The sequence below is a fragment of the Caballeronia sp. 11_S32 genome (assembly GCF_056930355.1).
Genome location: NZ_JBXOWH010000005.1, coordinates 802,629 through 859,084, shown reverse-complemented (window position 1 = coordinate 859,084; position 56,456 = coordinate 802,629). Strand labels below are relative to the sequence as shown.

Sequence of the window (56,456 nt, the reverse complement as noted above, 5' to 3'; positions counted from 1 at the left end):
AGGCGACGACCTGGAGCAATTCGTCAAGTTCTTCTCGGGCTATCGTCGCGATGAAGTGCTCGGCGCATGGAAGCCGTATCGCGACGTGATCGTCAACGCGGTGCGCCGCACGTGCGAGCGCATGAACGTCGAATTCAACGAAGCCGAAGCAGAGAAGTATTACCTCGCCGTGCCGACGTGGGGCCCGCATCCGGACGTGCCGGAAGGCCTCTCGCGCCTGGCGAAGAAGTACAAGCTCGTGATTCTGTCGAACGCATCGAACGATCAGATTCAAAGCAACGTCGACAAGCTCGGCGCGCCGTTCCATCGCGTGTTCACGGCGCAGCAGGCGCAGTCCTACAAGCCGCGCATGCAGGGCTTCGAGTACATGTTCGATCAATTGAACTGCAATCCGGAAGATGTGCTGCATGTGTCGTCGAGCCTGCGCTATGACCTGATGACCGCGCACGACATGGGCGTCAAGCACAAGGCGTTCGTGAAGCGCGGCCACGAGCCGGGCACGCCGTACTACGAGTATTACGAAGTGGACACCATCGGCGATCTCGCCGGCCAACTCGGTCTGTAATCAACGCCACTTCACGCGAGCAATGCCGATGAAACTCGACTCCTACTGGCTCGACACCGCGCCCGCGATGATCTCGACGTGCGAAGGCCCGGCGGATGGTCAGGCCGATGTCGCCGTGATCGGCGGCGGGTTCACGGGTTTGTCGGCGGCGCTCGCTTGCGCCAGGCGCGGCGCATCCGTTGCCGTGCTCGACGCCGGGCGCATGGGCGGCGGCGCGTCGGGACGCAACGGCGGTCAGTGCAATACGGGCGTCGCGCAGGACTATGCGGCGTTGCGCTCGCAACTCGGCGCCCTGCGCGCGCAGGGCTGTTATCGCGCGTATGCGGCGGCGGTGAGCACCGTCGAGCGTTTGATTCGCGAAGAGAATATCGATTGCGACTATCTCGCGTCGGGCAAGCTGAAGCTCGCCGCGAAGCCGCATCATCTCGAACACATCGCGAAGACTGCCGAGTTGATCCGGCGCGAAGTCGATCCCGACATCGATCTGCTCGATCGCGAGCAGGTCCGCAATGAAGTGCAATCGGATGCCTTTCACGGCGGCCTGTTGCAGCGTCATGGCGGCCAGATGCATATGGGCAAGTTCGCAGTCGGACTCGCGCAGGCCGCAGCGAGGCAAGGCGCGCGTCTTTATGAACACGCTGAAGTGGCCGCGATCACGAAGGAAGGCGGCGCGTATCGAATCGATTCGAAGCGCGGCACATTGCGCGCGAAGCAGGTGTTGATTGCAACGGGTCCTTCGAAGCACGGCCCGTTCGCGTGGTATCGGCGCAGGCTCGCGCCGGTCGGCTCGTTCATCATCGTGACCGAGCCGCTGCCCGAGGATCAACTGCAACGACTGCTGCCGAATCGACGCTCGTACACGACGAGCCGTCTGATGCACAACTACTTTCGTGTCACGCCCGATGCGCGCCTGCTGCTTGGCGGACGTGCACGCTTCACCGCATCGGAGCGTCCATCGGATGCAAAGAGCGGACGCATTCTGCAAGCCAATCTCGCATCGATTTTCCCGAGTCTGGCCGATGCGCGCATCGACTATTGCTGGGGCGGCCTCGTCGATATCACCGCCGACCGTCTGCCCCGCGCGGGCCAGCACGACGGCATCTATTACTCGATGGGCTACAGCGGCCACGGCACGCAGATGTCGACACACATGGGCCAGGTCATGGCCGACGTGATGAACGGCAACGCGGATGCGAACCCCTGGCGCGATTTCGACTGGCCCGCAATTCCGGGCCATACGGGCAAGCCGTGGTTTCTGCCGCTCGTCGGCGCGTATTACTCGATCAAAGACGTGTTCTATTGAAGCATCGGAAGCAAAGACAGGCGGCCTTCATATAACGATCAAGCCGTCGAACATTTACAGCCCCTATCGCGGAGAAGTTCATGAGCATCGACAAATCGCCTGAAGCACTCGCCCATGCCGATGCCGGCAAACGGCTCGAAGAACTGACGCGCCGTGGCGCGTCGCGGCGCAACGTCTTGCGCGCGATGGCCGCGGGCGGACTTCTCTCGGTGACGGGCGCGGGGCTCCTCACCGCGAGCGGCGCCGCTTTTGCGCAGGACAAGCCGAAGCAGGGCGGACGCATCCGCGTGGCGACACAGTCGTCGTCCGCCGCCGATACGCTCGATCCCGCCAAGGGCGCGCTCGGCACCGACTATGCGCGCGCGTTCATGTTCTATAGCGGCCTGACGGAACTCGACAATCGCCTCGGCGCGAAAATGGCGCTCGCCGAATCCCTCGAAACGAAGGACGCGATCGTATGGGTCGTGAAGCTGCGCAGCGGCGTGCAGTTCCACGACGGCAAGTCTCTCACGCCGCAGGACGTCATTTATTCGCTGATGCGCCATAAGGACCCGGCGGTCGGCTCGAAAGCGAAGACGCTCGCCGATCAGTTCAAGGAAGTCAAGGCTACCGGCCCGAACGAACTGACCATCACGCTGACGGGCGCGAACGCGGACTTGCCGGTGATTCTCGCGGACTCGCACTTCCTCATCATCAAGGACGGCACCACGGACTTCAAGACCGCCGTGGGCACGGGCCCGTTCAAGCTGAAGGAGTTTGCGCCGGGCGTGCGTACCGTGGGCGTGCGCAACGAGAAGTACTGGAAGCCGGGCATGCCGCATCTGGACGAAGTGGAGCTTATCGGCATCGCCGATGAACCCGCGCGCGTGAACGCGCTGATGTCGGGCGACGTGCAGCTCATCAATGCGGTGAGCGCGCGTTCGACCGAGCGCATCAAGGGCACGCCTGGCTTTGCGGTGCTGGAAACGAAGACGGGCCAGTACACCGATCTCATCATGCGCGACGATGGCGGCATCACGGGCAACGCGGACTTCCGCCGGGGCATGACGTATCTGATGGACCGCGAGCAGATGCGCAAGACGATCTTCCGCGGCTATGGCGCGATCGGCAACGATCAGCCTATCGATCCGAGCAACAAGTACTACATGTCGGGCCTGCCGCAACGCGGCTTCGATCCCGACAAGGCGAAGTTCCACTTCCAGAAGGCGAAGGTCGGCAATACGCCGATTCAGCTGTACGCATCGCCGGCGGCGGAAGGCTCCGTCGAAATGGCCGTGCTGATGCAGCAGGTCGCGCCGCAGGCGGGCATCAATCTGCAAGTGGTGCGCGTGCCTTCCGATGGCTACTGGTCGAATCACTGGATGAAGCATCCGCTCGGCTTCGGCAACATCAATGCGCGCCCGAGCGCGGACGTTATCTTCACGCAGTTCTTCAAGTCCGACGCACCGTGGAACGAAGCCAACTGGAAAAGCCCGCAGTTCGATCAGATGCTGGTCGCCGCGCGCGGCGAGCCGGACGATGCGAAGCGCAAGAAGATCTACGGCGACATGCAGGAGCTCGTGCATACGGATGGCGGCATCGGCATTCCTATGTTCCAGAGCTCGCTCGACGCCCATACATCGAAGCTGAAGGGCCTGGGCGGCATTCCGCTCGCGGGCCTGATGGGATGGATGTTCGCTGAGAACGTGTGGCTCGAGGCATGAGCGTGCTGTGACACCGGACGCGCGCCGTGCCTGTCACGACGGCGCGCGCTGTCAAACCTTCAACGAGAGGCGATATCCGATGAAAGTTCATGCGCAACGACTCGTCGCCGCGCGCCTCGGCCTCGCGCTGCTCACGCTGTGGATCGTGTCGATGGTGGTGTTCGGCATCACCGGTCTCTTGCCGGGCGATGCCGCGCAACAGGCGCTCGGCCAGGCCGCGACGCCCGAGCAGGTGGAGGCGCTACGGCACCAGTTCGGCCTCGATCAACCCGCGGTCACGCGCTATGTGCAATGGCTCATGCATGTGGTGACGGGCAATTTCGGCACGTCGCTGTCGAATAATCTGCCGGTCAGTGAACTGATCGCCACGCGTCTGCCGAATTCGCTCGTGCTCGCGGGATTGACGGCGCTCGTGTCCGTGCCGCTCGCGCTCTTGATCGGCATCCTCTCGGCGATGTATCGCGGATCGCTCGTCGATCGCGCGCTCAACGTGTTCACGCTTTCAACCGTGGCCGTGCCGGAGTTTCTCGTCGCGACCATCGCCGTGCTGATCTTCGCGGTGAAGCTGCGCTGGCTGCCCGCGCTGTCGTATCTGTCGGATGTATCGTCGTTCGGCGCGCTCGTGCGAACGTATGCGATGCCCGTGATGACGCTCTGCTGCGTGATCGTCGCGCAGATGGCGCGCATGACGCGCGCGGCGGTGCTCGATCAGCTGAACGCTTCGTATGTGGAAATGGCGTTGCTCAAAGGCGCTTCACCGATGCGCGTCGTGTTGCGGCACGTGCTGCCCAACACCATCGGCCCCATTGCCAATGCGGTCGCGCTTTCGCTGTCGTATCTGTTCGGCGGCGTGGTGATCGTCGAATCGATCTTCAACTATCCCGGTCTCGCGAGCCTCATGGTCGATGCCGTCACCAATCGCGACATGCCGCTCGTGCAGGGCTGCGTGATGGTGTTCTGCGCGGCATATCTCGCGCTCGTTCTCATCGCCGATCTGGCTCAGATCGTCTCCAACCCGAGGCTGCGTCAACGATGAATCGGAACGTCTTTTCTCACGCCACGACCGTGCTATACGACCAGCCTCCCGCCGATGCGCCGCAAGAGCAGGCGCCTGCCGTTACGAAGCGCGGCATGTTGAGCCGCCTCGTCCACCGCTTTTCGGTGCTGGGGCTGATCGGCCTTTTCATCGTCGTGTTCTGGCTCGCGGTCGCGTTCATCGGGCCGGTCGTCGCGCCGTATAAAGGCGGCGCGTTCACGTCGACGGAAGTCTTCGGCTCGTATAGCGCCGCGCATCTGCTCGGCACCGATTATCTCGGCCGCGACATGCTGAGCCGCATTCTCTACGGCACGCAGTACACGGTCGGTCTCGCACTTGCATCGACGGTCGCGGCGAGCGTCATCGGCACGTTCTTCGGTCTGGTCGCCGCTGTCTCGGGGCGCTGGGTCGATGAAGTCCTGAGCCGCCTCTTCGATGCGCTCATCTCGATCCCGAGCAAGATTCTCGCGCTCGTCGTGATCGCGGCATTCGGCTCGTCCATTCCGATGCTGATGATGGTCGCCGCGCTCGCGTATATCCCCGGTGCGTTCCGCATCTCGCGTTCGCTCGCGGTGAACATCATGACGCTCGAATATGTGCAGGTGGCGAAGGCGCGCGGCGAGAAGCTGTTCTATATCGCGCGTGTCGAAGTGCTGCCCAACATGATTCACCCGATGCTCGCGGACTTCGGCTTGCGCTTCGTGTTCATCGTGCTGCTGCTGTCGGGCCTGAGCTTTCTCGGCTTGGGCGTGCAGCCGCCGAACGCCGACTGGGGTTCGCTCGTGCGCGAGAACATCGGCGGTCTCGCGGAAGGCGCGCCTGCCGTGCTGATGCCCGCGGTCGCCATCGCGACGCTGACCGTCGGCGTGAATCTGCTCATCGACAGCCTGCGCCGTCATGGCGCGCGTTCGCATGGAGGCGGCCAGTGAATACGAACATGATCGAAGTCAGAGGCTTGCGCGTCGTTGCGGGCGCGGCGCCCGATCCGGTCGTCGAGATCGTGAAGGGCGTCGACTTCACGGTGAAGAAGGGCGAAGTGCTCGCGTTGATCGGCGAATCGGGATCGGGCAAGACGACCATCGCGCTGGCGCTGCTCGGGCATGCGCGCGGCGGTTGCTCGATCGCGGGCGGGTCGGTCAGGATCGGCGATACCGATGTCCTGTCGCTCGATGCGAAGGGCCGGCGCGCGTTGCGTGCGCGCACGGTCGCGTATGTTGCGCAGAGCGCGTCGGCGGGCTTCAATCCGGCGCGCACGATCATGGATCAGGTTACCGAGCCCGCGTTGCTGCACAAGCTGATGACGCCCGCCGCCGCGCGCGAGAAAGCCATCGGCCTGTTTCGTTCGCTCGCGTTGCCGAGTCCCGAGACTATCGGCGATCGATATCCGCATCAGGTGTCGGGCGGTCAGTTGCAGCGTCTGATGGCGGCGATGGCGTTGATCACCGATCCCGCTGTTGTCGTGTTCGATGAACCGACCACCGCGCTCGATGTGACCACGCAAATCGAAGTGCTCGCCGCATTCAAGGGCGTGGTGCGCGAGCTGGGCACGACAGCGGTGTATGTGTCGCACGATCTTGCTGTCGTCGCGCAGATGGCGGATCGCATCGTCGTGTTGAACGGCGGACGCGTGCGCGAAAACGGCGCGACCGCGCAAGTGCTCGATGCGCCCGTGGACGAATACACGCGTCAATTGCTCGCGGCCACGCGCCGGCCCGAAGTCGAACTTGTCACGGCCGATGCAGCGAAGGAAGCGCCGCTGCTCGAAATCCGCAACCTGAGCGCGGGCTATGGCCGCATCGATGCGAACGGCGTGCCCGCCGTGCGCGTGCTCGACGACGTGAGCCTGAAGATCCCGCGCGGCACGACACTCGGCGTGATCGGCGAATCCGGCTCGGGCAAGACGACGCTCGCGCGCGTGATCGCGGGTCTCGTCGACCGCGCGCGCGGCGATGTGCTGCTCGATGGAAAGTCCTTGCCCGCGAAGCTGTCGGAACGCACGCTCGAACAATATCGTCGCGTGCAGATCGTGTTCCAGAACGCGGATACCGCGTTGAACCCGAGCCGCACCATTGCCGATATCCTTGCGCGGCCGATGAACTTCTATCATGGCCTGCGCGGCGCGCCTGCGCAAAAGCGCATGCTGGAACTGCTCGATCTCGTGAAGTTGCCCGCGTCGATCGCGAAGCGGCAACCGGGCGGCTTGTCGGGCGGACAGAAGCAGCGCGTGAATCTCGCGCGTGCGCTCGCGGCGAATCCCGAACTCATTCTCTGCGACGAAGTGACGTCCGCGCTCGATACGGTCGTCGGCGCGGCGATCCTCGATCTGCTCGCGGAATTGCGCCGCGAACTGAACGTGTCGTACATGTTCATCAGCCACGACATATCGACGGTGCGCGCGATCTGCGATGAAGTCATCGTGCTCTATGCGGGTCAATGCGTCGAAGCGGGTCAGCGCGATGCGCTTTCGCGTCCGCCGTATCACCCGTACACGGGTTTGCTCGTCGATTCGGTGCCCGCGCTGCGTCCCGGCTGGCTCGATTCGCGCCGCGCGATGGCGCTTGGCGCGCTGCCCGTGCTCGGCCCGGAAAGCGATGCGCGCGAGCTGTGCAGCTTCCGCTCGCGCTGCTCGGCGCGCATCGACGGCAAGTGCAATGTGACGCCGCCTGCGAAGAAGACCTTGCCGTCGGGCGCGCAGATTCTCTGTCATCACAGCGCCGACGATCTCGCGCGCATGCAGTCGATCGAAACGGTGACGGCATGAGCGGACGCTTCGTCAGAGTCGCGGAGAAAGGGCGCAGGACGTTCGAGATCGTCATCGACGGCAGGCACGCGCTCGCAGCCGAAGGCGACACGTTGATGGTCGCGTTGCTGACCTCGCAAGAAAACCTGCGCGATTCGGAGTTCGGCGATGGCCGCCGCGCGGGCTTCTGCGTGATGGGCGCGTGCCAGGACTGCTGGGTGTGGACCGCGAGCGGCGAACGCTTGCGCGCCTGCACGACGCAGGCGGTGGAAGGCATGTCGATCGTCACGCGCCTTTCCGTTGCCGAGGAGGGCGTATGGCCGCGACTGTGATCGTGATCGGCGCGGGACCAGCGGGCGTGCGCGCGGCGCAGGCGCTCGTGGAGGCGGGCTTGCGTCCCGTGGTCATCGATGAGGGCAGGCGCGATGGCGGGCAGATCTATCGCCGTCAGCCTGAAGGTTTCACTCGCACGTATGAAACCTTGTACGGCACCGAAGCGGAACGCGCGCGTGCATTACACGATGCGTTCGATGGGTTGCGCGCGAAGATCGATTACGTGCCCGATACGCTCGTATGGAACATCGAGCCGAATGCGGTGCATGTGGTGAGCGGCACGCGTCATCGCAAGATCGCGTTCGACGCGCTCATCATATGCAGCGGCGCGACGGATCGTCTGATGCCCATTCCCGGATGGCATCACGCGGGCGCGTATAGCCTCGGCGGCGCACAGGTCGCATTGAAATCGCAGGGCTGCGCGATCGGCTCGCGCGTCGTGATGATGGGCACCGGGCCGTTGCTCTATCTCGTCGCCGCGCAATACGTGAAGGCAGGCGCGACGGTGAGCGCGGTGCTGGATACATCGACATTCGCGCAACGTATCCGCGCATTGCCGCAATTGCTCGCGATTCCTTCGACGCTTAAAAAAGGCATCGCGTTGATGAGCGTGCTGAAGGACGCGCGCGTGCCGGTTCATCGCGGGATCACGCCGATTGCCATAGAAGGCACGCCGGAACACGGCGTTCAAAGCGTGCGGGTGAAGCAAGGCAACGGCGCCACGCTTCAAGTGAATTGCGATGCCGTCGCGCTCGGCTATCACTTGCGCTCGGAGACGCAACTCGCTGATCTCGCGGGCTGCGAATTTCGTTTCGATCACGCGCTGCAGCAATGGCTTCCCATTGCCGATATAGACGGCCGCAGCAACGTAAAGGGCGTCTATATCGCGGGCGATGGAGCACGCGTGCGCGGCGCCGATGCGGCCGAACGCGCGGGACGGCTCGCGGCGCTGGCCGCGTTGAAGGACATCGGCCTGAAATACGACGCGGCGGAAGCCGACAAGTTGCGCATGCAACTAAACCGCTTCACGCGCTTCGCGGCAGGCTTGCGCACGGCGTTCCCGTGGCCCGCGCGTTTCGCGGCCGCGTTGCCGGATGAAACTATCGTCTGCCGTTGCGAAGCGATTACCGCTGGCGAGCTTAGACGCGTCGTCAATGAAATGGGCGCGCAAGAAGCGAATCGCGCGAAGGCGTTCTCACGCGTCGGCATGGGCCGATGCCAGGGCCGTTTCTGCGCGCATGCGGGTGCGGAGGTCATCGCGGCGGAGGCACGCGTGCCACTCGAAGCGGTTGGGCGCCTGCGCGGGCAAGCACCCGTCAAACCTCTGCCGATGGCGCTCGCGCCGCACCAGGACATGGAGACCAGCGAATGAGCGAGCGCGCCGATGTGATCGTGATCGGCGGCGGCATCGTCGGCACGACGACCGCCTTCTTTCTGCGCCGGCGCCAGCGCTCGGTGATCGTGCTCGAACGCGGTTTGACCGGCCAGCAGGCGAGCGGCGTGAACTTTGGTGGTGTGCGCCGGCAGGGACGCGCGCTCGAACAACTCGCGATGTCGAATCGCGCGCTCGAAACATGGCGGCGTTCGCGCGAATTGCTCGGCGAGGATATCGAGTTCCTGCCATCGGGTCATACGCGCGTGTGCTATCACGCGCATGACGCGGAATATTTTCACCGCTATGCCGCCGATGCGCGCGCCTACGGTCTCGATCTCGAAGTGCTCGAAGGCGCGGCGATGTTGAGGCGCTTTCCGTTTCTCGGCCGCGACGTGCTCGCCGCATCCATCTCGCCGCTCGATGGCCACGCGAATCCGCGTCTCGCCGCGCCCGCGTTCGGACGCGCGGCGGCGCGGCTCGGCGCGCGCATCGTCGAGAACACGGACGTGGTGCGCGTGGAGAAAGAGGCGGGCGGCTTTCGCGTGGAAACCGCAACGGGCGACGTGTATCGCGCCGAGCAAGTGCTGATCTGCGCGGGCGCATGGGCCAACGCACTATCGACGCAATTCGGCGAGCCCGTGCCGCTCACCGCACGCGGCCCGCAGATGGCCGTGACCGAACCCGTGCCTTACGTCTTCAAGTTCTCGATGGGCGTGTACACGTCCATCAAGGAAGAGAGCGTGTATTTCCGGCAGATTCCGCGCGGCAATATCGTGCTGGGCGGCGGCCCGCCCGGTCCCGCCGATGCAGGCACGCGACGCGCCTCCGTGCTGCCCGACAACACCGTCGCGCAGATGGCGCAGTTTCGCCGCATGGTGCCCTCGATGCGCCCGCTGCATGTGATTCGCGTGTGGAGCGGCGTCGAAAGTTATCTGCCGGATTCGGAGCCGGTGATCGGCCCGAGCTCGAAAGCCGATGGTCTGTTCTATGCGTTCGGCTTCAGCGGATCGGGCTTTCAGATCGGTCCGGGCGTCGGTGAAACGCTCGCGGAATTGCTCGATACCGGCGGCACGCCCATCGATCTCGCTTCGTTTTCCATCAGACGATTCGAGCGCGCTTCGTCGACGCACGCCGAATCGGTCATCTCCGAGACTTCGCCATGAGTCAAGCCAATCTCGTCGACGCGCTCGCCTATATCGAAGCCAATTTCGACAAGACCGTGAGCCTCGCGCAACTCGCGGATCTCTCGGCGCTGAGCGTATCGCGTTTTGCGACCGTGTTTCGCGAGCAATTCGGGCTTTCGCCATACAAGTACTTGTGCGAGTTGCGCGTGCGGCGCGCGCAGACCTTGTTGCTCGCGGGCGTGCCGGGATCGGTGGTCGCGACGGAAGTGGGCTTCTTCGATCAAAGCCATCTCGCGCGGCATTTCAAGCGGCTGTGCGGCATGACGCCGAGCGCCTTCGTCGAGCGCACGCGCAAGAAAGCGCGCTCAGCCGAGCTCGATGCCGGTCTGATGAAGCGCGTCGCGCAAGCAGAGCCGAGGGTATTTGCTCTCCACGACGCGCATGTCGCTTAGCGCTTCCTGGATGATCCACTTGCGCACATCGGCGACGATGGGCCGCACAGGCCGGTTCGGCGGCGTGAGCAGACAACAGCGGCGGCTCGTGACGATCAGTTCTTCTTCGGTCGGCACGAGCGCGCCTTGCGCGAGCCAGTGCGATGTCACGTTCAGCCACCCGAGCGCGATGCCCTGGCCGAGCAGCGCCGCCTGCACGACGATCGCGTAATCGTTGAAGCGCAACATGCCCGCTGCATGCCGCTCCTTTTCGGCGAACGCATGAAAGCGTTCATGCCAGCCGCGTTCCTCGTCATCCATGACGATGACCGTATCGCCATGCGCGCGCGCGGCATCGGTCTGCGCGAGTTCGTGATAGCGGGGATTGCAAAGCGGCAACAGCATTTCGGGCATCACGAGCACGGCGTTTTCATCGATCTCTTCATCATGCAGAAAGCGCATGCCGAGATCGACATCGACGAGCGGCCCGCCGATGCGCCCCGATATGAGCTGAAACCGCAAATCGACGGAAGGAAACGCCTGATTCAGACGGCTCATGCGCGGCATGAGCCAATGCGTGGTGAAGCCCGTGGACACGGACAGCGTGACTGTTTCGATGCCCGTTGCGCGCGCCTCGATCTCGCGAATCGCGCTTTCGATGCCGCTGAAGCCTTCCGATATCTTGCGATAAAGAATCTCGCCGCTTTCGGTGAGTTCGATGCCGCCGCGCACGCGCTCGAAGAGCCGCACGCCGATATGGTCTTCCATGCGCGCGAGCATGCGGCTGACGGCCGGCTGGCTCACATAAAGCTCTTGTGCGGCGCGCGTGAAATTCCCGCAGCGCGCGGCCGCCTCGAATACGAAAAGCGCATTCGCGCTAGGCAGTTTTCTTCGAAGGTTTGGCATGACTTCATGTTATGCCCGATCCAACAATTTTGGAATTGCCGTCAAAAACATCGCGACTTAGTATTTTCCCAACCTCTCTCTTTCTGACGAGACGAACGACATGGACGTACGCGCGAAAACCGGAGTGTCGATCAGGTCCGCCACCAAGCGCTATGGCGCGGTGACAGCGCTCGAGGACGTATCGCTCGATATCGCGCCCGGCGAGTTCGTCTCGCTGCTCGGGCCTTCGGGTTCCGGCAAGACGACGCTGCTCGGCATCCTCGGCGGCTTCGTTCAGCCGTCCTCGGGCAGCGTGTGGGTCGGCGAGCGTGACATTACATTTGCGCCGCCGCATAAGCGCGATATCGGCATCGTGTTCCAGAACTACGCGCTCTTTCCGCACATGACGGTGGGCGAGAACGTCGCGTTCTCGCTGCGCGCGCGTCGCGAGCCGAAGTCGACGTGGGCGAAGCGTGTCGCCGATGCGCTCGCGATGGTCGAGCTCAAAGGTTATGAAAGCCGCAGCATCCATCAGCTTTCCGGCGGACAGAAGCAACGCGTGGCGCTCGCGCGCGCGATCGTGTTTCAGCCGCAACTGATCCTGATGGACGAGCCGCTCTCCGCGCTCGACAAGCAATTGCGCGAGACCATGCAGATCGAATTGCGCAGGCTGCATCGCCAGCTTGGCGCGACCATCGTCAACGTGACGCACGATCAGCGCGAGGCGCTCACGATGAGCGATCGCGTCGCCGTATTGAAAGACGGCAGGCTCGTGCAGATCGACACGCCGGAACGCCTGTATGACCGTCCTTGCGATGCGTTCGTTGCGAGCTTCATCGGCGAAGCGACCATGCTCGATGTCACGCGCGCCGGCGACGATGCCGTGCGTCTCGGCGATACCGTTCTTCGCACGGCGCACCCCTTGCCGCGCGGTGAAAAGCTGCTTCTCGCGGTGCAGACGGAAAAGCTCGTCATCGACGGCGAGAATCGTCATGCGAATGCCAACCGCCTTTCCTGCCGCGTGACCGAAGTGCTCTATCAAGGCGAGAGCCTGCGTGTGTTCGCCGCGCTCGCCGACGGCACCGCCATCAGTCTTCGACAACCCGGCAGCCATGAGGCGCGCAAGCGCATTCCCGCGCCGGGTGAGTCGATGACCGTCGCGCTCGATCCGCAAGACACGATCGTCGTGTCGGCCTGATTTCTTCTGACCGCCTGTGCACGGGCGATTCCGACTGCAAACGTAGATGCGCAACCCGTAGAGGATGAAGCAATGAATCTCACCGATTTCAAGGTCCTGACGTTCGATGTCGTCGGCACGCTGATCAACTTCGAAAAGGGCGTGCTGGATTCCGTGCGCCGTCTGGGCGGGCCGAAGGCGAAGGACCTGACCGACGATCAGATTTTCGAGCCGTACATGGAAGGGCGCGCGAAGTATCCCGGACGTTCGAGCCATGAGATGGCGAACGTGTACCTGCATCTCGCGAAGAAGCTCGGCTTGCCCGATGACGCGCAATCCGCCGCCGCGTTTCAGCGCGACGTGCTCGAATGGCCCGCGTTCGAGGATTCCGTTGCCGCGTTGAAGCGTCTGCGCAAGCACTTCCGTCTGGTGGCGATGACGAATGCGGACCGTGTCGCGTTGTCGGCGTACGCGCACACGCTCGGCAATCCCTTCGACGATACCGTGTGCTGCGATGAAACCGGTGTCGCGAAGCCCGATCCGCAATTCTTCGCATATAACCGCGGGCGTCAGGCCGCATTCGGCTACAAGTTCGAGGAGATCCTGCATACGGCGCAGAGCCAGTATCACGATATCGGCATCGCGACGAAGCTTGGTTATGCGACGTGCTGGATCGAGCGGCGTCAGGGCATGAAGGGCTTCGGCGCGACGCCGGTGCCCGAAGCCGTGACGACGCCCACCTGGAAGTTCGCGACGCTCGCCGCGCTCGCGGATGCCGTCGACGACGCGGTTCGCGCCGCCGCCTGACGATGCGCGCCCCGACCACTCCGCCTCGCCCGCAACCCGAATCGCTGTGGCGGGCGATGGCCGCGCGCGTGCCCGCGACGGATGCGCCGGTCAGCACGGGCGCGCCGCTCGCACGCGATATCGATGTGGAAGTGGCGATCATCGGCGCGGGTTATTCGGGCTTGAGCGCCGCGTATGCGCTGCAAAAACGCGGCGTGGAATGCGCGGTGCTCGATGCGAATCCGGTCGGCTGGGGCGCGAGCGGGCGCAATGGCGGCGTGGTGTCGTCGAAGTTTCGGCTGTCGTTTCCGGCGCTCGCGAGCGCGCATGGCATCGATGTCGCGAAGCGCATGCATCGGCTCGCGCATGATGGCGTGCGCACCGTAGAGGCGTTCATCGATGAATTCAAGCTCACGCGCGCGCGCTTCGAGCATACGGGCAGCTTGCGTTGCGCGCATACGGAGCGTGCGCTCGCATCGATATGCGCCGAAGCGGACTGGGTGCGCACGTCGCTCAACGATACGTCGATGACCGTTCAGTCGCACGCCGAAGTGGAGCATGAAACGGGCTCGAAGGGTTTCGTCGGCGGCGTGCTGAGCGCGGACGCCGGCACGATCCTGCCGCTCGAATATGTGCGGGGCATCGCGGCGGGGCTGACCGCGCGCGGCGTGCCGATCTACGAAGCGACGCCTGTTATCGACATGTCGCGCGCGCAAGACGGCCGCGTGCTGTTGAAAGCGCCCGGCGGAACCGTGCGCGCGAAGCAGGTTATCGTCGCGACGAACGCGTATTCGAACCTGACCGATGCGACGGCTTCGTATCATCGCGAGCTCGTTCCGTTCCGAAGCGCGATGATCGCGACAGCGCCTTTATCGCCCGAGCTGGATGCGCAACTCATGGTCAATCGCCGCAGCTACACCGAAACGCGGCGCATGATGAAGTGGTTTCGCAAGGTCGATGGGCGCATGCTCTTCGGCGGCCGCGATGCGTTCGGCAGGGAAGGCGAGCCGACCGGCTTCGATGCGCTGCAACGCGCGATGGTCGCGCTCTTTCCGCAACTCAGGGACGTGCCGGTGGAATATCGCTGGTCGGGTTATGTCGGCATGACGTTCAATGCGCTGCCGCACGTTGGCCGCAGCGACGACGCCACGACGTTCTGTCTCGGCTACAACGGCGCGGGCGTTGCGATGGCGAGTCTCGTCGGCCAGCACGCGGCGGCGCTCGCGCTCGGCGAAAGGCCCGAGCTTTCGCTGCTCGCGCAAGACGGCTTGCGGCCCGTGCCATTCCATGCGCTGCGCGCGCCGGGCGTGAGGCTCGTTGCCGCGTGGTATCAGTTTCTCGACGCCGTGGGTGCATGATGACGATAGCCAAACGGATTCTCCAGGACACCGCCGTGATGCAAGCCGCCACGATCGACCCCTCGGTGCGCCATCAACGCCGCGAAGACCGCACGATGCTGCTGTTGATGGCGCCCGCGCTGCTGGTGGTGGTCGTGCTGCTCGTGGTGCCGCTCGCGTGGCTTTCGTGGCAGTCGTTCTATCACGATGGCGTGTTCTCGCTCGTGAACTACAAGCGCGTTTTCACGGGCGCGTATCTCGACACGTTCCTCCTCACGTTCAAGCTCAGCTTCATCGTGACGGCCATCACGCTGTTGCTCGGCTATCCGGTCGCGTACTTCGCGGCATCGATATCGCCGCGATGGAGCGCGCTCGTGCTCGGCATGGTTATCCTGCCGTTCTGGACCAGCGTGCTCGTGCGCACGTATGCATGGTTGGTGCTGTTGCAGCGCACGGGTCTCATCAACAAGACGCTGCTCGGCATGGGCCTGATCGATCGCCCGTTGCAGCTTTCGTATAACCAGTTCGGCACGATCATCGCGATGGTGCATATTCTCTTGCCATTCATGGTGCTGCCGCTGTACTCCGCGATGCAGAAGATTCCGCCTAACCTTTCGCAAGCCGGCGCGAGCCTCGGCGGATCGCCCCTGCATGTGTTCCTGCGCGTGTTCCTGCCGCTTTCGATGAGCGGCGTGCTCGCGGGCGTGACGCTCGTGTTCGTGCTGTGCCTGGGCTTTTACATCACGCCGGAGCTGATGGGCGGCGGCAAGTCGATGATGGTGTCGATGATCGTGAGCCGCAACGTCGAAATCTACAACAGCTGGGGCGCGGCGAGCTCGGTGAGCGTGGTGCTGCTCATCTGCGTGTTCGCGATCTTCTATGCGGTGAGCCGCGTGATTCCGCTCGAAAAGACGCTGGGGGCGAAATGAACTCGATATCGCTTGGTCGCGTGACCCTGGGTGCATCGGTGATGCTGATTCTTGCGTTCCTGATGATTCCGGTCGTGATCGTCGTGCCGCTTTCGTTTTCCGATGCGCGCTTCCTCACGTTTCCGCCGCCCGCGTATTCGTTGCGCTGGTATCACGCGTTCTTCGATAACCCCGCGTGGATCGACGCCGCCAAAACCACCTTCGCGGCTTCGTCATGCGCGGCACTGATCGCGACGCCGCTCGGCATCGCGGCGGCGTACGGCATCCAATACGGATCGCACTGGTCCTTGCGCTATCTGCGTCCGCTGTTGATGCTGCCGTTGATGGTGCCGATCATCATCGTCGCGGTGGGCGTGTTCTTCGTCTTCACGCAGATGGGCTATGTGAACACGCTCGGCGGGCTCATCATCGCGGACACGATGCTCGGCTTGCCCTATGTGCTGATCTCGGTCGGCGCGGACTTGCGCACGTTCGATCGCACGCAGGAAATGGTCGCGCGCAGTCTCGGCATGAACCGCTTTCGCGCGTTCATGGCGGTGACCTTGCCGCAGATCAAGGCGAGCGTGATCTCGGGCGCGGTGTTCGTGTTCATTCAGGCGCTGGACGAAACTGTCGTTGCGCTCTTCATTTCCGGTGGCAATAATCAGACGTTGACGCGCCGCATGTTCGTCACGCTGCGCGATGAAATCGATCCGACTATCGCCGCCATCAGCACGATGCTCACGGCGTTGACGCTGTGCCTCGTGATGATCGTCGTCGTGAGCCGCCGCCGTTCCGCCGCGACTCACGCCTGAACCTTCTTTCAACCGAAACCATGCGACATCTCCAGCAGTTCTATATCGACGGCGAATGGGTCGAGCCGTCCGGCAGCGCGCGTTTGCCCGTGATCGATCCGAGCACGGAAGAGCCGATCGATGAAGTCGCACTCGGCGATGCGCGCGATGTCGATCGCGCGGTGGCCGCCGCACGGCGCGCATTTGCATCGTTTTCGCAGACGCGTGTGGAAGAGCGCGTCGCATTGCTTCAGCGTCTGCTCGAAGCGTATCTCGCGCGCTATGACGAAATGGCCGATGTCATCTCGCGCGAAATCGGTGCGCCCAAAAAGTTATCGCATGCCTGGCAAGCGGCGCTCGGCAAGCGGCATATCGAGGAAACGCTGCGCACGGTCGAGCGTTTCGAGTGGCAGCGCAAGCAGGGCACGACGCTCGTCAATCATGAGCCTGTGGGCGTGGCCGCGCTCATCACGCCCTGGAACTGGCCGATCAATCAGATCGTCTGCAAGGTCGCGCCAGCGCTCGCCGCTGGATGCACGGTGGTGCTTAAGCCCAGTGAAGTTTCGCCGATGAACGCGGTGCTGTTCGCGGAGATCGTCGATGCGGCGGGCGTGCCCAAAGGCGTTTTCAATCTCGTGAACGGCGATGGCCCGGGCGTCGGCGCGGCGCTATCCGCGCATCAGGATGTCGACATGGTGTCGTTCACCGGATCGACGCGCGCAGGCATCGAGATCGCGAAGCTCGCCGCGCCGACCGTGAAGCGCGTGCATCAGGAGCTCGGCGGCAAGTCGGCGAACATTCTGCTCGACGATGCCGATTTCGAAGCCGCCGTGACCGCGGGCGTGAATTCGTGCTTCAGCAACAGCGGTCAATCATGCAATGCGCCCACGCGCATGCTCGTGCCCGCATCGCGTCACGACGAAGCGGTGGAGATAGCATTGCGCGCGGCACAGAAGCATCGCGTGGGACCGGCGGATGCTTCCGACACCACGATGGGCCCCGTCGTCAGCGATGTCCAGTTCGGCCGCGTGCAGCGGCTGATCGGCATCGGCATCGAGGAGGGCGCCGCGCTGGTGACGGGCGGCCTCGGGCGTCCGGACGGCCTCACGCGCGGCTATTACGTGAAGCCGACTGTGTTCGCCAACGTGGTCCCGTCTATGACCATCGCGCGCGAGGAAGTCTTCGGGCCGGTGCTCGCGATCATGCCGTATCGCGATGAAGAAGAAGCGGTCGCCATTGCCAATGACACGCCTTACGGGCTGGCGGCCTATGTGCAGTCGAAGGATCAGGAGCACGCGCGGCGCGTCGCGATGCGGATGCGTGCGGGTAGCGTCTACGTCAACTATCCGGCGTGGGATCCGGGCTCGCCGTTCGGCGGCTATAAGCAGTCGGGCAATGGGCGCGAGTACGGTGAGTGGGGACTGGAGGCGTTTCTCGAAGTGAAGGGGATCGTGGGTTACGGCGCGTAGTTCACGGCGCGGGCGGCGGCTCCGCGTTCATCTTGCGCGGTGCCGCGCAACGCATCCGCCACGCGCTCCGCGATCATGATCGTCGGTACATTCGTGTTGGCGCAGGGAATCGTAGGCATCAGCGACGCGTCGCATACATGCAGCCCCTCGACGCCATAAACGGCACCGCGCGCATCGGTCACGGCGTGCGGATCGTTCGATGAACCCATGCGGCACGTCCCCGACGGATGCCACGTTCCGCCGACGGAGCGCAACACGAACTCGGTCATCGCCTGATCATCGGCGAGCAAACTGCCGATGGTCACGCCTTGCGTCACGATGCTTTCGATCAACGCGCCGCGCAAAGGCCCGGCGATATCGAGCATTGCGCTCAACGCGCCGCGCTGCGCGGCGTTCCACATGCCCGGCACCGCGACGGCCGCCACGCGCGGCGAATAGCTCGATGGAAAGATCACATCGCGATGCGCATTCATCGCAGGCGAAGCCAAAATGGAAGCGCCGAAGCGCAACGCGCGCTTGAGACGTTCGAGATCGCGCAAATCGGAGAGCATCGCGAAATCGACGTCGGGTTCATCGAACGCATTCGCCGATGTGAGCGTCACGCGCCCGCGCGAATACGACTTGTTGACCCAGAAGAAGATCGTGCCCAACCGATAGCCCACCGAATGCCAGCCGGAACGCGAGAGAATCGCACCGTGCATGTCGCCCTGAACGGTATTCGGCAAGTTGGACGAGAAGCGCACGATCGCCTGCTCGTGATGCTCGTGTGGAAACGGCGTGCGGGCGCCGCGCGGCAGAAACGCGGATACGGCGATGGACGGGTGCTCCATCAGATTGCGTCCGACGCCCGGCCGATTCGCGCGTACATCGATGCCGAGTGCGGCGAGTTCATCGGCGGGTCCTATGCCGCTTCTCATCAGCAACGCGGGACTATGAATCGCACCGGCCGATACGATCACGCGATGCGCTTTCAATGCTTCGCGCGTGCCATCAGCGCGCACGATGCACGCGCCGATCGCACGCTTGCCATCGAACAGAATGTGCTCGACCACTTCGCCCGTGCGGATGCTCAGATTGCCGCGTGCGCGCGCGGCATCGTCGAGATAGCAGACGGAAGCGGGGATGCGTTCTCCCTTCGCGCTCACGGCGATCGAACCGATGAACGTGCCGTCTTCCCACGGCCCGTTTTGATCGTCATGCAATGCATGGCCGCTATCGGCGAGTGCAGCGAGCACCGCGCGCACGAACGGTGATATGCGCGGCCACGGCGTGCGTTGAATGCGCACGGGACCATCATCGCCATGCAACGGGCCGCTGAAATCGCAATCCGCTTCGAGCTTGCGAAAGTAGGGCAGGCAGGTCCGCCAGTTCCAGCCATCGGCGCCCAGCGCTTCCCATTCATCGTAGTCGGCGGGCGATCCGCGATTGGCCATCAGCGCATTGATCGCCGATCCGCCGCCGAGCAGTCTCGCCTGTTCATAGCGGCGCAGCGCGGCGCTCGCGCTCAGACGCGCTTTCAATTGCCGCCAGATATTGCGCGTGTCGAGATACGCGCGGCCCGGATAGCGGCTGCGGATCGCATCGGGCATCGTGTGCGCGGAGATATCGCGGCCCGCTTCGACGAGACACACATTCGCGCGCCCATCTTCGGAAAGGCGCGCGGCCAGCACGCAGCCAGCCGAGCCGCCGCCCAGGATCAGATAGTCGAACACGTAAGCAAGCGTAAAGCCGCGCTACTGCATGAACTTGAGCCAGCGCGCCTTCGCCTGGATGCCAGGCTCGGACGCCCACCATTCCTCCGACAGCAGCGCCTGCTTCGCCGCATTGGCCGGCGCGCTCGGCAATTCGGACGCGCGCTTGTCGGTGATCTTGCCAGTCTTGAACGCGGCCGGATTACCCGGGCCATAGTCGATGTAAAGCGGCAGATTCGCCTGCAATTGCGGTGACACCGCAGCATTCAGGAAGCGCACGGCATCGTTCAGATTCGGCGCGTTCTTCAGAATGCAAAGCTGCGTGTTCTGCAGAATGCCGTCGTTGAACGTGAACGCGATGTCCGGATCATCCTTCATCACGGCGCTTGCGCGGCCATTCCAGATCATCGTCATGTCGACTTCGCCGTCGTGCAGCAATTGCGCCGACTGGCCGCCCGAGGTCCACCACACGGTGACGTTCGGCTTGATCTCCTCGAGCTTCTTGAACGCGCGATCCACGTCGAGCGGATAGAGCTTCTCGCGCGGCACGCCGTCCGCGAGCAACGCGGCTTCGAGCACGGTCATCGGGTCGTTGCGCAGCGCGCGCGTGCCGGGAAAGTTCTTCACGTCCCAGAAGTCCTTCCAGCTTTGCGGGACTTTCTTCAGCGTCTTCTTGTTATAGCCGATGACGGTCGAATAGAACTCATAGGCCACCGAATACGGCGTGCGGTATTTCTCGGGAATGGCCGCCGCGTTGGGGATCTTCGAGAAATCGAGCTTTTCCAAGAGACCTTCGCGACCGCCGCGCAGACAGTTCGATGGCGGCGTATCGACCACGTCCCAGATCGGCTTGCCCGTCGAACCTTGGGCCTTGATCTGCGGCCATGCATCGGGAATGCTGTCCTGGTTGATGGTGATGCCGAGCTCTTTCGCGGCGGGATCGAGAATCGCCTTGGTCTGCGCTTCCTGATACGCGCCGCCTTGCGATACAAACGTGATCTTGCCCGCGGCGAACGCCGGCGCCGTGCCCGCTATCGAGAGCAGCAATGTCATGGCGAGCGGGCGAACGGGGAAGTGCGGACAGCGGAACCTTGCAATCTTCATCACGGCGTTTTCCTCGACAAGATTGAAGCAGCGGACGTCTTGCAGGTCGCACGGTCCCGCCCGGCTTCAACCGCAAGCGGGGACGGCGCGGGGATAACTAAAAATATATTGAGTCAAATAGGCGGCGGCAACGCCGGAATTGTTGGAGTGACCATGACCTGATGTTATGTCAGTGCAATGGTCACGGATGCCGCGCTCTCAGAAGATCACATAGACCTTGCGCATGGTTTCATCGACTTCCCATGTGCCTTCGGTGTTCGCCGCGAAGAAGAGCGTATCGCCGCCGGTGAAGTGAATCGTGTCTTCGCCATCGGGCGTGAAGCGGCCGCTGCCCGCCAGAAAATGCATCACTTCGGCCTGTTTCACCGCGCGGCGATAGGTGCCGGGCGTGCATTCGAACACGCCGGTATCGATTGCCTCGCTGCCCGGAATGACCTTCTGCACGCCGGATACCCTGATTTCCTGCGTGCCCGGCAAGCCCGCCGTACCCCAGTCTTCCAGTCCTTGTATGGCGATGCTCTGCCTGATCTGCTGAACTTTCATGCTCCCGCCTCGTATGTGGATTGAATGCGTCTTTCGATCTTGCCGAGCCGAACGACCGTCACGCCCGGCCGCAACTGCCGCAGCGAGGGCATCACGAGCATGCAGTCGTCGTAGGGCGTTTCGACGGGCTCGCCTTCCGAAAAGGCGATCACGCTGCCAGCTTCGGGAAACACTTCGAGGCCGGTGTAGTCATCGGCGAAACGGAAATCCATGCCCTTCGCGACGACCGGCTCCGTCACGCGCACCACGAGCATTTCCGATGGCGACGCCTGAATCCAGCCCGAGGGCAAGTCGTGCTCGTCGAGCACGCCGGACAGCACGAGAAAACGCGCCGTCACATCGCGCGCAACCGTCACCGCGCCCGCTTCCCAATGCTGTCCGCATTCGATGAGCAATGCGTTCTTCGCGCTCGCCGGCTCGCCGAAGCTTTCGTAATCGCGCATGCGCCGGCCCTCGGGATGGCCTTCATCGCAGATGATGGTCGCGGGCGTGCCGAGCTTCGCCGACAATTCGATGCCTTTGTCGAGCGGTCCCGCGACGATCAGGGGCTTGCTCTTCTCATGCATCGAATGCAGGTCGAGCAGCAGATCGACGGTATCGATGACGGGCCGCATCGCGCGGGCGCGACGCAGCTCGCTCGAATCGCGCGACGTGTCATCGAGCGTTTGCGCCGTCCATACGCGGTTGAAGTCCTGATCGACGAAACGCGATGCATCGGGCTTGCTCGCATCGAAGCTTTTATAGGCATCGACGTTGGCGAAAGCGAGCGTGAGCTTGCCGCGCCTCGGTTTCAATTGAGCACGCAGCAGTTCATCGACGACGATCGCGCCGCACACTTCGTTGCCGTGCGTGAGCGCGTTGATCATCACATGCGGACCGTCGATGCCCGAATCGAACGTATGCACATACGGCACGCCCGCATTGCCCGACGCATGCGCGCCGATATCGGGAAACGCGATCTCGATCGGATACGCGTTCATTCGAGGCCGCCCTGGCAGAGATACTTGATCGAGAGATAATCGTCGAGACCGTACTTCGAGCCTTCGCGTCCGTAGCCCGATTCCTTCACGCCGCCGAACGGCGCGGCTTCGCTGGAGATCGCGCCTTCGTTGATGCCGACGAGGCCCGTTTCCAGCAAACGCGACACGCGATCGATGCGCTTCAGGTTCTGGCTATAGAAATACGATGCGAGGCCGAAGGGCGTGTCGTTGGCGGCGCGGATAACTTCGGCTTCGTCGTCGAAACGGAAGAGCGGCACCACCGGGCCGAAGGTTTCCTCGCAGCTCAACTGCATCTCGGGCGTGGCGTCGGCGAGGACCGTGGGCGCGTAATAGTTCGGGCCGATATTGGAAAGACGCTTGCCGCCTGTGAGCACGCGTGCGCCGCGTTTCACCGCGTCGTTCACATGACGCTCGATCTTCTCGACCGCGCGCGCGTTGATCATCGGGCCGATTTGCGCGTCGGAATCAGTGGCGGGCGCGACCTTCAATGCGGCAACGCGCTTCGCCAGCAAGTCGGCGAACTTGTCATAGACGGATGACTGCACGTACACGCGATTCGGGCACACGCACGTCTGCCCGCCGTTGCGGAATTTCGATGCCATGAGGCCCGTGACGGCGGCCTCGAGATCGGCGTCGTCGAACACGATGAAGGGCGCGTTGCCGCCGAGTTCCAGCGAAAGCTTCTTCAAGGTGCCCGCCGATTCACGCGCGAGATATTTGCCCACCGGCGTTGAGCCCGTGAAGGTGATCTTGCGCACGCGTCCGTCTTCGAGCCAGTCGGCGACGGCTTCCTGCGCGTTCTCGCGCGACGCGCTGATGAGGTTCAATGCGCCCGCAGGCACGCCCGCTTCATGGGCGAGCATCACCAGCGCGAGCGCGGTGAGCGGCGTGTCTTCGGCGGGCTTGCCGATGACCGTGCATCCCGCCGCGAGCGCGGGCGCGATCTTGCGCGCGATCATCGCGAGCGGGAAATTCCACGGCGTGATCGCGGCGACGATGCCAATGGGTTCCTTCACCGCGCTCATGTGCTTGCCGCGCTGCTGCTGCGGAATGATGTCGCCGTAGATGCGCGTGGCTTCATCGGCGAACCAGGCCACATACGACGCGCCGTACATCACTTCGCCGCGCCCTTCCGCGAAGGGCTTGCCTTGTTCGAGCGAGATGAGACGGCCGAGCGCATCCGCGTTCTCGACGATCAGCGCGTGCCAGCGATGCAGCACGGCCGCGCGATCCTTCGCCAGGGTATCGCGCCAGGCGGGAAAGGCGCGCGCGGCGGCATCGGTGGCGGCGCGGGCATCGGCGGGGCCGCTGTCGGCCACTTGCGCGATGACTTCGCCTGTTGCGGGATCGGTGACGGCGAAGCGCTTGCCGCTTGTGGCCGCCACCCATTTGCCGTCGATGAAGTTATCGGCGCGAATCAGATCGCGCAGTTCGTATCGTTGAGTCATGATGGCCTCCGTGTCAGGCGAGCAGGTGCGCAATGGCCGCGCCGACTTCCGTGGTCTTTGCCTTGCCGCCGAGATCGCCGGTGCGTGGGCCTTCCTTCAACACGGCGGAGATCGCGGCGAGCATCGCGTCGTGTGCGTCGCGCTCGCCGAGGAAGTCGAGCATCATCGCGGCGGACCAGATCATCGCGACCGGATTGGCTATGCCTTTGCCCGCGATATCCGGCGCGGAACCGTGCACCGGCTCGAAGAGCGACGGGAAGTTGCGCTCCGGATTCATGTTAGCCGAAGGCGCAATGCCGATGGTGCCGGTGCATGCCGGCCCGAGGTCCGAAAGAATATCGCCGAAGAGATTGGTCGCGACGACCACGTCGAAGCGATCCGGATTGAGGACGAAGCGCGCGCACAGGATATCGATGTGCTGCTTGTCCCACTTGATCTCCGGATATTGCGCGGCGATTTCGGCGGCGCGTGAATCCCACCACGGCATGCTGATCGAAATGCCGTTGCTCTTGGTCGCGACGGTGATCTTCTTTTCGCGCTTCTGCGCGAGATCGAATGCGAACTTGAGCACACGCTCGGCGCCCTTGCGCGTGAAGATCGACGTTTGCGAGACGAACTCGCGCTCGGTGCCTTCGAACGACACGCCGCCGACCGACGAGTATTCGCCCTCGGTGTTCTCGCGCACGATCATGAAGTCGATATCGCCCGCCTTGCGATTCGCGAGCGGCGAAGGCACGCCGTCGAAGAGACGCGCGGGCCGCAGATTGATGTACTGATCGAACTCGCGGCGGAACTTGAGCAGCGAGCCCCACAGCGAGATATGGTCGGGCACCGTGTCCGGCCAGCCGACCGCGCCGAACAGGATCGCATCGGCGTCCTGCAGTTGCGCTTTCCAGTCGTCGGGCATCATCTGGCCGTGCTTCGCGTAGTAGTCGCAGCTCGCCCACTCGATATGCCGGTATTCGAGCGCGATATTGAACCGCTTGCTGACGGCATCGAGCGCGCGCAAGGCTTCGGGCATCACTTCCTTGCCGATGCCGTCGCCCGGAATCACGGCAATGCGATAGGTGCTGGACATGAGTTACTCCGCGTGAAGTTGAGGGACGATAAAAAGCACGCGCGTGCATTAAGCGCGCGCGTGCTTTCGAATGAAAAGAGAACGAGGCGCCGGCCTCAATGATGGCTTTGCGAGAAAAGCGTTTCGAGCGGATAGTGCGTCTTTACGAACGACGTCTTGATGATGACGTAGCTGAAGTACTTCTCGATGCCGATGCCACGTTCCAGCAGCCCTTCGATGATGCTCTGGTAATGGCTGACGCTGCGCGTGACGAACTTGAGCAGATAGTCGTAACCACCGCTCGCGAGATGACATTCGACGATCTCGTCGACATCCTTCACCGCATTCACGAAGTTGATGAAGTCCTCGCGGCGATGATCGGCGAGCGTGACTTCGGTGAAGACCACCTGCACGTCGCCGAGCTTCTCCAGTTGAATCTGTGCACCGTACCCGACGATATAACCCGCCTTCTCCAGCCGCTTCACGCGAATCAGACAAGGACTGGGCGACAGACCGACCGCATCGGCGAGCTCCACGTTGGTGATGCGCCCGCGTTTCTGCAATTGCGAAAGGATACGCAGATCGATTCGGTCCAGCTTGCTTTCGTTGCTCATCGTGACGGGTTCGGTCTCGCATGTCGGCGGTCGGTCGATGTTATCACGCGGCCGCGCGAGAACTACATCCGGATACGCCCTTCAATGCGGCGCGCACGTCGTTTTCCGCGAGCACGTCGTCGAGCGTTTTCGTGAGGCGCTCGAACAGCATGTCGAAGTTCGCTTCGGTATAGCAGAGCGCCGGCGCGAAGCCGAGAATGTTATCGCCGAACGCGCGGAACACGAGACCGTTGCGATAGGCCGCGGCCGCGATGCGGTCCGGCAGCTTGAGCGCCGCATCGAAGCCGCGCTTGCTGTCCTTGTCGGCGACGAGTTCCAGCGCGCCGAGCAGCCCGCGATGACGCGAGTCGCCAACGAGCGGATGATCGAGCAGCGCATCGAGACCTTGCGCGAAACGCGGTGCCTGCGCCTGGCCGTTCGCGAGCAGGCCGCCTTCGTGATAGAGCCGCATGACTTCGAGACCGATGGCCGCGCTCACCGGATGCGCCGAGTACGTGTGCCCATGACCTATGGCGGCGGAGACATCGCCGCCATCGGCAATGCCTTGATAGATGGCGTCGGACATGAGGACCGCGCCCATCGGCGCATAGCCTGCCGTGAGGCCCTTTGCGACCGTCATCAGATCCGGCTCGACGCCTTCGCCCTCGCACGCGAAGAGCGGGCCGGTGCGGCCGAAGCCGGTGATGACTTCATCGGCGACGAAGAGGATATCGAGCTTGCGGCATGCATCGCGCATCGCTTTCAGCCAACCGGCGGGCGGCACGATCACGCCGCCCGAGCCTTGAATCGGCTCGCAGAAAAACGCGGCGACGTTGTCCGCGCCGAGCTCCGCGACCTTCGCTTCGAGCGCTTGCACGGAAGCGGCGATGAGCGCGGCGTCATCGGCGAAATCATTGCGATACGCATACGGCGACGGAATGTGATGCTGCGTGGGCAGCGGCAGATCGAAGTTGCGATGGAACGCCGGCAACGCGGTCAGACCCGCGCCGATAGACGACGAGCCGTGATAGCCGCGTTGCAGCGCGATGTAATGCTTCTTCGACGGACGGCCCGTCGCGTTGTAGTAGTGCGTGATGAAGCGCAGCGCTGAATCGACCGCATCCGAGCCGCCGAGCGTGAAGTACACGTGTTGCAGCGATGCGGGCGCGAGATCGACGAGCTTCGCGGCCAGTTCGATCGCGGGCTCGGAGCCGAAGTGGAAGTAGCCGGTCGCGTAGGGCAGCTTCGCCATCTGCTTCGCGGCGGCCTCGACGATGCTCGCGTGGCCGTAGCCCGTGTTCACGCACCAGAGGCCCGAGAAGGCATCGAGCAGTTCCTTGCCTTCGATATCGCGCAGGAACACGCCATCGGCGGAATCGAGCACGGTGACGCCGCGCGCTTCATGCGCGCGATAGCTGACGACGGGGTGGATCAGATGTTTGCGGTCGGACTCGACAAGCGGCTGGATCGGCATGATGCGGCTCTCTCTCTGTTCGGACAGTGTTCGAAATGGCGCGTGACCGTTTCATACTATCGGCAGAGCCGCATCGCGCGCATCGCCAAAAAAATGGCTAAAAAGCGAATCCGAGGCGTTTTTCGGGGGCCTCGCAGCATTTTGTGCTGCGAGGCCCGAGCGACGGCTTCAATAGCCGCGCGTGCGGTCGATCTCGCCGGTCATGCGCTCTCCCGCGCGATGGCGGCGCAGGTTCTCGAGCACCACGTCGACGGCGGTTTCGGGGCGCGTCGCGCTCGCGATATGCGGCGTCAGGCGCACGCGCGGATGCGTCCAGAACGGATGCGCGGGCGGCAAGGGCTCGGGATCGGTCACATCGAGAATCGCGGCATGCAGATGGCCGGTGTCGAGTGCATCGAGCAGATCCTGTTGATTCACATGCGGGCCGCGACCGACGTTGATGAACGACGCGCCGCTCGGCAAAGCACCGAACACGCGCCTGTCGATAAGACCGCGCGTCGCATCCGTGAGCGGCAGCAGGCACACGAGGATATCGGTGCGGGCGAGGAACGCATCGAGCGATTCGATGCCCGCGTGACACTCGACGCCGTCTATCTCATGCGGCGAACGGCTCCAGCCCGCGCACGGAAAGCCGAAGAGCCGCAGCGTTTTCAGCACCGCGGTGCCGAGCATGCCGAGCCCGAGCACGCCGATGCGCCGCGTCGAGGCGGCGCGCACGGGCATCTCGCGCCACACGCGCTCGCGTTGCTGCACGGCGTAATCGAAGAGATCGCGATGTATCGTGAGCACCGCCTGCGCCACATATTCCACCATCCCTTCGACGATGCCCGGCTCGGTCATCCGCACCACGGCGACATGGGGCGGCACGCCCGACAGATCGAACTGATCGATGCCCGCGCCCACCGAGAAGATCACTTCGAGATTGGGGAACGTGCGCATGACATCGGCGGGCGGCTGCCATGCCGCGAGATAGCGCACGGCGGCGGCGTCGCCGATGTCGGGCCACAAACGGAACGGGACGTCCGGCGCCTTTTGCGCGAAGAGCTGCGCCCATTGTCTGCCGCGTTCGGGATCGGCCTTGTAGAGGATCGTCATGGGTTCACCCTAGCGCCTGGTTGATGATCGCGAATTGCGCGAGGGATTCGTCATGCGGCGGCGTGCCGTTGCGCGCCATCTTGATGACCGTATCGACGCGCCTGAGCCCGATATCTTCGAGCCAGTCCGACAGTCCGCATTCGTCCGGCGTATCGATGCGCGTGAATTTGCCGTGGTTATGATCGAGCCAATGCACGATGAGCGCTTGCGCGCGATGCGCGTGCCGCTCGTCGCCGGTCATCGCGACGACCGGGCCGATGGCATGCCCGCGCCCGAATTCACGGATGAGCGAGAAGCCCAGCACTTCGCCATTGCGTTCGAGCACGACGCCTTGGGCCACATTCAACAGCGAAGGCAGCAGCGCGCTTCTATCGAGGCCGCTTGCGCGCGATGCGAGCGCAACGAGCGTGTCAGTATCGCCGGGCTGCATCGCACGCAGCTTTTCGTCGGGCGGCACTACGATGCGCGGCAGCGTGAAATCGGCGGATTGATGCTGATGAATCGCGCCGATGCGCCTGAACCCGAGCTTCGCGTAAAGCGGCTCGCCGGCGGGCGTCGCGTGCAGCACGGTAATGCGATCGCCGAGCGCCTCGAGCAGCAGTTCCATCAGCTTGCGGCCGATGCCCTTGCCCTGGCAGTCCGGCGCTACGATCACCATGCCGAGCGATCCGCCATTGCCGCCATATGTCCAGCACAACGCGGTGCCGACCACTCGCTCGCCATCCTGCGCGATGAAGCCAGTGCCGGCATCGAGCACGAAGCGCCAGTCATCGGCTCGATGCGGCCATTTGACATCGATGGACAGCGCATGGGCCGCGGGAATGTCCCTGGCGGTGAAGGGGCGGTAGAGGAGAGTGGATGTTTCGGCGGCGGACACGGCATGCTCCACGTTAGAGGATGCCTGCCACTTTGACATGCGGCCGGGTGCGCGGATAGGACGATCCTGCTGCGTTCAACCGCTCATGCTGCCGGATTTTCCGACGGATAGTGAACGACGGCGGGCGAGATAACGGATGCGCCCTGAGTCAGATGCGCTTCTTCTATACGGTCATCGCCCATGAGATGGAACACAATCTCGCCGCGCGCAAGAAGATAATCCGCGACGATGCGTCTGTGACAACGCCACCAGACCGCCTCCGAGCACATCACGGCGCATCGCTCTTTGCGTCCGAGTTTTATCAGATGGTCGAGGCCTTTGTGAAACGACTCCGAGAGCGCGTAGTCCGCATAATTGTGAAAGCTGCGATTCTCCCAAAAGCCGTTCACATCGGGCGAGATATCTTTTGATTTGCCGCGAAGGCCGCCGAGTTCCGCAATCCGCTCATATCCGATCCGATAAGGCGCAAGGCTTTCGGGCAACGTGTTTGCGTTGAATTGCGGATTCGTCCTCGATCGCGGAACGGTACGGATATCGACAAGCCGCTTGATTTCGGCGATCTCCAGGAGCGCAGCGAGCCCTTCCACGGTGCGCGTGGAGTGTCCGACCGTGTAGAAGGGAAGGTTCATGGAGCTGGCTTCGCGTATCCGGATCTCCATGTTAGCGCAGCATGTTTCGTGCCGCGTGACCCCGGATATTTATATAGTTCGATATCCGAAGCAAATGAGGCTAACGATCCGCCGTACCACGGACGCCAAGGCAGGTCAATCCCGCCGCACCCAGTCCCAGCGCCGCCACCGCGATCCATAGAGCGATCGAGAATGATCCCGTGTGCTCGGCGATCGGCGCGGCGACCAGCGGCCCGACGATCTGTCCGAGACCGTATGCCGCCGTCGCGTAGCCCATCAGGCCGGCAGCGGCATCACCGTGCAAGCGGCGCGCCTCGCGCATCGCGAAGAGAGTGATGGCGGTGAACGGCAAGCCGACCAGCAGGCTGCCGACACCGAAGCCGAGCGCGGTCGGAAACACGATGCCGAGACAAATCCCAGCGGCCTGGATGAGATAGCACGCGGCCGACAGCAGCCGGTTGTCCCACGACAGCGGCAGCCGCGCGGCGATGAGCGCGCCGGCGATCAGCGCCAGTCCGAAGGCCGGCCAGAACAGATCGGGCCACGGCGACCCCGGCAATGCCTGTCGCGCGATCACGGGCAGGAAGGTCGCCGTGATGATGTAGCCGAATCCCGCGAGGCTGTAGAGGCTGACGAGCCCCGTCGAATCGATGCGCGCCGATGCGGGCCTGACATTGGCGGCATGGCGCACACGGCCATGCGTCGGCGCTGTGTCCCGCGCGAAGGTTCTCCATACGAATGCTCCCGCGACGCCCGAGCAGACCGCGAAACCGATCCACACCATCGGCGCGGGCACGGCGAGGGGCGCCGCCGCCGCACCCAGCAAACCGGTTGCAACGATGCCGACGCCCGGTCCCGCATAGATCACGCCGCCGAGACCGTGAGCATCGAGTTCCGCGAGCCGTCTCAAGCCCCATTGCGACGCGAACACGAACGCCCATGCGCTGACTACGCCCGCTGCGAACCGTATCGCCGCCCACAGCCAGAACAGGTGAACGAGCCCCATCGCGAGCGTCAGCATGATCGTCGACGCCAGCGCGAGACGCACCATGCGCGCGTGATCGAGACGGATCGCCGCGCACGACAGCGCGCCGATCAGATACCCGGCGTAATTGGCCGACGCGAGCCATCCGCCGTGACGGATATCGAGTGAGCCGCTTTTGAGCATTAGCGGCAGGAGCGGTGTGAACGCGAAGCGCCCGACGCCGAGGGCCACCGCGAGCACGACGGCACAGGCGAGCGCGGCATGGCGCGCGTAATGGTCAGGCAGCGACGACGTATGAGCGGGGGAAGCCATGAGTCGATGGTCGGATCGGCAATACGGCGATGCTAACTTGACCGTCGTATCTTGAAAAATGAATAATCGAGATACCATCAATCTTCTGGAAAGATCATGGACCTTGCAGCACTGACCATCTTCCGGGCCGTCGTCCACGAGAACGGCGTGACGCGGGCGGCCGCCAAGCTCAACCGCGTGCAGTCGAACGTGACGACGCGCATTCGTCAGCTCGAAGAGACGCTCGGCACCGACCTCTTCATTCGCGATGGACGCCGTCTCGTGCTGACGCCGGCCGGTGAGACCTTGCTGCCGTACGCGGAGCGGCTGCTCGCCCTCGCGGAAGAGGCCCGCCACGCGGTCAGCGAAAATCGTCCGCAAGGCCGTCTGCGGCTCGGGACGATGGAAAGCACGGCCGCGAGCCGTCTGCCCCGCGTGCTGGCGGCCTATCACCGGCGCTGGCCGCAGGTGACGCTGGAACTGACGACGGGCGTGACGCGCGCGCTCATCGAGCGCGTGCGCACGTTCGAAGTGGACGCGGCGGTGATGGCGCGGCCGCTCGAGTCCGACGCGCTGCCTTCCGGGCAGTTCGAGTCCGTGCCCGTGTTCGAAGAGGAACTGGCGCTCGTCACGCCGCGCGGGCAGCATCCCGCGGGCATGGCGCGCGATGCCGCGGGCCTCACGCTGGTGGCGTTCGAGCGCGGCTGCGCGTACCGCACGTATGCGATGCGCTGGTACGAGCAGCAGGGAATCAGACCGGCGCGCGTGCTGGAACTGGGCTCCTATCACGCGATCATCGCGTGCGTGGCGGCGGGAGCGGGCGTCGCGGTGGCGCCGCGCTCCGTGCTCGAACTCGCAGGTCTCGACGGCGAAGTGGATCTGCATTCGATCGGCGAACTCGGGCGCGTAGATACGCTGCTCGTCTGGCGCAAGGGCCACTTCTCGGCGGCGCTCAACGCGCTGCGCGATCTGCTCGTCGATGGCGCCTCACGATCTGCAAATTCGGAGATAGTCAGGCATCCATATGAAGAAGCTACCGGCGTGCGAAGTGCCGGACAAAGCAGTAAAAAATCCACGGATGGACCTTGAGCATGGCCATGACGATGGACAGCTTCGGCCGATGGTCCGAAAACATGCCGAGCAGGTGCGTGAGATGAAGCTTGTTCGAAACGCTGCACAGAATGGGTTTCGCCAGCCGATAGGTCGGCGCCTTGATCGCCGCCTGAAACGCGATCGTTCTAAAGGCGTAAATATATTTCAGCCTGAACAAGAGGTTTCGGTAATTCGGTATCGGCATCGACGCGGTGCTCTTCTCCACGCGGTCCATGATGGCAAAAAGATCCACGATCTTGGGATTGAAGCGTGTCGAAATTCCCGATTCCCGGTACATGTATGAATACAACGTGTCGGGCATGAGGCGGACGATGTTCGATTTACCGAGCGTCTGGACCGACACGCATATATCTTCGTAGATCAGTCCGGTGGGATGCTCGACCGCGAGGAAGATCGAACGCCGCACGAGCTTGTTGAAGCAGTAGGCCTGCAGCGACAGATCCATGATCCTCTCGACGGCTTCCACGCCGGTGATGACGGAGTCTCCCGTTTCGATGCGGTAATTGATCGTGCCTTCCGGGCTCACGTTCTCGGCGGCGAAGACCACGACGTCCGCATGATGTCTTTCGGCTTCGTCGATGATCCTTCGAATGAGGTCGCTATGCACGCGGTCGTCGCTGTCGACGCACAGCACGTACTCGCCGCGTGCCGCCTGAGCGGCGATCTTGCGGGTTTCGGCGAGCCCTTTGTTCTCACGGTTTTTAATAAACTTCCACGGAATTCTGTTCTGCTGTTCGAGGATGCGGCAGGTCATTTCGCCAGACCGATCAGGACTGCTATCGTCGACGGCGATGATTTCGAAGTCAGTGGAGGTTTGTGTCAGAAGCGAGTCCAGACATTCTTCAATGTAGGGCTCGACTTTGTACACAGGTAACAGGACGCTGATTTTCGGCGGAGCTGGCATGAATAATGATCTTTTCGATGCAGGTTCGGCTTTATTCAGGGAGCGACAAGCGACAACGAGTGTACTTGGATCGCCTCGATGATGTATTAGGGTTGTTCGGCAGTTCTTAAGCTGCATTCGCATGCAACCGATGCTGCGACCCCGAAAGCGCGTTGCAGTTCAACGTTTCTACAACGCAAACCCGGATGACGCAAGTTATCGGCCTGCTATCCGGTCACGAACGCGGCGGAATGCGGCGCCACGTAACGGCTACTGCGACAAAGAAGGCAATGTAGGCAAGTGTGAACATCCACAGCGGCAGGTCGAGATACAGCCAGACGCTGATCCAGCGTTGCAGGAATCCTTGCGCGCCCGGCGCTGCGGCGCGCAAATGATCTTCCATGACAGTAAGCGGGCACGGAAGATCGAGCACGGCAAGCGCCGCCACGATACCAATGGCGACTATGTGCGTCGTCCGAAATGCGCGGTTTCGTGCCCACTGGCGATTGAATGCTGCGCCTATCCATATCGCGATCAGACCGCCGACGATGAACACCACGATCAGCGCATGCAAAACGAGAACCATATCGGCGAGCGAAATCATGGGCGTTCGCGAGATTGCTCGATATCCGCAGGTCAGCGAATTTTGGCGCGCCTTTCCATCGTTTTCCCCAGCACGAAGCCTGCCAGCAAGCCGGCCACGAGAATGATCGCGCCCAGCCACCACGCGGATATTGGCGGCATTGCATCGGATCGCCCCTGTGGCGCGACGACGGCGGCGATTTCGCGGGCATCGATTTGCGTCATGTGCGCAATCTCGTCGATCCCATAGACGCAGATCTCGCCGCTCGGCAACGCGCAAAACCGCGCGGCAGGGCATTGCTTCAGGATTTTCTGCGGTACGCCTTCACCGCACGCGGCACCCGCGCCTTTCAGCACCTGGAGCGTCACGTCGGGATATTTCGTGATTTGTTCAGGCATTGGATGGACTCCTTGCCGGCGGATGGCGCGTTCAGAGAAGCTCTTTCAGCGGAAATGCGGGGGTTTCCACGGATGAAACATTACCGCCTGGAAACGTTGCTCAATCCATCCGGGTGCGCCCGCGGAACTTGAAATTTCTTCGTGCATAGAAGCGCTCGAGCTCGTGTTTCTTCGGCCGCACACCCGTAAAAACTTCGACGTAGTCCGGAATACGCTTCATTCTGACCGACATATCCTCGCCCGGCCTGGTCGACACATAACCGGCCTGCGTGAAATACGCCACCCTCGCGCGGATATCGGCGGCGCGCGGCGCATAGTCGAAACGCGCGAATAATGCAGTCAGCGCCGAAATGCGTTGCTCGTCGTCCTCCGCCATCTGTTCGGCGATTTCCGGCGCCTGCTGCGCCCAGCTACGAATCGCGGCTTCGAAGCGCGAGTCGAAGATCGTGTCGTCGAACCAGCAATCGAACACGTTCAACATCGCTTCGCACACGGTGTCCGCATACGCTTCCGTGCGCTCGATCCAGTTGCCGGTGTTCTTCTGCTTCCATCGGCCGAGCAGGGCGGAAAGCAGTTCCTCCCGATCCTTGAAAAACCAGTAGAAACTGGTCCTCGAAACATTGAGCTTCTTTCCGAGAGGCAGTATGCGGACGGCGTCCACGCCTCCTTGGAGAAGACTTTCATAGGCCGCGTCCAGCCACATATCGGCCGAACCGCGCACCATGTCGAGCGTCTGGTCCATAACATCGTTTCTCTTATCGGTCATGCGTCCCCGCGCGTCGGCTGAAGGCGAGGGCCCCACCGTCTGAATGTACACCAATGTCTCCCTGCTTGACACATGTGTACAGCAGTTCTACTCTCCCTTAATAACCGTCGTGTCGTCCCCGCTCGCTTCGAAGAGGTATCCATGTCCACGGATCCGTTGCTGCAGCCCTACACGTTGAAACATCTGACGTTCAGAAACCGGATCATGACCACGTCGCATGAACCGGCGTATGCCGAGGACGGCATGCCGAAGGAGCGCTATCGCGCTTACCACGTGGAGCGTGCGAAAGCGGGCATAGCATTGACGATGACCGCCGGTTCCGCTGCGATCTCGAAAGACAGTCCGCCGGTCTTCAACAACATCCTTGCGTATCAGGATGAAGTCGTGCCGTGGATGAAGGATCTCGTCGACGAGTGTCACGAGCACGGCGCGAAGGTGATGATTCAACTGACGCATCTGGGCCGCCGCACGCGCTGGGACAAGGGCGACTGGCTGCCCGCGGTCTCGCCGTCGCACAACCGCGAGCCGGCGCATCGGGCTTTCCCGAAGAAACTGGAGGACTGGGACATCGAGCGCATCGTCCGCGACTTCGCGGACGCGGCGGAGCGCATGAAAGCCGCGGGCCTCGACGGGCTGGAAATCGAATCATACGGACACCTGATGGATCAGTTCTGGTCGCCGCTGACCAACACGCTCGATGGTCCGTACGGCGGTCCGCTCGAAAATCGCATGCGCTTCACGTTCGACGTGCTTCGTGCGATCCGCGAGCGCGTCGGTGAGCGCTTTCTCGTCGGCATTCGCTATACGGCCGATGAGATGATCGCAGGCGGCATCACGAAGGAGGAGGGTATCGAGATATCGAAGCGCTTGAGGGACAGCGGTCTCGTCGACTTTCTCAATGTGATCCGCGGGCATCTGGAAACCGATGCGGGTCTCACGGACATCATCCCGATCATGGGGATGAAGAGCGCGCCGCACCTCGATTTCGCGGGCGAGATCCGAAAGGCGACGGACTTTCCCACGTTCCATGCGGCGCGTATCCAGGATGTCGCCACGGCGCGCTACGCCATTGAGTCGGGCAAGATCGATATGGTCGGCATGACGCGCGCGCATATGACCGATCCGCATATCGTGCGCAAGATCATCGAGCGCAGGGAAGACGATATCCGGCCTTGCGTGGGCGCGAACTACTGTCTCGACCGCATTTATCAGGGCGGCGCGGCGCTGTGCATCCATAACGCCGCAACGGGCCGCGAGCTGGAAATGCCGCATACGATTGAGCCCGCCGCGACGAAGCGAAGAATCGTCATCGTGGGCGCGGGGCCGGCGGGCCTCGAAGCCGCGCGCGTGGCGGGCGAACGAGGCCACGACGTGGTCGTGCTCGAAGCGATGAACGATCCCGGCGGCCAGATCCGGCTCACCGCGCAGAACGCGCGCCGCAAAGAGATGATCGGCATCATCGACTGGCGCATGGCGCAGTGCGAAAAGCTCGGTGTGCGCTTCAGGTTCAATACGTGGGCAGACGTGGAGACGGTGCTCGCGGAGCATCCGGATGTTGTGATTGTCGCGACCGGCGGCATGCCGCATACCGAAGTCTGCAGCGAAGGCAACGAACATGTCGTGTCTTCATGGGACATCATTTCCGGCGACGTGAAACCGGGCGCCAACGTGCTGATCTTCGACGATGCCGGCGATCACGCCGCGCTGCAGGCCGCCGAAACGATCGCGCAGGCCGGCGGCAAGGTGGAGGTGATGACGCCCGACCGCACGTTCTCGCCCGAAGTGATGAGCATGAACCTCGTGCCCTATATGCGCGCGCTGCAGAATCTCGCGACGACGTTCACGGTCACGTTTCGCCTCGAAGCCGTTCGCCGCGAAGGAAACGAACTGGTTGCGACGATCGGAAGCGATTACGGCGGCGTTCGCAAGGAGCAGCGCTACGATCAGATCGTTGTCAACCACGGCACCATTCCAATGGACGAACTGTATTTCGAGCTCAAGCCGCTATCGAAGAATCGTGGCGCGGTGAACTACGACGATCTCATCGATGGCAAGCCGCAGACCGAAGAGGCCAATCCCGAAGGACGCTTTCAGTTGTTCAGGATCGGCGATGCGGTAGCCGCACGCAACACGCACGCCGCGATCTTTGACGCGCTTCGACTGGTAAAGGATCTATAGGGGTTCGGGGACTCGCTTGCTTTTCCATCGGCTGATCCCATTGCACGCTTTTCGGGTCGGCGAAACACATCCACGAGGTCGGCTGCGCGCAGCCCTTTTCCTGGAGGAGCCTCAGGCTAAACTATGGTTCCCACGCATTGCTTTTGCAGGCGCTGAATGATCCAGGCCACGCGAGCGCAGCGAACCAAAAGATCCTCTGATCAATGAAAGGAGAGACCTCATGCCGAGCCTCGAGCGAGAGCGAGAGCGAGAGCGACCGGCCAGCCTAATCGACTCTGTCTGGCGCATGATGCTTCGCCTCGGATTTCGGCTCGCTCGCGTCTGGTGGCACATTCGGCGGCCTCGTCATGAGGGCGCGCTAGTAGCAATCTACGTCGGGCAGGCGCTATTGCTCGTGAAGTCATCGTACCGGGCCGAATGGAACTTTCCCGGCGGCAGTCTTGAGCCCGGCGAGGCGCCCGCTGCAGCGGCACAGCGCGAATTGAGGGAGGAGATCGGACTCGCGCCGTACCCGTTACTCCCCGCGGGCCGTGTCTGCGGCACTTGGGACGGGCGAAGAGACGAGGTGCACTTTTTTGAACTGCACCTCGATCGAATACCCGAGCTTCGACTCGATAACCGCGAGATTATCGCCGTGCATCTGGCATTGCCGGAGGAACTGGACGGCATCGCACTGACAGGAGCGGTGGTTGCGTATCTCGGCGGAGCGCTCTCTCGATAGTTCGGCTTTGAGTTTCGAAACACAGTCTCACCGCATCGTTGATTCATTCTGCTATTGGCGATACCCTTGGATCGTTCGTGGTCATCCAATGTTGATCAACCCGGAGGCGCCGTTTCGTGAAGCGAGCGTGGGCTTTCTCATGCATCTTCGTCTTGAGTGCGATCCTCGGCGGATGCGGCAAGGACGGATCGCGAAGTGCCGTTCAGGAGCAGGGTGCATCCGCGAGTCAGGCGCCGGTGCAGGCCGCGAGCGACACCGCCGCCGCATCGGGTGCGCAGGCGAAGGGCGGGCTAACCGCGGTCAATAAGTCGCAGTTGCCGGCGGAAGCAGCAGAAACGCTGCGTCTGATCAAAGCGGGCGGCCCTTTCCCATTCAGCGAGGACGGTGTCCTGTTCCGCAACAGCTCGGTATTGCTGCCGCAGCATCCGCGCGGCTATTACCACGCATACACGGTTCGAACACCTGGCTCGGCGGATCGCGGGCAGCGCCGCATCGTATGTGGTGGACCGCGCAGGCAGATCGGCGATTGCTACTACACCGAAGACTATTACGCCAGTTTCAAACGCATTGCGGAATAACTTCTGCCAATGAAAGACGCCCCGGGCCGTCCATAAGATCGACGCCGGGGCGTTGTGCTTCCAGAGACCGCGCCGCAAGGGCGCGCTTCTTCATGATCGATAGATCATGCCGATGCAATCGGCAAAGCTTGCGTTATCGCGCGAACAAATCCGCGAATTGCGGACGAAAGATTTTCATGCTAACGCGACTGCTTCGGCTTGCCCGTGCGGCATTTGTACTCATCCCCGACATTGCTCAATCGTAGTTGACGATAGTCACGAAGATCGTGAATCGAAGTTGGTGCCGCATTAAAGATTCATTGAGAATGCATCAAATCACGCATCGCCCAAATCTGCGAACTACCTCGCTTCAACGCGTGTTCCCCGCGTCATTGATTACATAAGGAGAAGGATCCGTGTTTTGCTACCAATGCGAACAAACCGACCGCACCAATGGACAACCCGGCTGCGCCTCAGCGAAAGGCAACTGCGGCAAGGACGCGACTACTGCGGATTTGCAAGACCTGCTGGTGCATGCTTTAAAAGGTATCGGACAGTATGGCGCGCTTGTTCGTGCTTTGGGTGAGTCGGACCGAGAGGCAGATCGCTTTATTCTATTTGGGCTTTTCACAACCCTGACCAACGTAAATTTCAACGCGGGCCGGTTCACCGCCATGCTGCGGGAAGCCGCCATTACGCGCGATCGTGTCAAGGCCAGGTGTGAGGAACTCGCGCAAGCGCGCGGAATGTCGATCGAACAATTGTCCGGTCCCGCGGCCTGGCAGCCGGGCGGGTCATTGCCTGAATTGCTTGCTCAAGCGAGCACTGTCGGCATTCAGGAAGGCCTCGAGCAACTGGGTGAGGATGTTATCGGCTTGCGCGCACTGGTTCTTTACGGACTCAAGGGCGTAGCGGCATACGCACACCATGCGCGAGTGCTCGACTATGAAAGCGAGGAAGTCTACGCCGGTGTAGAAGGCACGCTGGAGTTTCTTGCTCGCAATCCCACGGACGTCAATGCGTTGCTGGCGCAGGCTCTCGAATTGGGGCGCCTGAATCTCAAGGTTATGGAGTTGCTCGACGCTGCAAACACGGGTCGCTTCGGCACGCCGCAGCCGACCCCGGTTCGCGTGACGCCGGTGGCTGGCAAGGCCATCCTCGTATCCGGTCACGATCTCGGTGATCTGCATGCACTTCTGGAAGCGACCAAGGGCACCGGTATCCAGGTCTATACGCACGGCGAGATGCTGCCTGCGCACGGCTATCCGACGCTCAATGCCTATGATCATCTGGCAGGCAATTATGGCGGAGCCTGGCAAGACCAGCAGAGTGATTTCACGAAGTTCCCGGGACCGATTCTGATGACGTCCAACTGCATCATCGAGCCGTTGCCGATGTACCGCCAGCGTATCTTCACGACGGGTCCGGTGGGCTGGCCCGGCGTGCGCCATCTCGCGCATCACGACTTCACGACGCTCATCCAGGCGGCACAAGCGTTGCCTGGCTTCCGTGAGACGGCGCCCGTCGAAACCATCACCGTCGGCTTTGGGCATGACGCGGTTCTGGGTGTCGCCGATAAGGTCATCGATGCGGTCAAGGCCGGAAAGATCCAGCATTTCTTTTTGATCGGCGGATGTGACGGCGCCGCGCCTGGGCGCAACTATTACACGGAGTTCGCTCAACAGGCTCCGGACAATACGGTCGTGATGACGCTCGGCTGCAACAAGTACCGCTTCAATCGTCACGAGTTCGGCGACATCGATGGCATTCCCCGCCTGCTCGATATCGGTCAGTGCAACGATAGCTATTCGGCGATCCGGATCGCGACTGCCTTGGCGGGCGCGTTCGGCTGCGGTGTGAACGATCTCCCGTTGTCGCTGGTGATTTCATGGTTCGAACAAAAAGCGGCGGCAGTGTTGCTTACGCTTCTTGCTCTCGGAATCCGCAACATCAGGTTGGGGCCGACGCTTCCCGCGTTTCTCACGCCGACCGCACTCGACATCCTGGTGCAGCAGTTCGGCATCCAGCCCATCGGCGATGCCCGAACCGATCTCGCCGTGGCGCTCGCACCCCGGGCAGCGTGAGAGGCGAGGGCGCACACATGACCTGTCAAATCGAGATCACGACCCGCGACGGAATGCAGTTCGGTTTTGGCTGCGAGGCTGACCGGGACCTGCTGTCGGCGGCTGCGGAGGCGGACTATACCTTGCCGTCTCAATGCCGGAATGGCAGTTGCGGCTCGTGTCATGCAACAGTGGCCGAAGGTGACTACGATCTTCGCGAACACAGCGCGAATGCGTTGCCGCGTGGTGAAGCGGATGCGATTCTGCTATGCCGCACGGTGCCGCGCAGCGACCTGCGCATCGTCGTGCCTTACGACAGCAGCAAAGTGCTTCGCGAACCGGTGCCGGTTCGCACCGGGCGAATCGTATCGCTCGAGTGCGTGGCCACGGACACCATGCATCTCGCGTTGCTCATCGACCCCGATGATACGTATGGCAGTGCCGTGCAATTCGAAGCCGGTCAGTTTGCCGAACTCGAAATTCCAGCAAGCGATGTGCGCCGCCCCTATTCGCTCGCGAACACGAGCAACTGGGAAGGGCGCCTGGAATTCGTCATCAGGTTACAGCCGCAGGGAAGGTTTTCAACGTGGCTGCGCGAAGCGGCGCAGGTTGGCGACGCGCTCACCGTGCGTGGTCCGCAAGGTGGCTTCGGGCTGATTACGGGCAGCCTGCGGCCGCGTTGGTTCGTGGCGGGCGGGACCGGACTCGCGCCGATCATCGCGATGTTGCGGCGCATGGCCGAATACCAGGAGATGGACGAAGCCAGGCTTTTCTTCGGCGTGACGTTCGAGAGCGAGCTCTTCATGCTCGATGAACTGGCGCAACTGCAAGCTTCGATTCCGCAGCTACAGGTCACGCTCTGCGTCTGGCGAGCGGCAGAAGACTGGGGTGGTTTTTCTGGCACGCCAGCCGATGCATTGAAGCTGGCGCTGGAAGAAACCGCCGCGTGTCCGGACATCTATGTGTGCGGGCCGCCTGCGCTCGTGAATGCCGCGCGGGATGCAGCCGTTGCTGCCCGTGTGCCCGCCAGCCAGTTCGTGAGTGAACGCTTCGTGTCCTGATATCACGGCATCGAGCGGTTGCCGGCGTGGCACGCGCCGGCAACGAATGCTTGCCTCTATCTGGAGGCGAAGGCGATTTTCGCCTCTCGGCCAAGAGCGATTCGATCCTCTGTCGCAAACGTTTGGCATTCTATTTCTTACGAACGCCCGTCAAGTCTGAGCAAACGCGGCCGTTTACACGTGGATGAAAAGACGCGGCCTATCCGGCGAGCGTCGCTCCCAGGCGCCAGGCTCGCCGCGCGAACAGCACGCGGCATCCCGCGGCGGCATACGGGAATCTCTTCAACCCGTTTGAATGCCACTCGCATGCGTTTGATTCACAACAGGACGCGTCTCGCCGGTCTCAGCGCCGCGGCGCTCGTATCGTTTTCGTCGTGCGCCCGCGCCGACGATCCGCCCGTCGTACCCCTTACCGGCGGCAAGCTGCTGTTGACGGGCGGCGTCTCGGAAGTCGAAGGCGCCGCGGGCGGCGGCCTCACGCCGTGGGCCGTGATCGGCGGCTACGGCACCGCAAGCCAGCTCGGCGCGAACGCACACGGCACCTATATCCGCACTCAGGACTACGCGCTCGGCACGTGGGGTCTCACCGTGGGCGTCGCGAATCGCGTGGAGCTGTCGCTCGCGCGACAGAGCTTCGATACGCGCGATGCCGGCGCGCAACTCGGTCTCGGCGAAAACTTCAAGTTCAACCAGAACATCTTCGGCGTGAAGGTGCGCGTGCTCGGCGATGCCGTGCTCGATCAGGATACGTGGATTCCGCAAATCGCGGCGGGCGTGCAATTCAAGCACAACGAGCAAGGCAATATCGTGAAAGCGGTCGGCGCGACGAGCAATTCCGGCACCGACTTCTATCTTTCCGCGACGAAGCTCCTGCTCGCGCAAAGTCTTCTGCTCAACGGCACGCTGCGCTTCACGAAGGCGAACCAGTTCGGCCTGCTCGGATTCGGCGGCGACAGGTCCAACGCGTATCACCCGGAGTTCGACTCATCGGTGGCGTATCTGCTGTCGAAGAATGTCGCCATCGGTGGCGAATATCGCATGAAGCCGAACAATCTGTCGTTCGCGCGCGAGCAGGACGCCTACGACGCGTTTATTGCATGGGCGCCGAACAAGCATGTCTCGCTGACGACCGCGTATGTCGCGCTCGGCGATATCGCGACCATGAAGAACCAGCGCGGTCTCTATGTCTCCTTGCAGGCGGGGTTCTGATCATGAAGATGCATCACGCCGCCTTTCTGGTTCTCCTGCTCGCGAGCTTAGGCGCGAACGCGGACGACGCCCTCTACAAACAGTTCGGTGAAAAAGAAGGCCTGACGAAGATCGTCGACGACATGTACGACAACGTGCTCGCCGACCCGCGCACCGCGCCGTACTTCGACAACGCGCCCGTGAAGCGCATCAAGCTGAAGATCGTCGAGCAATTCTGCGTGCTGCTCGACGGCCCGTGTGTCTATACGGGCCGCAACATGAAGCGAACGCACGAAGGCCAGAACATAGATCGCGCCGCGTTCAACGCGGTCATCGAAGATCTGCAGGCCGCGATGGACAAGAACGGCGTGCCTTTCCACGCGCAAAACAAGCTGCTCGCGAAACTCGCACCGATGTATCGCGACGTGCAGGATCGCGAATGAACAAGCTCACATTCATGCATTCTCTTTCAAGCTTCTTCGCGGCATTCGCGATAAGCGCCACGCTCGCGCACGCCGCGAATGTGCGCGTGCAAGTGGTCGATCAGGCAGGCGCGCCCGTGCCCGACGCCATCGTCTACGCGCTGCCCGCGAGCGGCAAGCTGCCATCGACGAAGCCCGCCGGCGCGGTCATCGACCAGATCAGGCGCCGCTTCGTGCCGATGGTCTCGGTCGTGCAGACGGGCGCGTCGGTGACGTTCCCGAACAAGGACAACATCGAACACGACGTCTATTCGTTCTCGCCGCCCAAGCGCTTCGAGCTGAACCTGTATCACGGCATTCCGGCGAATCCTGTCGTGTTCGACAAGCCCGGCCTCGTCGTGATGGGCTGCAATATCCACGACTCGATGGTCGCGTACCTGCTGATCGTCGATACGCCTTGGTTCGCGAAGACCGACGCAAGCGGCGCCGCGACGATCGAAAACCTGCCCGCCGATGCATACAAGGTGATCGCGTGGCATTTCCGTCAGCGCGACGCGAACGCGCAGCCGACGCATAAGCTCAGTGTCGCCGCCGACGTCGACGCGAAGTTCGCCCTCGACCTGAAGCCAGCCGAATAGGAGACCCGACGCCCATGCTCCTTCACAGCCTGCGCGCGAGGATCGCGCTCGTCTTCGTGGTGCTGATGCTCGTCGCGCAGGCTGCGGCGTTTCTCGTCATCAACTCGGTGATTCTCAAGAACGCGCATGGCAACGCCGAGGAGCAACTGACGGTGGCCGAGCGCGTGTTCGCGCAGGTTCTCCATGGCAACAGCGAGCGATTGACGCAGGCGGCGAGCGTGGCCGCCGCGGACTTCGGCTTTCGCGAGGCGGTCGCGACGCACGACAGCAAGACCGTCGCGTCCGCGCTGCGGAATCACGGCAACCGCATTCATGCGGACGTCGTGATGCTCGTCGATCTCGATGGCAAGCTGATCGCGGACAGCGGTGATATCGGGCACGAAGGCATGGCGTTTCCATTCCCCAAGCTCATCAGGACCGTCGCGACGAAAGGCGATGCGTCGTCGTTCGGCATGATCGGCGCGCGCGCATATCAACTGGTCGCGGTGCCGGTGAAAGCGCCCATCACGATCGCATGGGTGGTGATGGGCTTCGCCATAGACGATGCCCTCGCGCGCGAGATGAGCTCGCTCACATCGCTCGACGTGTCGTTTCTCACGGTCGACGGAAACGGCGGCTGGGGCGTGCTCGCGAGCTCGCTGCCGGACGATGCGCGCGCCGCGCTCAAGGATCAGGCGCAACTCGCGGAAGACGGCTACGCCACGCGCATCGTGCGCCTGCATTCGGAAGGGCAGGCGGTCGCGGTGCTGCTCGAGCGTTCGCTTAACGAAGCGCTCGCGCCGTTTCATCGCGTGCAGTCGACGCTGCTGCTGATCACGCTGCTGGGCGTGATCGTGTCGGTCGTCGGCAGCGTGCTGACGGCGCGTTCAGTCACGCGGCCCATCGCGGCGCTCGCGCAGTTCTCGCGGCGCATCGGGCAGGGCGATTACGCCGCGCCCATCGAGATTCGCCGGAACGATGAAGTCGGCCAGCTCGCGCGCGCGTTCAACCAGATGCAGGAGGGCATTGCAGAGCGCGAGAAGCGCATCACGGAACTCGCGTACATGGACCGGTTGACGGGCCTGCCGAATCGCGCGCTCTTCACTGACCGTCTGCAGCAGGCCATCGCCGCCGCGATGCGCGGCAATTACCCGCTCTCCGTGATGATGATGGATCTCGACCGCTTCAAGTACGTGAACGACACGCTCGGGCATCCGATCGGCGACATGCTGCTGTGCGAAGTGGCGAAGCGTCTGCGCGCCACGCTGCAGCGGGAGACCGACACGGTCGCGCGTCTTGGCGGCGACGAGTTCGCCGTGCTTCTGCCCACCGACGATCTCGCGGCGGCGCGGCTGCTCGCTGCCCGCATGCTGCGCGCGCTGGAGGAGCCGATCATGATCGAAGGGCAACTCGTCGATGTGGGCGCGAGCATCGGCATTGTCAGTTTTCCGCAGAACGGCGCGGACATGAACGTGCTCCTGCGCCGCGCCGATATCGCGATGTATGTGGCCAAGCGCTCCAACCTCGGCTTCGCGCTCTACGACGAACGTCACGACCAGAACAGCGCCGAACGACTCTCGCTGATGAGCGAATTGCGTCAGGCGGTCGAGCACGATCAGCTGACGCTCCACTATCAGCCGAAGGTCGATCTCGCGACGCATCGCGTGAAGTATGTCGAGGCGCTCGTGCGCTGGGATCATCCGACGCGCGGCTTCATCTCGCCTGACCAGTTCATCCCTTTCGCGGAGCAGACAGGCTACATCAAGACGATATCGCGCTGGGTCGCCGACAAGGCGATCGGACAATGCGCGGCGTGGCGCGAGCAGGGCATCGAGCTGGCGGTGTCGGTGAATGTGTCGGCGCGCGAACTCATTCAGTCGTCGCTGCCGGAGACCTTTCAAGGCCTGCTCCACAAGCACGGCGTCGCGCCCGAATGGATCTGGATCGAGATCACCGAGAGCGCGATCATGGACGACCCGAATCACGCCATCGAAACGCTCGACCGGTTGCATGCGCTGGGCATCCGCCTGTCCATCGACGATTTCGGCACGGGTTACTCATCGCTGTCGTATCTGAAGCGCATGCCCGTCGATGAGCTGAAGATCGACAAGTCCTTCGTGATGGGCATGTCGCAGCACAAGGACGACGAGACCATCGTGCGCTCGACGATCGATCTCGGGCACAACATGGGTCTGAAGGTGGTGGCGGAAGGCGTGGAGAGCGAGGAGATGCTGGAGCGGCTCAGGACGCTGCGCTGCGATCTGGCGCAGGGCTATCACCTGAGCAGGCCACTGCCGCCGGCGAAGCTGGAGGCATGGCTCGACGTGTGGCAGACGCAACGCACGGTGACGCACGAGGCTTGAGGCTTGCGCGCCTTCGCCGCTCGCGGTCGTGGCGAGCGGTCGAGAACTATGTGAAGATCCAGGGAGTGGTTGAGACGCGATTCATCCGTCAAGGAGACAACCATGCGCAAGCTGTTCTTCACGACCGGATCGCCCTTCGCGCGCGCCGTCCGCATCGTGCTTGTCGAGAAGGGCCTGGATTTCGAGCGCGCCGAGACCTTCACGACGCCCAGTGCCGAAGAGCGCGCGAAGGTGGCGCCCACTCTGCAGGTTCCTACTCTGGTGGACGGCGCCCTGACCTTGTGGGATTCGGCCGTGATCATCGACTATCTGATGTCCAGCTATCCGGTCCGTCCCGCGCCGGAAGGCATGGAACCTCTGGCAGCCGGCTACGTGCGCGAGACCGAATGCTGGGACGACAAGCTCGTGCTGGCCACGTTGCAAACCTTCGGTGTATCCACGACGACGGTCTCGCAACTGCAATGGTCGGGCGTGCGGCACGAAGAGAACAGCCATGCCGCGCGATGCGCCATTCGCAATCAGCATCTCCTCGATTGGTTCGAGGACCGGCTCATCGGCGCGGACGCCGCTTTTGTCCCTGGCGTGGTTTCCGCGCAGGACATCTTGCTCGCATGCTTCTGCCAGTTCATCGAACGGCGCCCGTTGCGCATGTCATGGCGCGATCCGAATCGGCCCAAGCTCGCGTCGCTGATTGCGCGAATGGAACGTCGCCCATCCTTTCAACAGGAAGGCGCGCTGTGGTGGGAGCCAGGCGTGACGTATGCCACCGCCGCCGAAGTGGAATGGGCCAGACATAAAACCATTTGCGAAGGGCCGGACTTCAGCGAATGGTCGTCGCAGTCCGCAAGCTAGCTCGCCGGGGGGCGACCGGTCTGCTCGGCAAATCTCCCTGCACGAAGTCGGCGCAACGCGCTGTTCACTGCCTCGACGATAGCGGTGTCGCGCAGCGCCGCGCGCGTCCTTACACTGTGTTGGTCCGAGGGGTTCGTCTGTTATCCAGCCACGCACGCGAAGGTGAGTTCTGCCTCTTGCGGCGTCCAGCCGCGAACGCCATGCGTCTGCATATCGACCTGATGCATCTGCTTGCCTTGTCGGGTGCAGTATTCATCGGCGCGCTTCAGGCTTGACGCCTTGACCTCTCCCCAGGGAGTCATACCACCGCGCACCTGTGTAGTTACGGTGTAGTGCCCGTCGCCGGCCGGTGCGACTTCCGAGATCGATGTGCAGGCTGCCAGAACAGTCAAGGCAGTAACGGCGGCGAAGAGCTTCATCTTGCTTGTATTCGTATGGTTTGGGCAACTGGATACATCGTGACGAGAACGGGTCGGCAGGAGTTCGCAGCTCGGCAGACCCAGGTCCATGCTCGCGAATAACGGCGTTTTCAGCGCGATCTTTAGGGCCGACGTTCTGATCTGACTAAGTGTCTCCGACTTGCGGTTGGCTGGGCAGATGCACACAGATACTTCATCGCCCGGCTGCCGTTGGGGCGCGCTCGACCGCTCTGCGGCGAAGCAGAGTGCGAAAGAAACGCGTATCGTGTCTTACTTCTCAGACTTCAATCACGCTTCATGAACCCTATTCGCCTTGACCGGGCGCGCGGAGTCACGATCGCGGCCACCTTCTTCATGCTCGCGCTGGCAGGTTGCGCGTCCTCGTCGCTGGATTCATCGCGTGATTCGCAATCGCAAAGTGTCAGCTCCACGTCGCTCGATGCCGCCATCAGCGGATCGCAGCGCAGCGACAAGGCGCGTGCGCGCGACGTCTATCGCCATCCGAAGGAAACGCTGCAGTTCTTCGACCTCGGTCCGACCCAGACAGTGCTGGAAATCGCCCCGGGGGGCGGATGGTACACGGACATTCTTGTGCCGTATCTGCACGATGCAGGCCGTCTCTATGAAGCGCAGTATGTCAGTACGTCCGTAGAACTCGCCGCCGAGGAGAGCGCGACCGATGCAGCGTACCGTCGCAAACTCACGGCTGATCCGGCGGTGTATGGAAACGTCGTCGTCGGCACGTTGCACGCGGGCCGGTTCATGGGCTTCGACGCGCAGGATCGGTTCGACCGCGTGCTGACGTTTCGAAACATCCACAACTGGATCAAGGACGGGGAACTCGATGCGAATCTGCGCGCGTTTTACGGCGCACTGAAGCACGGCGGCGAGCTTGGTGTCGAGGAGCATCGCGCGCGGCCGGGAACGACCGTGCAGCAAATGATCGATTCCGGCTATGTGACCGAAGCGTTCGTCATAGAGCACGCGCAGGCAGCCGGCTTCAGGCTGGTTGCGCGCAGCGAGATCAACGCGAACGCGAAGGATACGAAGGACTATCCGCATGGCGTGTGGTCGCTGCCACCCACCTACAGGGGCGGCGAGGCCGACCGGTCACGCTATGCCGCGATCGGAGAATCGGACCGCATGACGCTCAAGTTCGTCAAACCGTAGCGATCGCGCGCGTTGCGGTGGATGAACGCGACGTCGCACGCGATTGCGTTTTCGCAGAATGATTAGATATCCATATAAAAACGATTGACCCGAATGCCACATCGCTTCCCAAAAACCGACGCAGATCATCAGAATCACGCCGTCACGCGTGAGGGTCGCTGCACACGCCAGCCGTCATAAACCGCTGACATCGACACCGGGCGATTTCGTCATCGCGATCGGCGATGGTGCCTTTCCAAAAGACCACGAACAGGCCCGCTTGCATCGTGCATGATGCTTGCACACCGCAGCCGATTGTGAAACCGCATGGCCGCGCTTGCCGCGGCCGACAAATTGACGGAGCGAGACAACGTAATGCAACTCGACCAGGGAACGGGTGGTCCGCGAACGCTTTACGACAAGATCTGGGACAGTCACCGGGTCATGTCGCGCGACGATGGACAGGATTTGCTGTTCATCGACCGGCATTTCATTCACGACGTCACGGCGCAGTCATTCGACCTGTTGCGCCAGCGCGGGCTCAAGCCGCGCTCGCCCGAGCGTACCTTCGGCACGGCGGACCACTACGTGTCCAGCGCGGCAAACGACATGGCGGCGGTGGCCGACCCCGAGCGGCGCGCCATGATCGAAGCCCTGCAACGCGATGCGGCCGAGTCGCGCATCACCTTGTTCGACATGGACGACTCGCGGCGCGGCATCGTGCACGTCGTCGGGCCGGAGCAGGGGTTGAGTCTGCCCGGCATGACCGTCGTCTGCGCCGATAGCCACACCTCGACGCACGGGGCGATGGGCGCGCTGGCGTTCGGTATTGGCGCGACCGAGGTGGCCCACGTGCTCGCCACACAATGCCTGTGGCAGCGCAAGTCCAGAAACATGCGCGTCACCCTCGACGGACGGCCGGGTCCGGGCATCAACGCCAAGGACCTGATCCTGGCCGTGATCGCGCGGATCGGCGTGGCTGGCGCGGCAGGCCATGTGATCGAGTACGCCGGCTCCGCGATCGCAGGATTGTCGATGGAAGGCCGCCTGACGCTGTGCAACATGACCATCGAGGCTGGCGCTCGCGCCGGCATGATCGCTCCGGACGAAACCACGTTTGCGTATCTGGCCGGGCGCCCCTACGCACCCGCGGGCGAGCAGTGGGACCGGGCGCTGGCGCGCTGGCGCACCTTGTTTACCGACCCCGGCGCGACGTTCAACCGCGAAGTGCATATCGACGTGGCCGAAATCGCCCCGATGGTGACCTGGGGCACGACGCCCGAATATGCCTGTGCCATCGACCGCCGCGTGCCCGATCCCGCGCGGCAGGCCGATCCCGATCTGCGCGCCGCGATGTCGCAGGCGCTCGACTACATGGGCTTGGCGCCGGATGAGGCGCTGGAAGGCGTGGCGATCGACAGGGTATTCATCGGCTCGTGCACCAACGGGCGCATCGAGGATATGCGCAGCGCGGCCGAAGTGGCGCGCGGCCGCCGTATCGCGCCCGGTGTCGAGGCGTGGGTGGTGCCGGGCTCGCACGAGGTGCGGGCGCAGGCCGAAGCCGAAGGGCTGGACCGTGTCTTCACGGACGCCGGCTTTCAGTGGCGCTTTCCCGGCTGTTCGATGTGTCTCGCGACCAACGGCGATATTGCCGCGCCCGGCCAGCGCTGCGCCTCCACTTCGAACCGCAATTTCGTCGGCCGCCAGGGGCCTGGCGTGCGCACGCATCTGATGAGCCCGGCGATGGCCGCCGCCGCCGCGGTGACCGGGTGTCTGACCGATGTGCGCCGCCTCCTTGGAGCCTGAACATGGAAAGCCTGACTTACCTTGACGCAGTCGCGGCGCCGATCGTCGCCATCAACTGCGATACCGACCAGATCCTGCCCGCGCGCTTCCTGCAAAAACCCCGCTCCGACGATTTCGGCCAGTTTCTGTTCCGCTCGCTGCGCTTCGGTCCGGATGGCGCCGAACGGCCCGATTTCCTGCTCAACCAGGCGCCTTATCGCGAGTCGCGCATCGTCGTGGCCAACCACAATTTCGGGTGCGGCTCTTCGCGCGAGCATGCGGTATGGGCGCTCTACGACTACGGCATCCGCGCGGCGATCGCCCCGAGCTTCGGCGACATCTTTTTCATCAACTGCCTGAAGAACGGGTTGCTGCCGATCGTGTTGCCGGAAGCCGTGGTCCTGCCGCTGCTGGACAGCCTGTCGGCCAGCCCGGGCAGCCGCATCGCCGTCGACTTGCCCGCGCAGACCGTGACGCTCCCCGACGGCTCCTCGCATGCCTTCGACATGGAGCCCTTCGCCAAGGCGTGTCTGCTGCGCGGCATGGACGAGATCGACTACACGCTTTCGCATCGAGACCGCATCGATGCATTCGAGCGCGGCCGTGCCGGCGTCTGATAAAGGCGCGCTCATCCCGATAACGACCAAGGAGGAATCCAGATGAAGATTGCAGTCATGCCCGGTGATGGTATCGGTCCCGAAGTAGTGGCGCAGGCGCTCAAGGTGCTGCAGGTGGTGGCGCCGCAGGCCGAGACGCAGGAGGCGCCCATCGGCGAGGCCGGCATTCAGGCACACGGGGTCCCGCTGCCCGCGCCAACGCTGGAACTGGCGCGCAAGGCCGATGCCATCCTGTTCGGCGCAGTAGGCGTGGCCGACGAAGCCGACATTCCGCGCGAACGCCGTCCGGGTACCGGGTTGCTGCAGTTGCGCGAGGCGTTGACGCTCTATGCCAACTTCCGCCCGGCCTACATGTTCCCCGAGCTGATCGGCGCTTCGACGCTGCGGCCGGAAGTGGTCGACGGGCTGGATCTCGTGATCGTGCGCGAGTTGAACGGCGACGCCTATTTTGGCCAGCCGCGCGGCTTCGAGACCAACCAGAACGGGGAGCGCGCGGGTTTCAACACGATGCGTTATGCCGAATCCGAGGTCGAGCGCGTCGCGCACGCCGCGTTCCGGGCCGCGCGCCGCCGTCACAGCAAGCTGTGCTCGGTGGACAAGGCCAACGTGCTCGAGGCGAGCCAGTTATGGCGCGAGGTGGTCACGCGCGTCGGACGAGATTACCCGGACGTCGAACTGAGCCATCTCTTCGTCGACGCCGCCGCGATGATGCTGATGCGCCGGCCCAGGCAGTTCGACGTGATCGTCACGGGCAATCTGTTCGGCGACATTCTCTCGGACGCCGCGGCCATGCTGACCGGTTCGATCGGCATGCTGCCTTCCGCTTCGCTGGGCTACGACCGCAAGGGGCTGTACGAGCCGGTGCACGGCTCCGCGCCGGACATCGCGGGCAAGGACATGGCGAATCCGCTCGCGGCCATCCTGTCGCTTGCAATGATGCTGCGCGAGAGCTTCGAGATGGAAGATGCCGCGAGCCGCGTCGAACAGGCCGTGCGCGCGGTGCTGGCCGCGGGCTACCGTACCGCCGACATCCACCAGGAGGGCACGCGATGCATCGGCACCGCTGACATGGGCGACGCGGTCGTCGAGGCGCTGCGCAAGCAGGCAGCCTAGGCGGATCGCGTCACGGACGGACCGGCACTTCAGGAGTCAGGGACACGCGCAAGGCTGGTCCATCCCCGGCAGTTTGTCGCACCAGAATATCCCTTGAAAGGGAGGAGACAACCATGAAGCTGAAACTTGCCATCGCGCTGTGCGCGGCGTTCGAGCTTGCCTGCGGTTCCGTCACGGCCGTGGCCAAGGACGTGCCCGAGAAGCCCGAGCTGCACATTGCAGCGGCTTCGGTGGGCATCACCTATCTGCCGATGCTCGTCGCCAAGCAGCGCGGTTACTTCAAGGACGAAGGGCTGGATGTGAGGATCGCCGCCTTCTCCGGCGGCTCCAAGACGCTGGAAGCGCTGCTGGGCGGCAGTTCCGACATGGTGGCGGGCGCCTATTCGAACACCATCACCATGGCCACCAAAGGACAGCATCTGGTGGTGGTGGCCGCGCAGGTCATTTGTCCCGGGTGGATCTTCGGCGTGTCCCAGAAACGCCAGGCCGATGTCAAGTCGCCGAAGGATCTGAAGGGCATGCGTATTGGCGTGAGCGCGCCGGGTTCCAGCACCCACATGGCCGTCAACTACATTCTGCACAAGGCCGGACTGCAGTCTTCGGACGTGTCCATCATCGGCGTGGGTCAGGCGGCCGGAGCGGTCGCGGCGGTACGGGCGGGACAGATCGATGCGCTGATCGTCAATGATCCGAGCGCCACGATCCTGACCAAGGACGGCAGCCTCAAGCCGCTCGAGAACATGCGCACGGCCGACGGCAACGTCAAGGTATTCGGCTCCGATTACCCTGAATCCAGCCTGTTTGCGACACAGGACTTCGTCGACAAGAACCCGAAGACGGTGCAGGCCGTCGCCAATGCGATCGTGCGCGCCGAGAAGTGGATCGCCAAGGCCACGCCGGAAGAGGTCGCGAACAATGTGCCGCCCGAGTACCTGGAGGACAACAAGGCGCTCTATGCCGAGGCCTTCACGAATAGCCGCCGCTGTATCGCACAGAACGGGGAGATCACCGCCAAGGGCGCGCAGACCGTGCGTGACGTGCTCGCCGCTTTCGACCCCACCGTGGCGTCGGCCAAGATCGATCTCGCCACGACCTACGACAACCGGTTCGTGAGGAAGGCGGCGGAGATCCAGCCATGAGCACCGTCGCCTGCAGCATCCCGCTCGATAGCGGGCCAACCCAGGCGCGCGAAGCCCTGCGTTTCGACAATGTGACATGCACCTTCGCCGGCAATGGCAGGAACGCGCAAACCTACACCGCCGTTTCCGGAGGGAACCTGACGATCGGCGACGGCGAGTTCGTCTCGATCGTCGGCCCCACGGGCTGCGGCAAGTCGACACTGCTGAACGTGGCCGCCGGACTGACGCGGCCATCGTCGGGCAGTCTGAGCGTGTTCGGCGAGAAATTGACCAACGGGCTGAACAGGCAGGCTGCTTATCTGTTCCAGGTGGATGCGCTCATGCCCTGGAAGACGGCCGAAGAAAACATCGCGATGGGTTTGATCTTCCGCGGCACGCCACGCGAAGAGGCATTGGGCGTGGCGCGCGACTGGCTGGAGCGAGTGGGCCTGCACGGCCACGGCAAGAAATATCCGCATCAGCTGTCCGGAGGCATGCGCAAGCGCGCCGGGCTCGCGCAGGCGCTGGCGCTGAATCCTCGCATCATCCTGATGGATGAGCCATTCAGCGCGCTGGATATCCAGACCCGGCACCTGATGGAGAACGAGCTGCTGCGGTTATGGTCGTTCGACCGCAAGTCGGTGATGTTCGTGACCCACGACCTGGAAGAGGCCATCTCGCTATCGGACCGCGTCATCGTGCTGTCGGCGGGGCCCGGCACGCGGCCCATCGCCGAGTTCGAGATCGATCTGGAGCGTCCGCGCGAAATGTCGGAAATCCGCATGACGCAGCGTTTCCTGCAACTGCACACCCAGATCTGGGACGTGCTTCGAGGGGAGGTTCTGAAAAGCTATGCGCGCAATCGAGTTTGACCCGAACAATCGATTCACCGTGTTGCTCACCCGGCTTGCCATTTTGTTTGGCGTGCTCTTCTTCTGGTGGCTCGGCACCCATCAGAAATGGCTGTCGCCGTTCTTCTTCGGCGATCCGGTTGGCGTGGCGCGTCGCGTTATCGAATGGTTCGTGACGGGGTCGGTGTTTCGTCACCTCTATACGACGCTGCTCGAAACCATGCTGGCGTTCGCGATAGGCACGGCGTTCGGCCTGGGGTGCGGGCTGTGGCTCGCGCTCAATCCGTTCCTGGCGGTCGTGTTCGATCCGTTCATCAAGGCCATGAATTCGATGCCGCGCCTCATTTTTGCGCCGATCTTCGCGCTCTGGTTCGGCCTCGGCATCTGGTCCAAGGTGGCGCTGGGCGTGACCCTGGTGTTCTTCGTGGTGTTCTTCAACGTCTTCCAGGGCGTGCGCGAGGTCAGTCCCACGGTGTTGTCCAATACCCGCATGCTGGGCGCCAATTCGCGTCAGCTGATGCGGCATGTGTATCTGCCTTCGGCGACGAGCTGGGTCTTCTCGAGCCTGCATAACGCGATCGGCATCGCCTTCGTGGGCAGTGTGGTCGGCGAGTACCTGGGCTCCGAGAAGGGCGTGGGTTATCTGATTCTGCTGGCCGAGGGTGTGTTCGATATCAACTCGGTGATCGCGGGCATTCTGGTGCTGACGGTGTTTGCACTGGTGCTCGATACGGCGGTGTCGATGGTGGAGGACCACCTGCTGCGCTGGCGCCCCGTTGCCGGACAGACCGTGGCCGCGAGCGCCTGAGCGTGCGCGCGCCGATTGAAGCGCTTACTTTGAGGAAACCATTTTGCAGATCAACGCGATCAATCTGAAGGACCGCGTCGCCGTGGTGACCGGCGGCGCGCAGGGCATTGGCCTGGAGGTCGGCCGCCGGCTGCTGGCCTCCGGCGCGCGGCTCGCGATCTGGGACATCGATCCCGCGGGCATGGAGCAGGCGCGTGCCGAACTGCGCGAGCACGATGTCCATTTCGAGCGTGTCGACATTGCAGACTACGCGAGCGTGCAGACCGCCGTGGCGGGGACGCTGAAAGCGGACGGGCGTATCGATATCCTGATCAATAACGCGGCGATCGTCGGTCCCAATGCCACGTTGATCGACTACCCCATCGACGTGTGGAAACAGGTGATCGACATCGACGTCAACGGCACCTTCCATTGCTGCCGCGCGGTGGCGCCGGTCATGATCGGCCAGAACTACGGCCGCATCGTGAATCTTGCCTCGATCGCCGGCAAGGAAGGCAACCCGAATGCGGCGGCCTATAGTTCGGCGAAGGCTGCCGTCATCGCCATGACCAAGTCGCTGGGCAAAGAGCTGGCGAGCCACGATATCGCGGTGAACTGCGTCACGCCCGCCGTCGCGCGGACGCCCGGCGCGATGGAGCAGGCGCCCGAGCATATCAAATACATGCTGGGCAAGATTCCGCGCGGCCGGTTCCTCGAACTCGATGAAGCGGCTGCAATGATCGCCTGGCTTGCCAGCGAAGAGAATTCGTTCACCACGGGCGCGGTTTTCGATCTGTCCGGCGGACGTGCCACCTACTGAGACGAGCACATACATGAAGCTGTTACGTTACGGTCCGCCAGGCGGCGAGAAGCCGGGTCTCCTCGATGCCGATGGAATCCTGCGGGACCTCTCGGGCCACGTGGCCGACATTGCCGGCGATGTCCTGCTGCCCGACAGCCTCGCCCGGCTGAATGCGCTCGATCCAAAATCGTTGCCACGGGTGGAAGGCAAGCCGCGTCTGGGCGCCTGCGTGAGCGGCACGGGCAAGTTCATCTGCATAGGCCTGAATTACTCCGACCATGCCGCGGAGACCGGTGCCACGGTGCCGCCGGAGCCGATCATCTTCATGAAGGCCACGAGTGCGATCGTCGGCCCGAACGATACGATCGAGATTCCGCGCGACTCGCTCAAGACGGACTGGGAGGTCGAGCTGGGCGTCGTCATCGGCAAGCCCGCCAAATACGTGAGCGAACACGATGCGATGGATCACGTCGCCGGCTACTGTGTCATCAACGACGTATCCGAGCGGGCGTTTCAGGCCGAGCGTGAGGGGCAGTGGACCAAGGGCAAATCGGCCGACACCTTCGGCCCGACCGGACCATGGCTCGTGACCATCGACGAGGTGCCCGATCCGCAGTCGCTGCCGCTGTGGCTGGAGGTCAACGGCCATCGTTACCAGAACGGCAGCACCGCTACGATGGTGTACGGCGTGCGTTACCTGGTGGCTTACCTGTCGCAGTTCATGTCGTTGCAGCCCGGCGACATCATTTCGACGGGCACGCCGCCGGGCGTCGGGCTGGGGCTGAAGCCACCCGTGTACCTGAAGCCGGGCGATGTCGTGACGCTCGGGATCGAGGGCCTGGGTCAGCAACGCCAGAACGTCGTACAGGGCTGAATGCGCCGGGCCGCGCCCGCGCAGAAAACAAGGACAGGAGACTAATCATTGTGAGAAGGCTCAGGCTGGTGTGGCCGGTACTCGCCATCTGCGCGGCCCTCGTGAACGCATCGGCCGCCAGCGCGGCGGCCGCTCCCGTGCCGGAGAAACCCAGGCTCCATCTGGCAGCCGCGGGCGTCGGCTTTCCCTATCTGCCGTTCATCATCGCGGACAGCCGGGGATACTTCAAGCAGGCCGGGCTGGACATCGAGATCGGCGTGTTCAGCGGCGGCGCGAAGGCGTTGCAGGCCATGATGGGCGGCAGCGCCGATATCGTGGCGGGGGCTTATTCCAACACGATCACGATGGCGGCCAAAGGACAGAAGCTGGTGTCGTTCGTGACCCTGGCGTCCTGCCCCGGCTGGGTGTTCGGCGTGACGCGC

At 63.1% G+C, this 56,456-nt stretch carries 55 protein-coding genes (2 of these 55 cut by a window edge); 37 read left to right on the top strand and 18 right to left on the bottom strand.

The genetic code is table 11. The annotated features are described in order from the left end of the window. From AC1Z32_RS38460 to AC1Z32_RS38415, 10 genes are all read left to right on the top strand, one after another. Positions 1 to 565: the 3' portion of a haloacid dehalogenase type II gene (locus tag AC1Z32_RS38460; protein ID WP_062608427.1), read on the top strand. It extends 104 nt beyond the left edge of the window; the window shows 565 of its 669 coding nt (coding positions 105–669); its start codon lies off the left edge, out of view; the stop codon is at positions 563 to 565. 28 nt (positions 566 to 593) lie between these two features. Then, entirely contained in the window at positions 594 to 1,868 is a 1,275-nt protein-coding gene (locus AC1Z32_RS38455; RefSeq protein WP_483484085.1) for an NAD(P)/FAD-dependent oxidoreductase, read from the top strand. Positions 1,869 to 1,948: 80 nt separating this feature from the next. After that, on the top strand, positions 1,949 to 3,571 hold the full coding sequence (locus tag AC1Z32_RS38450; RefSeq protein WP_483484084.1) for an ABC transporter substrate-binding protein: 1,623 nt from the start codon (positions 1,949 to 1,951) through the stop codon (positions 3,569 to 3,571). 79 nt (positions 3,572 to 3,650) lie between these two features. Continuing rightward, positions 3,651 to 4,607 (top strand): ABC transporter permease, encoded by a 957-nt coding sequence (locus tag AC1Z32_RS38445; RefSeq protein WP_483484083.1) that lies wholly within the window; start codon positions 3,651 to 3,653, stop codon positions 4,605 to 4,607. Continuing rightward, positions 4,604 to 5,536, top strand: coding sequence for an ABC transporter permease (locus tag AC1Z32_RS38440; RefSeq protein ID WP_483484082.1), 933 nt, complete (start codon positions 4,604 to 4,606; stop codon positions 5,534 to 5,536). Before AC1Z32_RS38445 ends, AC1Z32_RS38440 begins: the two co-directional genes overlap by 4 nt. Before the next feature lie 8 nt (positions 5,537 to 5,544). Next, a complete protein-coding gene (locus AC1Z32_RS38435) occupies positions 5,545 to 7,368 on the top strand; it encodes an ABC transporter ATP-binding protein (RefSeq protein WP_483484081.1) in 1,824 nt (607 codons plus the stop codon). Then, on the top strand, positions 7,365 to 7,679 hold the full coding sequence (locus AC1Z32_RS38430) for a (2Fe-2S)-binding protein (RefSeq protein WP_483484080.1): 315 nt from the start codon (positions 7,365 to 7,367) through the stop codon (positions 7,677 to 7,679). Before AC1Z32_RS38435 ends, AC1Z32_RS38430 begins: the two co-directional genes overlap by 4 nt. Then, positions 7,664 to 9,052 (top strand): FAD/NAD(P)-dependent oxidoreductase, encoded by a 1,389-nt coding sequence (locus AC1Z32_RS38425; RefSeq protein ID WP_483484079.1) that lies wholly within the window; start codon positions 7,664 to 7,666, stop codon positions 9,050 to 9,052. Before AC1Z32_RS38430 ends, AC1Z32_RS38425 begins: the two co-directional genes overlap by 16 nt. Further along, complete coding sequence (locus tag AC1Z32_RS38420; RefSeq protein ID WP_483484078.1) at positions 9,049 to 10,218, top strand: NAD(P)/FAD-dependent oxidoreductase; 1,170 nt, start codon at positions 9,049 to 9,051, stop codon at positions 10,216 to 10,218. Before AC1Z32_RS38425 ends, AC1Z32_RS38420 begins: the two co-directional genes overlap by 4 nt. After that, on the top strand, positions 10,215 to 10,631 hold the full coding sequence (locus AC1Z32_RS38415) for a helix-turn-helix domain-containing protein (protein ID WP_483484077.1): 417 nt from the start codon (positions 10,215 to 10,217) through the stop codon (positions 10,629 to 10,631). The genes AC1Z32_RS38420 and AC1Z32_RS38415 overlap by 4 nt, the downstream gene beginning before the upstream one ends. Here AC1Z32_RS38415 and AC1Z32_RS38410 read toward each other — a convergent pair. After that, positions 10,545 to 11,516, bottom strand: a complete 972-nt coding sequence (locus AC1Z32_RS38410) for a LysR family transcriptional regulator (RefSeq protein WP_483484076.1) — start codon at positions 11,514 to 11,516, stop codon at positions 10,545 to 10,547. The genes AC1Z32_RS38415 and AC1Z32_RS38410 overlap by 87 nt on opposite strands. A 100-nt stretch (positions 11,517 to 11,616) precedes the next feature. Between AC1Z32_RS38410 and AC1Z32_RS38405 the strand changes: the two genes are divergently transcribed. The 6 genes from AC1Z32_RS38405 to AC1Z32_RS38380 all read left to right on the top strand — a co-directional run bounded on the left by AC1Z32_RS38405 (position 11,617) and on the right by AC1Z32_RS38380 (position 17,966). Then, positions 11,617 to 12,693, top strand: a complete 1,077-nt coding sequence (locus AC1Z32_RS38405; RefSeq protein WP_483484075.1) for an ABC transporter ATP-binding protein — start codon at positions 11,617 to 11,619, stop codon at positions 12,691 to 12,693. Between the two features lie 72 nt (positions 12,694 to 12,765). Further along, positions 12,766 to 13,479: an HAD-IA family hydrolase gene (locus AC1Z32_RS38400; protein WP_483484074.1), complete on the top strand. Its 714-nt coding sequence runs from the start codon at positions 12,766 to 12,768 to the stop codon at positions 13,477 to 13,479. 2 nt (positions 13,480 to 13,481) lie between these two features. Beyond that, positions 13,482 to 14,816 carry an NAD(P)/FAD-dependent oxidoreductase gene (locus tag AC1Z32_RS38395; protein WP_483484073.1) on the top strand — a complete coding sequence of 445 codons (1,335 nt, stop codon included), beginning with the start codon at positions 13,482 to 13,484 and terminating at the stop codon, positions 14,814 to 14,816. A gap of 38 nt (positions 14,817 to 14,854) precedes the next feature. Further along, positions 14,855 to 15,724, top strand: a complete 870-nt coding sequence (locus AC1Z32_RS38390; RefSeq protein WP_483484156.1) for an ABC transporter permease — start codon at positions 14,855 to 14,857, stop codon at positions 15,722 to 15,724. Continuing rightward, on the top strand, positions 15,721 to 16,518 hold the full coding sequence (locus tag AC1Z32_RS38385; protein ID WP_483484072.1) for an ABC transporter permease: 798 nt from the start codon (positions 15,721 to 15,723) through the stop codon (positions 16,516 to 16,518). Before AC1Z32_RS38390 ends, AC1Z32_RS38385 begins: the two co-directional genes overlap by 4 nt. 20 nt (positions 16,519 to 16,538) lie before the next feature. Further along, positions 16,539 to 17,966: an aldehyde dehydrogenase family protein gene (locus tag AC1Z32_RS38380; RefSeq protein ID WP_483484071.1), complete on the top strand. Its 1,428-nt coding sequence runs from the start codon at positions 16,539 to 16,541 to the stop codon at positions 17,964 to 17,966. On the opposite strand, the gene AC1Z32_RS38375 is transcribed toward AC1Z32_RS38380, so the two are convergent. The 12 genes from AC1Z32_RS38375 to AC1Z32_RS38320 form a co-directional block, all read right to left on the bottom strand. Then, the gene (locus AC1Z32_RS38375) at positions 17,954 to 19,678 is read right to left on the bottom strand and encodes a GMC family oxidoreductase (RefSeq protein WP_483484070.1); all 1,725 of its coding nucleotides are present in this window, start codon (positions 19,676 to 19,678) and stop codon (positions 17,954 to 17,956) included. The two genes, AC1Z32_RS38380 and AC1Z32_RS38375, sit on opposite strands and share 13 nt — an antisense overlap. 21 nt (positions 19,679 to 19,699) lie before the next feature. Beyond that, complete coding sequence (locus AC1Z32_RS38370; RefSeq protein WP_483484069.1) at positions 19,700 to 20,761, bottom strand: ABC transporter substrate-binding protein; 1,062 nt, start codon at positions 20,759 to 20,761, stop codon at positions 19,700 to 19,702. Between the two features lie 198 nt (positions 20,762 to 20,959). Beyond that, on the bottom strand, positions 20,960 to 21,304 hold the full coding sequence (locus AC1Z32_RS38365; RefSeq protein ID WP_062608412.1) for a cupin domain-containing protein: 345 nt from the start codon (positions 21,302 to 21,304) through the stop codon (positions 20,960 to 20,962). After that, on the bottom strand, positions 21,301 to 22,284 hold the full coding sequence (locus tag AC1Z32_RS38360) for a M14 family metallopeptidase (protein ID WP_483484068.1): 984 nt from the start codon (positions 22,282 to 22,284) through the stop codon (positions 21,301 to 21,303). Before AC1Z32_RS38360 ends, AC1Z32_RS38365 begins: the two co-directional genes overlap by 4 nt. After that, on the bottom strand, positions 22,281 to 23,753 hold the full coding sequence (locus AC1Z32_RS38355; RefSeq protein ID WP_483484067.1) for an NAD-dependent succinate-semialdehyde dehydrogenase: 1,473 nt from the start codon (positions 23,751 to 23,753) through the stop codon (positions 22,281 to 22,283). The genes AC1Z32_RS38360 and AC1Z32_RS38355 overlap by 4 nt, the downstream gene beginning before the upstream one ends. 13 nt (positions 23,754 to 23,766) lie before the next feature. Next, positions 23,767 to 24,831: a tartrate dehydrogenase gene (locus AC1Z32_RS38350; RefSeq protein ID WP_483484066.1), complete on the bottom strand. Its 1,065-nt coding sequence runs from the start codon at positions 24,829 to 24,831 to the stop codon at positions 23,767 to 23,769. 95 nt (positions 24,832 to 24,926) lie between these two features. After that, a complete protein-coding gene (locus AC1Z32_RS38345) occupies positions 24,927 to 25,424 on the bottom strand; it encodes an Lrp/AsnC family transcriptional regulator (protein WP_062608408.1) in 498 nt (165 codons plus the stop codon). A gap of 43 nt (positions 25,425 to 25,467) precedes the next feature. Then, positions 25,468 to 26,877 carry an aminotransferase class III-fold pyridoxal phosphate-dependent enzyme gene (locus AC1Z32_RS38340; protein ID WP_483484065.1) on the bottom strand — a complete coding sequence of 470 codons (1,410 nt, stop codon included), beginning with the start codon at positions 26,875 to 26,877 and terminating at the stop codon, positions 25,468 to 25,470. Positions 26,878 to 27,045: 168 nt separating this feature from the next. Further along, on the bottom strand, positions 27,046 to 27,972 hold the full coding sequence (locus AC1Z32_RS38335; protein WP_483484064.1) for a 2-hydroxyacid dehydrogenase: 927 nt from the start codon (positions 27,970 to 27,972) through the stop codon (positions 27,046 to 27,048). A gap of 4 nt (positions 27,973 to 27,976) precedes the next feature. Then, complete coding sequence (locus AC1Z32_RS38330; RefSeq protein ID WP_483484063.1) at positions 27,977 to 28,849, bottom strand: GNAT family N-acetyltransferase; 873 nt, start codon at positions 28,847 to 28,849, stop codon at positions 27,977 to 27,979. An 83-nt stretch (positions 28,850 to 28,932) separates the two neighbouring features. Further along, a complete protein-coding gene (locus AC1Z32_RS38325; RefSeq protein ID WP_483484155.1) occupies positions 28,933 to 29,478 on the bottom strand; it encodes a DUF488 domain-containing protein in 546 nt (181 codons plus the stop codon). Between the two features lie 100 nt (positions 29,479 to 29,578). Continuing rightward, the gene (locus AC1Z32_RS38320) at positions 29,579 to 30,775 is read right to left on the bottom strand and encodes a YbfB/YjiJ family MFS transporter (protein WP_483484062.1); all 1,197 of its coding nucleotides are present in this window, start codon (positions 30,773 to 30,775) and stop codon (positions 29,579 to 29,581) included. 96 nt (positions 30,776 to 30,871) lie between these two features. Here AC1Z32_RS38320 and AC1Z32_RS38315 point away from each other — a divergent pair, with 96 nt between their 5' ends. Beyond that, positions 30,872 to 31,843 carry a LysR family transcriptional regulator gene (locus AC1Z32_RS38315; protein WP_483484061.1) on the top strand — a complete coding sequence of 324 codons (972 nt, stop codon included), beginning with the start codon at positions 30,872 to 30,874 and terminating at the stop codon, positions 31,841 to 31,843. On the opposite strand, the gene AC1Z32_RS38310 is transcribed toward AC1Z32_RS38315, so the two are convergent. The 4 genes from AC1Z32_RS38310 to AC1Z32_RS38295 form a co-directional block, all read right to left on the bottom strand. Further along, a complete protein-coding gene (locus AC1Z32_RS38310; RefSeq protein ID WP_483484060.1) occupies positions 31,788 to 32,771 on the bottom strand; it encodes a glycosyltransferase family 2 protein in 984 nt (327 codons plus the stop codon). The genes AC1Z32_RS38315 and AC1Z32_RS38310 overlap by 56 nt on opposite strands. Positions 32,772 to 32,985: 214 nt before the next feature. Then, a complete protein-coding gene (locus AC1Z32_RS38305) occupies positions 32,986 to 33,354 on the bottom strand; it encodes a DUF2784 domain-containing protein (RefSeq protein WP_483484059.1) in 369 nt (122 codons plus the stop codon). Positions 33,355 to 33,386: 32 nt separating this feature from the next. Continuing rightward, a complete protein-coding gene (locus AC1Z32_RS38300) occupies positions 33,387 to 33,701 on the bottom strand; it encodes a hypothetical protein (RefSeq protein WP_483484058.1) in 315 nt (104 codons plus the stop codon). Between the two features lie 130 nt (positions 33,702 to 33,831). Further along, positions 33,832 to 34,473 carry a TetR/AcrR family transcriptional regulator gene (locus AC1Z32_RS38295; protein WP_483484057.1) on the bottom strand — a complete coding sequence of 214 codons (642 nt, stop codon included), beginning with the start codon at positions 34,471 to 34,473 and terminating at the stop codon, positions 33,832 to 33,834. Positions 34,474 to 34,638: 165 nt separating this feature from the next. On the opposite strand from AC1Z32_RS38295, the gene AC1Z32_RS38290 reads away from it, so the two are divergent. From AC1Z32_RS38290 to AC1Z32_RS38245, 10 genes are all read left to right on the top strand, one after another. After that, positions 34,639 to 36,675, top strand: a complete 2,037-nt coding sequence (locus AC1Z32_RS38290) for an oxidoreductase (protein WP_483484056.1) — start codon at positions 34,639 to 34,641, stop codon at positions 36,673 to 36,675. A 220-nt stretch (positions 36,676 to 36,895) separates the two neighbouring features. Then, complete coding sequence (locus AC1Z32_RS38285) at positions 36,896 to 37,396, top strand: NUDIX domain-containing protein (RefSeq protein ID WP_483484055.1); 501 nt, start codon at positions 36,896 to 36,898, stop codon at positions 37,394 to 37,396. Positions 37,397 to 37,512: 116 nt separating this feature from the next. Then, entirely contained in the window at positions 37,513 to 37,974 is a 462-nt protein-coding gene (locus AC1Z32_RS38280; protein ID WP_483484054.1) for a ribonuclease, read from the top strand. 395 nt (positions 37,975 to 38,369) lie between these two features. Continuing rightward, positions 38,370 to 40,037: a hydroxylamine reductase gene (gene hcp, locus AC1Z32_RS38275; RefSeq protein ID WP_483484053.1), complete on the top strand. Its 1,668-nt coding sequence runs from the start codon at positions 38,370 to 38,372 to the stop codon at positions 40,035 to 40,037. 17 nt (positions 40,038 to 40,054) lie between these two features. Then, positions 40,055 to 41,077, top strand: coding sequence for an FAD-binding oxidoreductase (locus tag AC1Z32_RS38270; protein ID WP_483484052.1), 1,023 nt, complete (start codon positions 40,055 to 40,057; stop codon positions 41,075 to 41,077). A 306-nt stretch (positions 41,078 to 41,383) separates the two neighbouring features. Next, positions 41,384 to 42,286: a DUF3034 family protein gene (locus AC1Z32_RS38265; RefSeq protein WP_483484051.1), complete on the top strand. Its 903-nt coding sequence runs from the start codon at positions 41,384 to 41,386 to the stop codon at positions 42,284 to 42,286. 2 nt (positions 42,287 to 42,288) lie between these two features. Continuing rightward, a complete protein-coding gene (locus AC1Z32_RS38260; RefSeq protein ID WP_483484050.1) occupies positions 42,289 to 42,708 on the top strand; it encodes a group I truncated hemoglobin in 420 nt (139 codons plus the stop codon). Further along, the gene (locus AC1Z32_RS38255; protein ID WP_483484049.1) at positions 42,705 to 43,325 is read left to right on the top strand and encodes a methylamine utilization protein; all 621 of its coding nucleotides are present in this window, start codon (positions 42,705 to 42,707) and stop codon (positions 43,323 to 43,325) included. Before AC1Z32_RS38260 ends, AC1Z32_RS38255 begins: the two co-directional genes overlap by 4 nt. Before the next feature lie 14 nt (positions 43,326 to 43,339). Next, positions 43,340 to 45,667 carry a putative bifunctional diguanylate cyclase/phosphodiesterase gene (locus tag AC1Z32_RS38250; RefSeq protein WP_483484048.1) on the top strand — a complete coding sequence of 776 codons (2,328 nt, stop codon included), beginning with the start codon at positions 43,340 to 43,342 and terminating at the stop codon, positions 45,665 to 45,667. 102 nt (positions 45,668 to 45,769) lie between these two features. Further along, positions 45,770 to 46,519 (top strand): glutathione S-transferase family protein, encoded by a 750-nt coding sequence (locus tag AC1Z32_RS38245; RefSeq protein ID WP_483484047.1) that lies wholly within the window; start codon positions 45,770 to 45,772, stop codon positions 46,517 to 46,519. 140 nt (positions 46,520 to 46,659) lie between these two features. Here the strand turns inward: AC1Z32_RS38245 and AC1Z32_RS38240 are convergent, their stop codons facing one another. Then, a complete protein-coding gene (locus tag AC1Z32_RS38240; protein ID WP_483484046.1) occupies positions 46,660 to 46,938 on the bottom strand; it encodes a hypothetical protein in 279 nt (92 codons plus the stop codon). Positions 46,939 to 47,235: 297 nt separating this feature from the next. Here AC1Z32_RS38240 and AC1Z32_RS38235 point away from each other — a divergent pair, with 297 nt between their 5' ends. From AC1Z32_RS38235 to AC1Z32_RS38190, 10 genes are all read left to right on the top strand, one after another. Next, positions 47,236 to 48,108 carry a class I SAM-dependent methyltransferase gene (locus AC1Z32_RS38235; RefSeq protein ID WP_483484045.1) on the top strand — a complete coding sequence of 291 codons (873 nt, stop codon included), beginning with the start codon at positions 47,236 to 47,238 and terminating at the stop codon, positions 48,106 to 48,108. 354 nt (positions 48,109 to 48,462) lie between these two features. Continuing rightward, positions 48,463 to 49,893, top strand: coding sequence for a 3-isopropylmalate dehydratase large subunit (gene leuC / locus AC1Z32_RS38230; RefSeq protein WP_483484044.1), 1,431 nt, complete (start codon positions 48,463 to 48,465; stop codon positions 49,891 to 49,893). Between the two features lie 2 nt (positions 49,894 to 49,895). Beyond that, on the top strand, positions 49,896 to 50,489 hold the full coding sequence (gene leuD / locus AC1Z32_RS38225; protein WP_483484043.1) for a 3-isopropylmalate dehydratase small subunit: 594 nt from the start codon (positions 49,896 to 49,898) through the stop codon (positions 50,487 to 50,489). A gap of 42 nt (positions 50,490 to 50,531) precedes the next feature. Further along, positions 50,532 to 51,602 (top strand): 3-isopropylmalate dehydrogenase, encoded by a 1,071-nt coding sequence (gene leuB, locus AC1Z32_RS38220; RefSeq protein ID WP_483484042.1) that lies wholly within the window; start codon positions 50,532 to 50,534, stop codon positions 51,600 to 51,602. Between the two features lie 113 nt (positions 51,603 to 51,715). Beyond that, complete coding sequence (locus AC1Z32_RS38215; RefSeq protein ID WP_483484041.1) at positions 51,716 to 52,741, top strand: ABC transporter substrate-binding protein; 1,026 nt, start codon at positions 51,716 to 51,718, stop codon at positions 52,739 to 52,741. After that, a complete protein-coding gene (locus AC1Z32_RS38210; RefSeq protein WP_483484040.1) occupies positions 52,738 to 53,592 on the top strand; it encodes an ABC transporter ATP-binding protein in 855 nt (284 codons plus the stop codon). Before AC1Z32_RS38215 ends, AC1Z32_RS38210 begins: the two co-directional genes overlap by 4 nt. After that, entirely contained in the window at positions 53,573 to 54,379 is an 807-nt protein-coding gene (locus AC1Z32_RS38205) for an ABC transporter permease (RefSeq protein ID WP_483484039.1), read from the top strand. The genes AC1Z32_RS38210 and AC1Z32_RS38205 overlap by 20 nt, the downstream gene beginning before the upstream one ends. Positions 54,380 to 54,422: 43 nt before the next feature. Continuing rightward, positions 54,423 to 55,178 (top strand): SDR family NAD(P)-dependent oxidoreductase, encoded by a 756-nt coding sequence (locus tag AC1Z32_RS38200; RefSeq protein WP_483484038.1) that lies wholly within the window; start codon positions 54,423 to 54,425, stop codon positions 55,176 to 55,178. A gap of 13 nt (positions 55,179 to 55,191) precedes the next feature. After that, positions 55,192 to 56,034 carry a fumarylacetoacetate hydrolase family protein gene (locus AC1Z32_RS38195; protein ID WP_483484037.1) on the top strand — a complete coding sequence of 281 codons (843 nt, stop codon included), beginning with the start codon at positions 55,192 to 55,194 and terminating at the stop codon, positions 56,032 to 56,034. Between the two features lie 68 nt (positions 56,035 to 56,102). Continuing rightward, a protein-coding gene (locus tag AC1Z32_RS38190) for an ABC transporter substrate-binding protein (protein ID WP_483484036.1) crosses the window boundary here: on the top strand, positions 56,103 to 56,456 show its start. The gene runs 657 nt beyond the window's last position; only the first 354 of its 1,011 coding nucleotides appear in the window; it begins with the start codon at positions 56,103 to 56,105; its stop codon lies beyond the right edge, outside the window.

What these genes read in the sequence shown, in the direction of transcription:
- AC1Z32_RS38455 (WP_483484085.1), top strand. Translation starts at nt 594, where the DNA reads ATGAAACTCGACTCCTACTGGCTCGACACCGCGCCCGCGATGATCTCG.
- AC1Z32_RS38450 (WP_483484084.1), top strand. Translation starts at nt 1,949, where the DNA reads ATGAGCATCGACAAATCGCCTGAAGCACTCGCCCATGCCGATGCCGGC.
- AC1Z32_RS38445 (WP_483484083.1), top strand. Translation starts at nt 3,651, where the DNA reads ATGAAAGTTCATGCGCAACGACTCGTCGCCGCGCGCCTCGGCCTCGCG.
- AC1Z32_RS38440 (WP_483484082.1), top strand. Translation starts at nt 4,604, where the DNA reads ATGAATCGGAACGTCTTTTCTCACGCCACGACCGTGCTATACGACCAG.
- AC1Z32_RS38435 (WP_483484081.1), top strand. Translation starts at nt 5,545, where the DNA reads ATGATCGAAGTCAGAGGCTTGCGCGTCGTTGCGGGCGCGGCGCCCGAT.
- AC1Z32_RS38430 (WP_483484080.1), top strand. Translation starts at nt 7,365, where the DNA reads ATGAGCGGACGCTTCGTCAGAGTCGCGGAGAAAGGGCGCAGGACGTTC.
- AC1Z32_RS38425 (WP_483484079.1), top strand. Translation starts at nt 7,664, where the DNA reads ATGGCCGCGACTGTGATCGTGATCGGCGCGGGACCAGCGGGCGTGCGC.
- AC1Z32_RS38420 (WP_483484078.1), top strand. Translation starts at nt 9,049, where the DNA reads ATGAGCGAGCGCGCCGATGTGATCGTGATCGGCGGCGGCATCGTCGGC.
- AC1Z32_RS38415 (WP_483484077.1), top strand. Translation starts at nt 10,215, where the DNA reads ATGAGTCAAGCCAATCTCGTCGACGCGCTCGCCTATATCGAAGCCAAT.
- AC1Z32_RS38410 (WP_483484076.1), bottom strand. Translation starts at nt 11,516, where the DNA reads ATGCCAAACCTTCGAAGAAAACTGCCTAGCGCGAATGCGCTTTTCGTA.
- AC1Z32_RS38405 (WP_483484075.1), top strand. Translation starts at nt 11,617, where the DNA reads ATGGACGTACGCGCGAAAACCGGAGTGTCGATCAGGTCCGCCACCAAG.
- AC1Z32_RS38400 (WP_483484074.1), top strand. Translation starts at nt 12,766, where the DNA reads ATGAATCTCACCGATTTCAAGGTCCTGACGTTCGATGTCGTCGGCACG.
- AC1Z32_RS38395 (WP_483484073.1), top strand. Translation starts at nt 13,482, where the DNA reads ATGCGCGCCCCGACCACTCCGCCTCGCCCGCAACCCGAATCGCTGTGG.
- AC1Z32_RS38390 (WP_483484156.1), top strand. Translation starts at nt 14,855, where the DNA reads ATGCAAGCCGCCACGATCGACCCCTCGGTGCGCCATCAACGCCGCGAA.
- AC1Z32_RS38385 (WP_483484072.1), top strand. Translation starts at nt 15,721, where the DNA reads ATGAACTCGATATCGCTTGGTCGCGTGACCCTGGGTGCATCGGTGATG.
- AC1Z32_RS38380 (WP_483484071.1), top strand. Translation starts at nt 16,539, where the DNA reads ATGCGACATCTCCAGCAGTTCTATATCGACGGCGAATGGGTCGAGCCG.
- AC1Z32_RS38370 (WP_483484069.1), bottom strand. Translation starts at nt 20,761, where the DNA reads ATGAAGATTGCAAGGTTCCGCTGTCCGCACTTCCCCGTTCGCCCGCTC.
- AC1Z32_RS38365 (WP_062608412.1), bottom strand. Translation starts at nt 21,304, where the DNA reads ATGAAAGTTCAGCAGATCAGGCAGAGCATCGCCATACAAGGACTGGAA.
- AC1Z32_RS38360 (WP_483484068.1), bottom strand. Translation starts at nt 22,284, where the DNA reads ATGAACGCGTATCCGATCGAGATCGCGTTTCCCGATATCGGCGCGCAT.
- AC1Z32_RS38355 (WP_483484067.1), bottom strand. Translation starts at nt 23,753, where the DNA reads ATGACTCAACGATACGAACTGCGCGATCTGATTCGCGCCGATAACTTC.
- AC1Z32_RS38350 (WP_483484066.1), bottom strand. Translation starts at nt 24,831, where the DNA reads ATGTCCAGCACCTATCGCATTGCCGTGATTCCGGGCGACGGCATCGGC.
- AC1Z32_RS38345 (WP_062608408.1), bottom strand. Translation starts at nt 25,424, where the DNA reads ATGAGCAACGAAAGCAAGCTGGACCGAATCGATCTGCGTATCCTTTCG.
- AC1Z32_RS38340 (WP_483484065.1), bottom strand. Translation starts at nt 26,877, where the DNA reads ATGCCGATCCAGCCGCTTGTCGAGTCCGACCGCAAACATCTGATCCAC.
- AC1Z32_RS38335 (WP_483484064.1), bottom strand. Translation starts at nt 27,972, where the DNA reads ATGACGATCCTCTACAAGGCCGATCCCGAACGCGGCAGACAATGGGCG.
- AC1Z32_RS38325 (WP_483484155.1), bottom strand. Translation starts at nt 29,478, where the DNA reads ATGAACCTTCCCTTCTACACGGTCGGACACTCCACGCGCACCGTGGAA.
- AC1Z32_RS38320 (WP_483484062.1), bottom strand. Translation starts at nt 30,775, where the DNA reads ATGGCTTCCCCCGCTCATACGTCGTCGCTGCCTGACCATTACGCGCGC.
- AC1Z32_RS38315 (WP_483484061.1), top strand. Translation starts at nt 30,872, where the DNA reads ATGGACCTTGCAGCACTGACCATCTTCCGGGCCGTCGTCCACGAGAAC.
- AC1Z32_RS38310 (WP_483484060.1), bottom strand. Translation starts at nt 32,771, where the DNA reads ATGCCAGCTCCGCCGAAAATCAGCGTCCTGTTACCTGTGTACAAAGTC.
- AC1Z32_RS38305 (WP_483484059.1), bottom strand. Translation starts at nt 33,354, where the DNA reads ATGATTTCGCTCGCCGATATGGTTCTCGTTTTGCATGCGCTGATCGTG.
- AC1Z32_RS38295 (WP_483484057.1), bottom strand. Translation starts at nt 34,473, where the DNA reads ATGGACCAGACGCTCGACATGGTGCGCGGTTCGGCCGATATGTGGCTG.
- AC1Z32_RS38290 (WP_483484056.1), top strand. Translation starts at nt 34,639, where the DNA reads ATGTCCACGGATCCGTTGCTGCAGCCCTACACGTTGAAACATCTGACG.
- AC1Z32_RS38285 (WP_483484055.1), top strand. Translation starts at nt 36,896, where the DNA reads ATGCCGAGCCTCGAGCGAGAGCGAGAGCGAGAGCGACCGGCCAGCCTA.
- AC1Z32_RS38270 (WP_483484052.1), top strand. Translation starts at nt 40,055, where the DNA reads ATGACCTGTCAAATCGAGATCACGACCCGCGACGGAATGCAGTTCGGT.
- AC1Z32_RS38265 (WP_483484051.1), top strand. Translation starts at nt 41,384, where the DNA reads ATGCGTTTGATTCACAACAGGACGCGTCTCGCCGGTCTCAGCGCCGCG.
- AC1Z32_RS38260 (WP_483484050.1), top strand. Translation starts at nt 42,289, where the DNA reads ATGAAGATGCATCACGCCGCCTTTCTGGTTCTCCTGCTCGCGAGCTTA.
- AC1Z32_RS38255 (WP_483484049.1), top strand. Translation starts at nt 42,705, where the DNA reads ATGAACAAGCTCACATTCATGCATTCTCTTTCAAGCTTCTTCGCGGCA.
- AC1Z32_RS38250 (WP_483484048.1), top strand. Translation starts at nt 43,340, where the DNA reads ATGCTCCTTCACAGCCTGCGCGCGAGGATCGCGCTCGTCTTCGTGGTG.
- AC1Z32_RS38245 (WP_483484047.1), top strand. Translation starts at nt 45,770, where the DNA reads ATGCGCAAGCTGTTCTTCACGACCGGATCGCCCTTCGCGCGCGCCGTC.
- AC1Z32_RS38240 (WP_483484046.1), bottom strand. Translation starts at nt 46,938, where the DNA reads ATGAAGCTCTTCGCCGCCGTTACTGCCTTGACTGTTCTGGCAGCCTGC.
- AC1Z32_RS38235 (WP_483484045.1), top strand. Translation starts at nt 47,236, where the DNA reads ATGAACCCTATTCGCCTTGACCGGGCGCGCGGAGTCACGATCGCGGCC.
- leuC (WP_483484044.1), top strand. Translation starts at nt 48,463, where the DNA reads ATGCAACTCGACCAGGGAACGGGTGGTCCGCGAACGCTTTACGACAAG.
- leuD (WP_483484043.1), top strand. Translation starts at nt 49,896, where the DNA reads ATGGAAAGCCTGACTTACCTTGACGCAGTCGCGGCGCCGATCGTCGCC.
- leuB (WP_483484042.1), top strand. Translation starts at nt 50,532, where the DNA reads ATGAAGATTGCAGTCATGCCCGGTGATGGTATCGGTCCCGAAGTAGTG.
- AC1Z32_RS38215 (WP_483484041.1), top strand. Translation starts at nt 51,716, where the DNA reads ATGAAGCTGAAACTTGCCATCGCGCTGTGCGCGGCGTTCGAGCTTGCC.
- AC1Z32_RS38210 (WP_483484040.1), top strand. Translation starts at nt 52,738, where the DNA reads ATGAGCACCGTCGCCTGCAGCATCCCGCTCGATAGCGGGCCAACCCAG.
- AC1Z32_RS38205 (WP_483484039.1), top strand. Translation starts at nt 53,573, where the DNA reads ATGCGCGCAATCGAGTTTGACCCGAACAATCGATTCACCGTGTTGCTC.
- AC1Z32_RS38195 (WP_483484037.1), top strand. Translation starts at nt 55,192, where the DNA reads ATGAAGCTGTTACGTTACGGTCCGCCAGGCGGCGAGAAGCCGGGTCTC.